Consider the following 57,671-nt stretch of genomic DNA (forward strand, 5'->3'; position numbering starts at 1 on the left):
ATGCTATATTTAACTATTTAAGTCCGTTTACTACCTTAATTTTTGCTGCTTTTCATATAAAAATTAGACAGTTATCTAAAAAAGATAAGATCTAGTTTTTAAATACATTATTTTTCTAATTATTATTTCAGACAAAGAATACTAACTAAGTTTATATCTTTGCCGTACTTGTAAATAATAACATATGAAATTAGATATATTAGCTATTGGTGCACACCCAGATGACGTAGAGCTTGGTTGCGCTGGTACCCTTGCAAAAGAAATTTCTAAAGGAAAAAAAGTAGGTATTTTAGATCTTACTAGAGGTGAATTAGGTACACGCGGTTCTGCTGAAATTAGAGATAAAGAAGCTAAAGCTGCAGCAGAAATTTTAGGCGTTTCTGTAAGAGAAAACCTTGCTTTTAGTGATGGTTTTTTTATTAATAATGCATCTCACCAATTAGAGGTAATTAAAATTATTAGAAAATATAGACCAGAAATAGTGCTTTGCAATGCTATTGACGATAGGCACATAGACCACGGAAAAGGAAGTAAGCTTGTTAGTGATGCTTGTTTTTTAAGTGGCTTGAGAAGAATTGAAACTATACATCAAAATAATCATCAAAATGCTTGGCGACCTAAACAAGTTTTTCATTATATACAATGGAAAGAGCTTGAGCCAGATATTATTGTAGATATTAGTGGTTTTATAGATAAAAAAATAGCTGCGGTAAATGCATACGAGTCGCAATTTTTTAATCCAGATACTAATGAGCCTTCTACTCCTATTTCTAGTGATAACTTTTTAGATAGTGTAACTTACCGTGCACGTAATTTAGGTAGGTTAATTGGTACAGATTATGCTGAAGGCTACACTGTAGAACGCTGTCCTGCAGTAGATTCTATTTTTGATGTAATTTAATTGAAAAAAAGTTTTGTAGAATGTAAAAATTAATTAAATTTGCATCCGCGTTTGCTAGGCTTTTGATTAGCAGTCGTTATTTGAAATAAATGGTGGTTGTAGCTCAGTTGGTTAGAGCATCGGTTTGTGGTGCCGAGGGTCGTGGGTTCGAATCCCATCTACCACCCTTTTTAAAGTCCTTTCCTTTATTGGTTAGGACTTTTTTTTGGGATTTATTTAAATGGAGTAAATTATTATTTTGCTTAGTTGAAAATAAATTAAACAGCCAAGGATAGTAGTGAAAATCCCGCAGTGGAGCGTTAGCGAAATGAGGAATTGTAACGAATAGCCTGATTGCATAAAAAAAGCAGCTTTGATTAAAAAGCTGCTTTTTTTATGCAAGGATGCCAAATTTTAAAATTATTTTGCCTTATCTACCAAAAGTCTATTGTCTCTATTTGCTACTTCCCAAGCGGTATAAAATATTAATTGAGCACGACGGGTCATTAAATCGTATTCTATCTTATCTGGCGTATCTGTAGGCTTGTGATAATCTGCGTGGGTACCGTTAAAGTAAAAAATTACTGGTATGTTGTGTTTTGCAAAATTGTAATGGTCACTACGGTAATAAAAACGATTAGGGTCGTTTTCATCATTATAAGTATAGTCTAAATCAAAGTTTGTGTACTTTTTGTTTACTTCTTCTGAAAGTTCGTGAAGCTCTGTACTTAATTTGTCACTACCTATTAGGTAAATGTAATTTGGATTGTCTTCGTGCTTTGGGTCTATACGCCCAATCATATCTGTATTTAAATCTGTTACTGTATTTTCTAGAGGGAAAATTGGATTTTGTGTGTAGTATTTAGATCCTAACAAACCTTTCTCTTCTCCGGTAACGTGAAGAAACAAAATAGATCTACGAGGGCGGTAACCGTCTTTTACTGCTTCTTGAAATGCTTCTGCTATTTCTAATACAGAGACCGTACCAGAACCATCATCATCTGCCCCATTATAAATATTACCTTGTCCATCTACTCCTACGTGGTCATAATGTGCAGAAATAACTACTATTTCATCTGGAAACTCGCTACCTTTAATGTATGCCACTACATTTTCTGAATCGTTAAATTGATTATTGAAAAAGCTAGAAGGTATATCTTGAAAATAATCGTCTTCTCCAAGCGGTGAAGGGATTTGCATGGAGATGTATTCTTTTTTTAAATAATTTGCTGCTTTTTTTTGTCCTGGTTTCCCTGTATCTCTTCCTTGAAACTCATCTGAAGCGAAGGTATATAAATGTTCTTTTAATTCTGAAGAAGTAATAGTGTTTGCGTAATCTTCTACATTAGCCTCAGAAATTGGTTTGTTTTTTTGAACTTTACAGGCAACTGCCATTGATAAAGCAGAAATAAATAAAATTTTTTTTATCATTATTTTAGACTTAATTATTTGGTAGCCAATATATCAAAAAATGAATAAATAGTTTATTATAAAAAAGCTAAAAATTTGTTGTGAAAAATTTTTGTGAATTGAAAAAAGCTCTTATATTTGCAACCGCATTCAGGGAATACCTGATGAGACACTTGGAGAATTGGCAGAGTGGTCGAATGCGGCAGTCTTGAAAACTGTTGAGGGTCACACCTCCGGGGGTTCGAATCCCTCATTCTCCGCAACACAAAACCCTAACAGCTTAATAATTAGCTAGTTAGGGTTTTTTTATTTGTATTTGTACCGTGAAATGTACCGAGGATAAACTATCATTTATATTATTCTACCAATTTTACACCCGTTATTATCTGCAAGATCAAAAGTTTCTATTAAATTATAAATTTTTGGATTTCTGTTTGCTAACTTATCAGCTATCATTTCGGTTTTAGATTTAATAGATAATTTTTCTAACTCACTAGAATACGTTTTATTAAGTTTTTTTGTGTTTTCATAAATAAGTAAATCTGCTAAGTCTGTATTATCAGGATAATCTGTACTTTCTAGCCATTCACTAACTTTAATATTAAAACCTAACGGTAACAATTCAGAAGCTACATTATTCCATTCGTTATAAGCTCCTTTATCAGGAAATAACATAATCGACTTATCTTTTAACACTTTAAGGTATTCATATTTTAAAAGTGATTTACCACCCGTTGCTAACCAATTATATTCTGGCTTAAACATACTCATCTTAATTGCTGTTTTTTCACTTTCAACGATTGCTATTTTTTTATCAGGAAATTCATTAATTAAATGTAAACCAAATAAACATTGTTTAAAATGATGATTTTTTAACTTTAAAACGCTTCTTACACTACTTATAAATGTTTTTTCTTCTTTCTTTAGTCGCTTACCTGTCTCTATATCATAGAGCATAATTTTACCATGTCTTACCTTCTGATTATTATCAATTTGCCAAAAAACCGTTGATCCCTGCCAATGTTTAGAAGTACCTATTAAATATTTACTAATGGCTTCTTTAATTAATTCTTTATCAAAGTCTTTTTTTAACTGCTGAATAAAGTTGTTATTTTTAAAGTTTTGCCCACTTTCAGCTACAAGTTTTGGGTCATGATAAGTCGGTTTTTGAGGTTTAACGTAAACAAATGGTTTTTGAATGGTATCCATTTCTAGGTTAGGTAAAAACGTTTCTCCACAGGAATGGCAATACCCTTTAGTTTCAAAATTGTTATAGGGTACAAACTTTCCATCTTTATTGTTTTTACCACAAGGGCAATATTTTACACGTCTACGGTTTTTATCGAATTTAAGTTCTTTTTTATTCATTACGTTTTGGGATATAGTGGCAATCGTGACAAAATTGACAAGTGATTAATAAAATAAAAGGTTATCAAGGTTTTTGAAGTGGCAATAAGTTGGCAAAGCTGGCAACTAATTAATTTTTATGTGGCAATAATGGCAACATCTGGCTAAACAAAATAAACACAAATAACTTATTATCAGATATATATATTATATATTGTCAACTTTGCCCGTATTGACACTAGAGTTTCTTTCTATATACTCCATTTTTAATTTTTTTAAATAAATAATCATAGTGAAAGAAACGGTCTACAGTACGTATACTTATATCTAACTCCTTTGCAATAGATAACACCTCACTTCTCTTAAATTCTTGAGGAAGTCGATTATAAAAGTCAAGTTGAATTGCCGTTAAACTATCAAAAGGGTTTTTACTCAATATTTTATCGTGTACTTTAAACGCATTTTCTCTAAAGTATTCAACTAAATTAATAGCTTTCTTAATACTTGATGGTTGTAGATCATCATTAAAACACCTGTCTACTCCTTGGTTCATTATTTCGATAACTAGAGCTAAACGCCAAACATAAGTTTCAAGTTTCTTTTGAATAGCATTTTCTAAGGCATCATTAAAATAAACCTTTGCCTTATGGTGTTGCCATTTTGCGTGTATCAAATGGCACTCTTCATTAACCGTTATGGTTAATTCTGGTACTTCTAAAAGATTATTTATCCATTTGATATAATCATTTTCTAAATCTTCTGGTATAGTTTTTCCTGTAAATAAAATAGGTTTCAAACTACTTGGTAGTGTAAATAAAAAGCGATCTATAAAACCATCTTCAACTCTATGGTTACTTGCAAATTCTTTCAATTTTTGTGGCTGCATTCCTCCTAAAATATTCACATTTGATGCATTTATCCGAATGGGGTCTTTTGTAACTCTGTCTACAGTTAGAACGTTACCGTTAAACAGTTCTAAATACATTTGCTGTTCTCCTCCTCTTTTAGAACTATCAAATGAATTAATCCATCCCATTAATTCATCTTTCAGAATTAAAATACCCTTATCATTATATTTGAGGGTTTGAGCTATTATCTCTGGTGTAAAATCATTCAAAATAGTATGATTATATTTCGGTTTTTTTAGACCAGAATTGTCATTTTGCTCATCGTACGCTTTTAACTCTTGTTCGTAAGTATTATAAGCTTCATCATCTTTTAAGCTCAATGGTTTTTTTGCATAATCTAATGGATGAGTTTTTCCTGTTCCACGATCCCCTACTATAGCAAGCCAGAGAATAGGTTTAACGCTATAAGTACCATTAAACAGACTAACGGCATTACCTATAGAAGTTGCACAAGTCGATAAAATGGCTGTACTAAAATAATCTCTATTGAAGCATTTAGTTTCAAATGCATTATTGATAAGGTTTTGTATTACTAAAGGAAAAATCTCTAACGGAAAACCGTTTTGAACCGTTGCCATTTCTTTATCTATTATATCATCTAACATAACTCTTATGTTTAATTATTAATAATGTAACTACTTAAAATATGGGGTTAGAAGGTATGTATTAATCAACATAACGGTGTGTTATGATAAATCAAATGGTAAAAAACCGTTACCGTTGTTATTACCATTACCGTAACCGTTACTGTTACCGTTTATTTGCTAATGTTTACTATTGTATTAGAATATCTATAGATGTTATTCAACTATTATCAGCTAATTATAAAACACACAGTTTCCAAGTAACCGTTAATTACTTTAAAGCTTTTTTGTTTGAATTAAGTAAAACTTGCTCTATATCCGAACGTTTGAAACGGACACGGTTACCGATCTTGAATTTTTGAAGAATATCTTTTTTACACCAGTCGTGAATAGTTACTAAAGAAACTCCTAATAATTCAGCGGCATCTTGGCGACTAATCCAAATATTAGGCTCTTTAGGTTTAAAATTTTTAGAAAAAAATTCTAGTTGTTTTTTTACTCCATCAAGAATATCATTTTTAAATTCTTCTGGGCTTACATTGTGTAATTGAGTAATGTTTTTATTCATAGTATTTAGTTTTTGTTACTATGACAAAGGTTGTGCTTACTTAACTTGTTTTACGTGTGGGGTTCAACAGGTGTTCAACAGGGTCTCAACATTAAATACTATTAAGCATTGAATATAAGGAATTTATATTACTTTGTTATTTCATTTTTTCTTTAAAAATTTTAAAAGTATTTTTCTCTCCATCATTATATGAAGTAAAATATTCTATTCTGCTCATCGTAATATTAAACTCTTTTTTAACAAATTGATAAAAAAATTTATTTGTATTAGGATCATTTCTGATATAACCCTCATCTTGAAAAATTTCGAGAAATTTTGATAAAGTAGTTTTTGCTTTACCATGGGCTTCTATACAGCATAAAAACAGTTGATAAAATTCATTATTTTTGAAGACTAATGGATAATATATATCACTAGCTACTCTATTTTTCTCTTTGAAATCGCTTTGTTTTAATTCGTATTCAATAATTTGTAAAATTTTGAACTTGTTTAAACTTTTAACTGGCTCATTAATATATTCCTCAATAATTTCTTTACCAATTTTATCATACATCATATTAATGTCACCAACATTACTTACTCGCATTACCTCAAACTCTTCTATCTTGTGGAAATTAAAGCTATGAAAAGCACTAGAAATAGTTCTAATGAAAATTTCATCATCAAATAAGTGTGGTAATTTTTTAAAATCAAAATAAGCAAAGGCTGTATTTATTAGGGTATCTCTATAAAGTAATTTTTGTTTCGCTATAAAGTTTTCTTTTTCATCTTTTGAACCGTAAAAGTATAATTCATTTTTGATAGAATTATACTCATTCATCAAATTTACATTTATACCGTTAAATAGCATAAAGAGTATTTCGTGAAAAAGTATTTCATACTTCTCTAAACTGGATCCAGATTTCAGAACTATATCCTCTAGTTTTACCGCATATGAGTTTTTTGCATATTTTGAAGAAAGATTCTTCCAAAATTCTTTTAACTCCTCTATCCTTTCCATTATAAATAGGTTTATTCAAATATAGTAAACTTAACATTAGTCAATTTTAAGATAATACGTTTTATTTCTGGTTGAGGACAATAGAAAATAGATCACTCTAAAAATTAAAACAATAAAATTGTTAAGTAATTTAAAACTAATATCAATATAAACTCTTATAAAAAAATAAAGAAAACTCCTTCATAAAGTACCGCTTACCCCCTACTTTTTCTATATTTATATTTTTATTAAGAATAATTTTTAAAAGGCTCTTTTCAACATAAATTCACTTTTAAAATAATCGTGATTATAGGTATATACATACAAAATAGTATTTAATGAACGCAGTAGAAATAGAAGAAGCAGTATCGGAATTGGCATTAAAGCCTTTTGAAGCAGAGGAATTTCCTTTTTCTTTTTTAGAGGCTTTTGGTAATAAGAGTACGACTATTAAAAAGTTACGTAGTGGTACTTCCAATAAAACAGATGTAGAGGGTGCAATTCTACAGCGTAATAATATCCATATACTTACTAGTAAAGAAGGCAAAGTAACAGAATCTTTAGAGACACTTCGTAATAGTCCATCAACACAAAAGAGCAAGGTTGAATTTATTCTAGCTACAGATGGTTTAGATTTTCAAGCCGAAAACATAATAACAGGTGAAACAGTTGTTTGTGAGTACAAAGACTTTCATAATTATTTCGGTTTTTTCCTTTCTCTAGCAAATATTACAACAGTAAAACAAATACGTGAAAGCGCATTTGATATTAAAGCTACAAGTCGTTTAAATAAACTTTTTGTAGAGTTATTACAACATAATCCAGATTGGGCAACAATAGAACGTCGTCCAGATATGAATCACTTTTTGGCAAGATTAATTTTTTGCTTTTTTGCAGAGGATACGGATATTTTCAAAGACGATAATCTTTTTACAAATACCATTCAAAAAATAAGTGACCCAGATGCTTCAAATACCCACGAAGTAATAAGCGAGATTTTTAGAGCGATGGATATTAAAAAGAAGGATCGTGAAAAAGAAAATATCAAAGTTTGGGGTAAAAAGTTTCCTTACGTAAATGGCGAGTTATTTTCTGGTTCTACAGAAGTACCGAAGTTTAGTAAAATAGCACGTTCTTATTTATTACACGTAGGTAGTTTAGACTGGAAACAAATTAACCCAGATATATTTGGGTCAATGATACAAGCTGTAGCAGACGAAGATGAACGGGGTTCATTAGGAATGCATTATACGTCAGTACCAAATATTTTAAAGGTATTAAACCCGTTATTTTTAGATGATTTACGAGAGCAACTAGAAAAAGCAGAAGACAACAGTCGTAAATTGCTCAATCTGCGTAATCGTATGGCACACATACGAGTATTTGACCCTGCTTGTGGTTCAGGTAATTTCTTGGTAATTGCGTATAAAGAAATGCGTAAAATAGAAAATGAGATTAACGTTAAACGAGGTGAAATTAATAAAGCAAGTGAAATACCATTAACCAACTTTAGAGGCATTGAGTTAAAAGGTTTCTCTGCAGAAGTAGCACGTTTGGCTTTGATTATTGCAGAATACCAATGTGATGTGTTATATAGAGGGCAAAGACTTGCACTTGCAGAATTTCTACCATTAGATGCTCAAAATTGGATTGTAAAAGGAAATGCATTAACGCTTAATTGGTTATCAGTTTGTCCACCTACAGGTACTGGTGTAAAACTACAAGGTGATGATTTATTTTCAACTCCGTTAGAACAAGCTCAAATAGATTTTGATAATGCAGGTGGTGAAACTTATATCTGCGGAAATCCTCCATATATAGGTAGAAAAAAACAAACGGATGAACAAAAACGAGAACTAAAAAAAATATTTGGTAATAGGTCAAAAGATACTTTATCTCTTGATTATGTTTCAGGTTGGTTTATGAAAGCTGTAGATTATATGAATTTAACTAATTCGGATGTAGCATTTGTAAGTACTAATTCAGTTTGTCAAGGCATACAAGTGTCAGTACTGTGGTCAGTTATATTTGCTGAAAAAGTAAATATTTCATTTGCGTATCAATCTTTTAAATGGTCAAATCTTGCGAGCTACAATGCTGGAGTTACAGTTTCAATAATTGGACTTACAAAAAAACATCAAAAAAGGACTTTGTATTCAATTAATGCAAAGGAAGAGATTGAAGCAAAGGAAGTTGATAATATAAATGCATATTTGGTTCCTGGAGATAATTTATTTATTTCAAAAGCCAATAAACCGAATGATGATAAGTTTCCAATGCAATTTGGGAATCATCCGTATTATGCAAATGAACTAATGTTAGATTCTGTTGAAGCTAGAAATCTTAAGTTTGAAAAATCTATTAATAATAATTTTATACGTCCATTATATGGTTCAAGAGAATGTATAACTGATAGACCGAGATATTGTATTTGGTTGAGTGATGATGAAAAAGAGTTAGCATATAAAAACGATGTATTAAAACAAAGAATTGAACAAGTAAGGAAAGCAAGAGCATCTAAAACAAAGGATAAACAGGCTCAAAAATTGATAGATTATCCTCATCGTTTTCGTGATCAGCACGTTGCTGAAAAAGAATTATTAGTAATACCTATAGTTAGTTCAGAAAATCGAGATTACCTACCTGTTAATTTAAAAGCTTCGGATGCAATTATTCACAATAAAGCTTTTGCTATGTATGACGCCCCTCTCTGGAATATGGCTTTAATTGCTTCACGTTTGCATTGTGTTTGGATAGGAACTGTTTGTGTAAGGATGCGAACTGATTTTTCATATTCAAATACTTTGGGTTGGAATACATTTCCTTTACCAACATTAACTCAAAAAAATAAAGAAGATTTAACTACAACAGCAGAAGAAATACTAATAGCAAGAGAACGTCATTTCCCTGCAACAATAGCGGACTTGTACGACCCAGAAAAAATGCCTGAAGATTTAAGATTAGCGCACGAACGTAATGATGAAGTTTTAGAGCGTATTTATATAGGTCGTAAATTTAAAAATGATACCGAACGTTTAGAAAAGCTATTTGAACTCTATACTAAAATGACTACCAAAGAATTAAAGAATGAGTAAAGAAAAAAATATACCTACCATTACAGTAAACTATAATAATAATGGTAGTTCTGTTACCTCTAATGAGTTAGGTATGCGTGCTATGCAAGAGTTAGCGTATGAAAAGCGTGGTGAACAATATTTATTAATTAAATCACCACCCGCATCTGGTAAAAGTAGAGCGTTAATGTTTATAGCTTTAGATAAAATAAATAATCAAGGTGTTAAACAAGCCATTATTGCAGTTCCTGAGCAATCTATAGGTTCTAGTTTTAACAATGAGCCATTAACTAAATATGGCTATTATTATGATTGGGTAGTTACACCAAAATGGAATTTATGTAATTCACCAGGAGAAGATGGTAGTAAAGTAAATGCTGTAAAAGCCTTTTTTGAGAGTGACGATAAAGTTTTAGTTTGTACACACGCTTTATTTCGTCGTGCAGTAGAGCGTTTTGGTATAGAAGCCTTTGACAATAAATTAATTGCAATAGATGAATTTCATCACGTGAGCTCAAATGAAAACAATGTACTAGGGTCGCAACTTAAAGATTTTATTGAGAGAGATAAGGTTCATATTGTAGCAATGACAGGTTCTTATTTTAGAGGCGATGCTAACCCTGTTTTAATGCCAGATGATGAATTGAAATTTGAACCAGTAACATATACCTACTATGAGCAATTAAGTGGTTATGAGCATTTAAAAACTTTAAATATCGGCTATTATTTTTATAGTGGTGCTTATGCCGATGACCTTTTAAAGGTGCTAAATCCAGAAGAAAAAACAATCATTCATATTCCAAATGTTAATTCTAGAGAAAGTATGGGTGACAAGATAAAAGAAGTAGAACATATAATTGAGGAATTAGGCGAATGGTTAGGTGTAGATGCTACAACAGGTTTTCATAGAGTAAAGACGAAATCAGGTAAAATTATTAAGATTGCTGATTTGGTTGATGATGACCTATCAAAACGTCCTTTAGTACAAGCAGCACTAAAGTTACCAGAAATTAAAACGAATCGAGACCACGTAGATATTATTATTGCTTTAGGTATGGCAAAAGAAGGTTTTGATTGGATTTGGTGCGAACACGCTTTAACAATAGGGTATCGTTCTAGTTTAACAGAAATTGTTCAAATTATAGGTAGAGCAACTCGTGACGCCCCAAATAAAACACAAGCAAGATTCACTAATTTAATAGCAGAGGTAGATGCTTCTGAAGATTCTGTAACAGATGCTGTAAATGATACGCTAAAAGCTATTTCAGCGAGTTTATTAATGGAACAGGTTTTAGCACCAAAATTCAATTTCACACCTAAAAATCCTCAAAGTAAAGAACAAGACGGCTATGATTATGGTGAAGGTGGTTATGACCCTAACAAGGAGAATGTTGGATGGAATGAAGAAAAAGGCGAATTTCAAGTTGAAATTAAAGGTTTAGCAATGCCAGAAAGTGAAGATGCTAAACGTATATGTAAAGAAGATTTAAACGAGGTAATTGCAGCTTTTGCACAAGATAAAGATTCAATTGGTAGAGGGTTGTTTGATGAAGAATTAGTGCCACAAGAATTAACTCAAGTACGTTTAGGTAAGATTATTAAAGAGAAGTATCCAGAAATTGATGATGAAGATATTGAGGCTATTAGACAGCACGCCATAGCAGCTCTAAATATTACTCAAATGGCGAAACAATCTATAAATAATGAGGGGAATGATAATATTAAAACTAACACAGCTTTAATTGATGGTATTAGAAAATTTGCTATGGATGTTAGAGATTTAGATGTAGATTGGATAGATAGCATAAATCCATTTAGCGAAGCATACTCAATCCTTTCAAAAGCAATGACAGAAAAAAGCTTAAAAGCAATGGCCGAAGTTATATCTGGGAAAAAGCCTAATATAAATCTCGAAGAAGCTAGAGAATTAGCTAAACGAGCTTTAAAGTTTAAAAATGAACGAGGGAGATTGCCAGATATTAAATCAGCAGATCCTTGGGAGCAACGTATGGCACAAGGTATTGCATATTTAGCTAGAAAAAAATCAGAACAACAAAATGGCTAAAGAAGAGAAAATTACATCAGAAGATGACGCATTATTAGAAGCATTAGGTGTAAAAGTTGAAGAAAAAAAGAAAACTTCATTTACAGCTTTAGAAGAGCGTGTTATTGCAGGTTTTGAAGAAATTCAAAAATTTGTTGATGAACATAATCGGCTACCACTTCACGGAGAAGAAAATGATATATTTGAAAGATTGTATGCTGTTAGATTAGAGAAAATTAAGGAAAAAACAGAGTTTGTTGATTTATTAAAAGAGATAGATTTTCACAACATATTATCTGGTGAGATTAAAAATTCTGTAGAAGTTTCAGATAATTTAGATGATGATGAATTATTAAATTTATTAGGTGTTGAAGAAGAAGAAAATTCGATAACCAACCTTAAACACGTTAAAACAAGAGCAGAAAAAAGAGCTGTAGAAGAATTTGCGAATAGAACAATTTGTGAAGATTTTGAGAAATTTAAACCACTATTTGAAAAGACAAAAAAAGAAATAGAAAATGGATTTAGAGAAACAGTGCGTTTTCGAAAAGATTCAGGTTTTACAAAAACATTAATTCAAGAAAAGCTTTTTGTGGTTATAAGAGGTCAAATGGCTTATATAGCTCAAAAAGGAGAAATATTTAAAGCACCAAATGGAGAGGAAGATGCTCGTTTAAGAGTTATTTATGATAATGGTACAGAGAATGATTTATTACAGCGTTCACTTATTAGAGCAATGTATAAAGATGAAACAAGTCGTTTCGTTACAACACCAGGTTTAGGTCCTTTGTTTTCAGATGAGTTAGAAAGTGATGATTTAGAAAGTGGTACTATTTACGTATTACGTTCAAACTCTAAGAATCCTTTGATTCTTCAAAATAGAGACGTGTTTCATAAAATTGGCGTTACAGGAAACGATATCAATAAGCGCATAGTAAATGCAAAAAACGACCCTACTTTTTTGATGGCTGAAGTAGAAGTTGTTGCAACTTATAAATTAGCAAATATTAAACGACATAAATTAGAAAACTTAATACAGTCTTTTTTTAAAAATGCAAAGCTAGATATTGATATTAAAGATCGTTTTGGTAAGCCAGTTAACCCAAAAGAATGGTTTCTTGTTCCGATATTTATTATTGATGAAGTTGTAGAAAAAATAAAAGACGGTACAATTGAAGATTATTATTATGATGTTAAATCGGCTAATTTAAAAAAAGCATAAAGCAAATTTTTGAAACAGTTAAATTATAGTTAGATTACTATAACAAAATTAATTCATATTAATAATTGGAAACATTCCTCACGTTTTAAATTGAAAGAAATGATTTCAAAAAATGACAAAAGTAACGAATATCAAAACGATTGGGCAAAAGATACAAAAGGGGAATACATTCATATTTCAAATGCTCAAAGAGGCTTAGAAGGTTATTATTGCCTAGGTTGTGATAAAGAAATGATAGCCGCTAAAGGTGATTTACAGGCTCATCATTTTAGGCATTATGCTAAAAATATTGATAAAAATAAAACAGAATGTGTTGTTGCTAGTAGAAATTACAGAGAACGTATTGCTAAAGATATCTTACATAGGTTAAAAGAGTTAACAGTACCTGCTGTTTACAAATACCCGCCATCGCAAACTAAAGGAGTTCCCTATATAATTCAAGACTCAACCACAGTAAAAGCATTTAAGGTTAAATCAGAAGTAAGCTTTTATGAAGATGAAAATTGCGAAATCAATTTTGGTCAAAATTCAAATATTCAAAACCGTTACTTACTATTAAGACCAGATATTACATTCTTTAATCATCAAAATGATCCGATCCTTTTAGTTGAATTTGTAATTAATCATAAAATTGATGATGAGAAAAGAAATAAATTAAAACGCTTAGGTATTAATACGGTTCAAATTATTATACCAAAAAAACCTGAACCAGAAATAGAAAAAGCTTTAACCTCAAGTAAAAAAATAAAATGGGTTTTTAATGAAATCGAAGCCAACACCGAATATATATACGTACCCAAAAGAGATTCTGAAAGAATTTTACCAATTGATGAAGACCAAAGAATCCTTTTTGAAGAATCTTTCAAATGTAGAGCAGCGCAAATTAATGAGCTTATACGGAGATTTAAAAAATGTCTTCAATCTGAACCTTACCGAAGAGCTGAACACCTCTTTGAACAAGAAATATCTAGAGTTAAGAAAGCTACAAAAATTGAACAATCAAGATTGGAAGAACAAGAAGCAAGAATTACTAAAGAAGTCCAAAGAGAGCATACAGAAGAGAATCTTGAACTCGCAAAACGTGGAGGGAGACTTCAAAGTAAAAGAAGAGAATTTCAAAAAAACAAAGCAGATGTGGAAGAAAGATTTCTTAGTGCAACAAGAAAGTTTAAAGAAGAGCAAGAAGAAATTAGAAGAATTACAAAAACAGAACTCAACAACAGCGGAACTGAGGCAGAAATTAGAGAAAGATTTAGAAATAGAAACAGAGAATTACGAGAAGTGTTTAAAACAATATCAGAAGAATTTGAACGAGCTCAAGAAGAGGAAAGAAGAGCTATCGATGAGATTGCCAGAAAAGAAGATGAAATTGCAGGAAAGTATGAGCGACTTGAGATGGAAGAACGTAATAGCTTTAGAGAACAAAAAGAAAATCTTCGACAAACAGAAAGAGGAATTCTTAAAAAAGAAAAAAGAACAATTGAATACGATATTAACACAAAAACAAGAGAAATTAGCGAGCTACACCACAGCCAAAGCACCTTACGAGAAAAATTTAAAAAACTTGAAGAAAGAGAAAGAGAAAAATATAGAAAACTTGAAGAAACAGAACGAGAAGAATTTAGACAATCTAGAAACAGAATTGAAGAAAAAGAAGGAAATATTGAAGTTTCAATACGTGAAGAACTTACTAGAGAACTCAAAGACCCCTCCTCCAAATTACCCAAAAAACTTGGCTATATATTGGAAGCACGAAGAGTGGGAAGCGATTACAAAGACGCTGAACGCCAAGAAAAATTATATCAAGCAGCAAGAGAATTTTTTAAAAAGGGAACTTGGAAATCACAATAGAACATTAGAATCATTTTTAGAGGAGTTTAAAGAAGATTTCATTTTTTAATATACTTGTATACAAAATCAAATATATTGTTACAATGGAATACCACAATACCCAAAACTAAGAGTATTAATTTTAAGATACTTTCAAGCCTGATAAACCATATTTCTATAACTACTAAACTATGCTAAATTTCATAAGTTTAGAAATAGATTAAAAATGATGCTAACGGTAAAATAAACCGTAACCGTTTAATGGTAGGCATATAAATTATTTAACAGCTTTGAGCTTAGGATCTTCTTCTTCTTGTTCTCTTTGTATTTGTTTGTTCCAATAAGAAGCCATTTGTGCTGCAGAATCTAATGAGGTCTTACCTATGTAATTTAAAAATTCTCGTTCTGTACTATGTCCTGTTGTATTTATAAGGTGTGCAGTTGGTATTTCTGTTCCATAATAATTTGTAGCAAAAGAACGTCTACAAATATGTGAAGTAACAAGTTGATGTTTTGGGTATTTACCGTCTTTTTTTCGGTTGGTATGTTCATCTATTTTTGCACCTTCAATAATTTGGGTTAATCCAGCATCTTTAGCTACATCTTTTATTAAACGGTTAAAAACCGTCATTGCACTACCCCTATTTTTACTGTAATGGTCAGGAAAATTACCATTATACTTTTCTAAAATTTTCTGTACTTTAGGATGAACGGGAATAACTACACGTTTTTTTGTTTTTTGCTGAACCAGTTCTATAAAATTAAGGTTTCCATTAGATTTAAGATTCTTATTAGTTAGCTGTAGAAGATCACCAGCCCTCTGCCCTATATAACATCCTATTATTAACCAATCCTTAGCATTTTCGAGTTGCTTATTTTTAAAATTAGTTTCTTCAATCTTTTTCAATTCATCGAAACTGAGATATATTTTTTTTACAGGAACTTTAAAACCTTTAAAATTTGATAATTCATTGCTAACTTTATATCCAGAACGTTGAGCATCTAAGCATATAGTTTTTAAAAATTTTAGATAACGTCCAGCTGTATTTCTTGCAAGCTTATCGGTTTCTAACATATAGGTTAAAAATTCATCTCTAAATTTTAAATCAACGTCAGATAATCGATATTTTTTTCGTGTTTGTTTCTGAAAATTTTCAATTTTCTTTTTTATAGTTTTATATTTAGTAATTGTAGCTTTAGAAGCACCTAAACTTCCTGTCCTATCATTTGTTTTCAGTTTTAATTTATTTACATAATGTTCACAATAATTATCTAAATAATTATTATCTGTAACCTCTACTTTATTGAAAAAACTATCTAAATGAGTTATTAACCAACCAGAATTAATAAATTCACCACTGCTGCTTGCTTCATTGAACTTTTTAATTACAAAATTGCTCAATTCATCCAATTTATTTTGAATATTCTGTTTATCTGTAAATCCTGCTACTTGCCTTACCTTACCACTCTTATTATTAAAATAATCTGGATTAATTAAAATAGGAGTGATTTTTCTAAAATCGTTTTTCTCATCAATAATCAGTCGAATGGTAATTTTTGATGGATTGCGTTTTCCCCTAACTTGAAATTTAATAGAAGCCATTATTTTATTGTCTAAAATTATTTAATATCAAAAATAGAAAATAAAAAACTTGTACCGTGATTTGTACCGAGAATAATTTAATTTACTTTAATTAAACCTAACTCAACCTTATTTAAATTACTACAAAAACCCTCTTAAACACTATTAAAATAGGGTATTTGTCTAATACTTACTATATCTAATCGTAAATTAAAATAAACCAATTAAGTTCCCTCATTCTCCGCTTAAAACTCGTAACTTAATTGTTACGAGTTTTTTTTTTGTAATATAATTAGCTAACACTTTTTTTGAGTAAAATGGAGTTTTACTAGACTTTCGTATAAAATTTAAATACTTCAACTCTAAACAAAAAAAAGAGAAGAATAACACACTGGCTACCTTCTCTTTTTCCACTTCAATTAAAAAAACTATTTTTCTATGAATAGCTATACCATTATTTCTTTTACTTTTTCTATAGTGATATCTGGATTAGCTCCAAAACTACCTGCTACTACTCCACCTACAGCACAAGCAAAATCTAGAGATTCTTGTGGAGAATTTTCTGTTAGTAAATGACCTATTAAAGCTCCTAAAAAAGAATCTCCTGCTCCTACAGTATCTACCAATGTAACTTTATAGCCTTCGTTATAATAAAATTTACCTTCGTAAAACAAAACAGCTCCATTACCTCCTTTAGTTACACAAACTGCTTTAGCTTTAGCTTTTTTGGCTATAAATTTCATTTTTTCTTCCATAGTAACTTCTATAGAAAAATCATTTTGAGTAATCTCTTCTATTTCTTCTTCATTAAATTTAATTAAGTCTGCATGAAGCATTAAACTATTAAGTGTTTCAATATCATAATGAGGAGGTCTCAAATTCACATCAAACACTTTAATAAGCTTGTGATCTTTTAAAATTTTAAGCAAAGTGTTTCTTGTTACTGTATCTCTTGAGGCCAAACTTCCATAAATTAATACATTAGAGGTTTTACATATGTTAGAGATTTTATCTGAATATGCTATTGCATCCCAAGCTACAGATTTTTTAATATCATAAGTGGCACAACCATTTTTATCTAACGATACTAGTACTTTACCTGTTTGTAAATTTTCTACCTCACTAACTGCCTCTGTATTTACTCCTTTTTCTTTCATAAAAGAGAGTAATTGGCTACCGTCTTCATCTTTACCTACAGCACTAATTACTGCTACAGGAAAACCAAAAGAGTTTAACCTTAATGCAATATTTAATGGTGCTCCTCCTATTTTCTTTTCATCACCAAAAACATCAAACAACACCTCCCCAAAACTCACAAAATTAATATCTGTATTTTGAAACATCATAGCTTTATATTTTTTAAACTCTTTAAACTAATGCTGCAGAAATATTAATTTCTTGTATACAGTCTTTAATTGATTTATTTCTTACTTTATTTAGTGCACTTACAAATGCATTTACAAACACATCGTTATTTACCAAGTCTCCAAAAATTGAATTAATTTCTAGAAACGCTATTGGATTTTTATGAGAAAGCTCTGCTGCTTTTATCAGTGTGTCTTTCATTACATCTTTAATCTCATAAGTATTATTATTTTCATCTACCCCATCATTATACTTACACCAAGCAGCAATAACCAATGTTATTCTGTCTATATTTTGATTTCCTTTTAATTGATCTCTTAAAGTAGATAATAAGAAAATTGGAATTTTAGCAGAGCTTTCTAAGCAAATTCTACTAATTAAATCTTTGATATAAACATTTTGAAATCTATCTAACAAAGTTTGTTTATAAGCATCTAAATCCATTCCGTCTAAAGATCCAAGAGTTGGCGTTACTTCAACATCCATAAAATCTTTTAAAAATTTACTAAAATCTTTATCGGTAGCTACCTGATCTATGGTATTATAACCGTGTAATGCACCTAAAATACCTAAACAACTATGCCCAGCATTTAATAACCTAAGTTTCATATTTTCATAAGGCAATACGTTTTCTACAAACTGTACACCTACTTTTTCCCAAGCTGGACGGCCAGATACAAAATGATCTTCTACTACCCATTGGTTAAACGGCTCACATACTACAGGCCACTTGTCTTCTATTTGAAATTTTTCTTTTAAGGTTTCTATATCTTCTGCTACGGTTACAGGAGTAATTCTATCTACCATTGCATTAGGAAAAGAGACATTTTCTTGCACCCAGTCTACCAATTCTGGTTCTGCTTTTTTTATAAATTCTGTTAGTGCTTTTTTAGCTACTTCTCCGTTTTCTTGAATATTATCGCAAGACTGGATGGTTAAACCATGCTCTCCTCTAGTTTTTCTTAATTTTAAGGCCTGAGTTATATAACCAAACACTGTTTTAGGTGCCTCTGGATTTTCTAAATCTTGCTGTATTAGCGGATTTGAAAAATCAAACTTACCAGTCCCTTCATTTAAATTATATCCGCCTTCTGTAATGGTAAGAGAAATTATTTTAATATCTGGGTGCGCAATTTTTTCTATAACTGCTGAAGGGTTTTCTGGTCCAAAAATAAATTCTACAATAGAACCTATTACTTTTGCCGTAAACGTACCATCTAACTCTTTTATCATTAACGTATACAATCCATCTTGATCTTTTAGTACTTTGTAAATTTTCTGATCAAAATCCATTAACCCTACCCCGCAAATACCACAATCTAACACGCCGTGATTTTGCATTAACTCGTGCGCATAAAACGCTTGATGTGATCTATGAAAATTACCAACACCTATATGAACTATACTTGTGGTAATACTATCTCTATTATAAGTTGGCTTCTCTACTCTAGATGAGATAGCACCCATATTCTCTTGATTTAAGCCAATTAAATTTTCCATAGTTATATATTTTCTTTTAAATTTTTATTTACTGATTTTGTTCTTTTTAATGCCCAATATGCAGTTACAAAATACCCTAAAGTAGCTACAAAAGCATACGTATTAAAGAGTGTTTTATTTTTTAAATAATCATCAAAATTAATACTAAACATAAATGTATTTACAGCTAAAGAAACGATTACTAGTAAAAATAAAATAGAAATCACTCTTAAAACTACAGTAAACACACGTTTATCTTTTTTCTCTTTGTGATAAGTTTTAGCTTGCTCTTGCTGAAACTCTTCAATATCTTTTTGAAGTCTTTTTTCTTGGCTAATTTCTATATCATAATTTTCTGTAGCTCCATAATATTTACACAATATGGTATATAGAATAATAGTAAAAATCCAAGTAGGAATAAATAAGTAATAAAAAGACATAAAATTTAAAGCATTTAAACCTATCCCGAAAACTAAACCTAACACCCAAGAAGCTATTGCAGGTTTGCTAGTTTTTAAATTTTTGTAATGCGCCCAATATCTAGTAAATCCTATTTTCGGAAAAATATAATGCTCTGCAAAAACTATAGCTCCTACTGGTATCACTAATAATCCTGCATAAGTTAATAAAGGAAGAATTCTACTAAATACAAATGGAAAGCAAGCTACTATCACCGTAAAAAAGCCTACTATCATAGTTACTTTTTTTCTAGAATGTTTTTTAAAAATTGCTTGTGCGGCTAATCCTGCTCTATAAAGATTGGCGTTTGCGGTGGTCCACCCTGCTACAATTACAATTACAAATCCAGATGCTCCCAAAGCTTTGTAAGCAACATCTCCCGGATCTAAATTTACCACGCTGTCTTTTAATAATATTGCTGCACCTGCGCCCATAACTCCCGCAGCTATCCAGGCAAGGTAATGACCAAATAACATTCCGAAACTAGAATACAAACCGTAAGAAGATTTTTTTGCAAACCTAAACAGAGCCATATCAATTAAGCCTAGGTGAGTAATGCTGTTTGCAGCCCAAGCAAAACCAATTACTTCTATTAATCCTATTCCTTCTTCTCCTGTGTCTGTTACTCCTTTCCAAATAGAATTATTTCCTATATGTAAAAAATCACTCCAACCAGTTATAGAAGTGCTTCCTAAAACATTATGAGATAAAGCAGGTAGTAACTCAAAAGCTCCAGATAAAAACAATACAAATAACCAAGGTGCACAAATACTAGAAAAATCTGCCACCGTTTTAAAACCATAAATAGCTACACAAACCACCACAGCTCCAACTCCTATCACAATTAATATAAAGTTGATGTTTGTAGAATACCAATTTAACTGAGCTGGGATATCAAATAACAATCGTACAGCAGAGGCAGAAACTGTTATCATTGCTGCAGAAATCACTGTAAAAATTACTGCATTTGCCCAATTATACAATTTAGACATAGAGTCTCCTGCAATTTTATTTAGGTAGGTATACAAACTTAATCTTGTTTGTACAGCAATTGGCGCAGTAACAAACGTCCACGTTAAAACTGCTAAAATATTCCCTATTAACAACCCTAATAAAATATCTTTTGTGGTTGCACCTAACGCAACAAACGTTGCTCCAATAACAAATTCTGTAGCTGCAATATGCTCTCCAGAAAAAAGACCTGCAAAATACTTTCCTCCGTGTAGTTTATGTTTTGCTACCGGAAGCTGCTCTTCGTTAAGAGAATCTAAATTTGCTTTTAATATATTTTTCATATTAATAATACACCTATTATTTTTTTAAGCTGATGTGAATTTCTCTTGATTTTTATAAAAATCGTTTTCGTGAAATTTCAATAGTATTTAAACTTATAAATATTTTACAACTATTAATTGCGTCTAAATTTAATACCATATTACAACTTATGTAAAAACTTCTTTAATTTTACAAACGTACTTTTTACGTTTAAAATTCAAATGTATTAAATTAATATTAATTTGTCTTTATTTTTTAATTTATTTACTTTAAATGTTTGTTTAATTATATATTTCATAATCAAAAACTACTAATTACAAGTAAAAACGTTAATGATACGTTTAATAATAATGCAGACTGGATTTTTGTAATTTTTAATTTTATCAAAGCTTTAAGAGACGTTCTTTCTTAATTTCAAGACTTTGAGTAACTTCGCAATCTTGCATAAAATTATGGCGAATTTCGACGAAAATATAGAAGTACAGGGTGCACGAGTGCACAATCTTAAAGATATAGATGTAACCATACCAAGAGAAAAATTGGTAGTAATTACAGGACTTTCTGGATCTGGTAAATCATCTTTAGCGTTTGATACAATTTACGCAGAAGGGCAACGTAGATACATTGAAACTTTTTCGGCTTATGCTAGACAATTTTTAGGTGGCCTAGAGCGTCCAGATGTAGATAAAATAGATGGTCTTTCCCCTGTAATTGCTATCGAGCAAAAAACTACGAGTAAAAGTCCGCGTAGTACAGTAGGTACTATTACAGAAATTTACGATTTTTTACGTTTACTATACGCTCGTGCTAGTGATGCTTACAGCTATAAAACTGGCGAAAAAATGGTTAGTTATAGTGACGAGCAAATAAAAAATCTTATAAAAAAAGACTTTAGTGGTAAACGCATTAACATTCTTTCTCCAATTATTCGTTCTAGAAAAGGTCATTATCGTGAATTATTTGAGCAAATTGCCAAGCAAGGCTTTTTAAAAGTAAGAACCGATGGTGAAGTACGTGATATAGAAAAAGGAATGAAACTTGACCGTTACAAAACTCATGATATTGAAATTGTTATCGATAGAATGAAGATTAGTAATGACGAGAAATTAGACAAACGCCTCTCGCAGAGTATTAATACTGCAATGAATCAGGGAGACAACGTTTTAATGATTCTAGATCAAGATTCTAATGAGATTAGGTATTTCAGTAGAAATTTAATGTGCCCAACTAGTGGTATTTCTTACCCTAACCCAGAGCCTAATAATTTCTCTTTTAACTCACCAAAAGGTGCCTGCCCAAAATGTAATGGTATTGGTTCTTTGTATGAAGTAAATCTGCATAAAATAATACCAGACGATTCTAAATCTATAAAAAGTGGAGGATTAGAACCACACGGACCGCAAAAGAAAAATTGGGCGTTTAAGCAAATGGAATTAATTGCACAGCGTTTCGACTTTAAACTTTCAGATCCTATAAAAGATATCCCGAAAGAAGCCTTAGAAATGATTCTTCACGGAGGCAAAGAAAAATTCAACATTCAATCTAAAGAATTGGGGGTAACACGTTCTTATAAAATAGATTTTGAAGGGGTTGCTACTTTTATAGAAAGCACTTACCACAATAATGACTCTGCTTCTCTTAAACGATGGGCAAAAGCTTATATGGACAAAGTAGAGTGTCCAGAATGTGAAGGTAGTCGTTTGCAAAAAGAATCGCTTTATTTTAAAGTGAACCAACAAAATATTGCCGAGTTAGCTCAAAAAGATATTCTAGAACTAACCGATTGGTTTGAAAAACTTCCGAAGAAACTCAGTAAAAATCAATGGAAAATTGCAGAAGAGATTGTAAAAGAGATTACCACACGTTTACAATTTTTAGTAGATGTAGGGTTGACATATTTGTCGCTAAATCGCGGTTCTAAATCCCTTTCTGGAGGTGAAGCACAACGTATTAGATTAGCCACCCAAATAGGCTCTCAATTAGTAGGTGTACTTTATATTTTAGATGAACCAAGCATAGGTTTACATCAGCGTGACAACGAAAAATTAATTAACTCTCTTGTTTCTCTGCGTGATGTTGGTAACTCTGTTATAGTGGTAGAACATGATAAAGATATGATAGAACGTGCCGATCATGTAATAGATATTGGCCCGTTTGCAGGAAAACACGGAGGAGAAATTATTAGTGAAGGTACCCCAGAAGAAATTAAAAAACACAATACACTTACCGCTTCATACCTTAACGGAACCAAAGAAATTAAAGTTCCTAATAAAAGACGAGAAGGAAATGGTAAGTTTATTGAACTAAAAGGTGCTACAGGTAACAACCTAAAAAATGTTTCTATAAAATTACCTCTAGGCCAAATGATCGTGGTTACAGGAGTTTCTGGTAGCGGAAAATCTACTTTAATTAACGAAACCCTCTACCCTATTATGAACGCTCATTATTTTAATGGTGTTAAAGAACCTATGCCTTATAAAACTATTAAAGGTTTAGATAATTGTGATAAGGTCATAGATATTAATCAAACACCAATTGGTAGAACACCACGTTCTAATCCTGCAACATATTCGGGTGTTTTTTCTGAAATACGAAGCCTTTTTGCTAAAACTCCAGAAGCACAAATTAGAGGTTACAAACCAGGAAGATTTAGTTTCAATGTAAAAGGCGGTAGATGTGAAACTTGTAAAGGTGGCGGACTTCGAGTTATAGAAATGAACTTTTTACCAGATGTGTATGTAGAATGTGAAACTTGCCAAGGTAAACGTTTTAATAGAGAAACTTTAGAAATTAGATATAAAGGAAAATCTATTAGCGATGTGTTAGAAATGACCATTGATGAGGCAACAGATTTTTTTGAGCCGATTCCAAAAATTTATCGAAAACTTAAAACCATTCAAGATGTTGGTTTAGGTTATATTACTTTAGGACAACAGAGCACCACACTTTCTGGTGGTGAAGCACAACGTATAAAATTAGCTACAGAACTTTCTAAAAGAGATACTGGTAATACGTTTTATATTTTAGATGAACCTACTACTGGTCTTCATTTTGAAGATATTCGTGTTTTAATGGAAGTATTAAATAAATTGGCAGATAAAGGAAATACGGTTTTAATAATAGAACATAATTTAGATGTTATTAAACTAGCCGATTACATTATTGATATTGGTTATGAAGGAGGTAAAAATGGCGGACAAGTAGTTACAGACGGAACCCCTGAAGAAGTTGCTAAACATAAAAAAAGTTATACGGCTAAATTTTTAAGAAAAGAATTACATTAGTCTTTAGATAATAAATTACAACTATGAGTACATTAAGAAATACCAACCATAAAAGTTGGAACGAAATAAAAATTAACGATAGCTGGGCACTTTTTAAAATTATGAGTGAATTTGTGCACGGCTATGAGCGTATGAGTGCTATTGGCCCTTGTGTATCTATATTTGGTTCTGCCAGAACTAACCCAGAACATAAATACTACAAATTAGCTACAGAAGTGGCAGAAAAAATTGTAGAACACGGCTACGGAGTAATTACTGGTGGTGGTCCTGGTATTATGGAGGCTGGTAATAAAGGTGCACATTTAGCAGGCGGTACTTCTGTAGGTTTAAATATAGACTTACCTTTTGAGCAGCACGATAATCCATACATAGACAAAGATAAAAATCTAGATTTTGATTACTTTTTTGTGCGTAAAGTAATGTTTGTAAAATACTCGCAAGGTTTTGTGGTAATGCCTGGTGGTTTTGGTACTTTAGATGAATTATTTGAAGCAATTACCCTTATACAAACTCATAAAATTGATAAATTTCCTATTATATTAGTTGGTCATGAGTTTTGGGATGGTTTATTAGATTGGGTAAAAACTACTCTTTTAGATAGTTTTAAAAATATTAGTGCTAACGATATGGATTTGGTACAAGTAGTAGATACTGCAGATGAAGTGATAGATATTCTAAATAAATTCTACAATCAATATAATCTAAGTCCTAATTTTTAGAATTTATACTACATTGAGCGTTAATACGTTATAAATTTACTATTTGGCCTATTTTGAAATGTTTTTAAACCCTCGGTAAGATTGATAAAAAAAAGACTTTCTTTATTACTTTTCATTTTAAGCCCTTTTTTTCTATTAGCGCAAACTAAAGTAGAAATTAAAGCCTCGTTAAATGCTACTACTAAAGTAATATCTATTCAGCAAGACATAGAATACTTTAATAAAAGTAACGATACTTTACAAGAAATCTACTTATCAGATTGGGCTAATAGTTTTAGTAGTAAAACTACTCCCCTTGCCAAACGTTTTTCTGAAGAATTTTCTAGAAAATTTCACTATTCTAGAAATTATGAAAAAGGAGGAACCATCATAAAATCTTTAACTAATTTTCAAGATAGAAGATTGGTTTGGCAACGACCAGAAAATTATCCAGATATCATTAAGGTTAATTTAGACTACCCACTTTTTCCTCAAGAAAAATATATTATTCGGTTAAATTATCAAGTAAAAATACCTGTCGATAAATTTACTAGGTACGGGTATAGTGATGAAGGTTTTAAACTAAAATATTGGTTTATTACTCCTTCTAGCTACACACAAAAAGGGTGGGAATTTTATAGTAACAAAAATTTAAACGATTTATTTACCCCTCTATTTCAGACAAACGTAGAGTTTTTACACGAAAAAGGCTATAAAGTAGTATCTCCACTACCATCAAATACTATTTTAAAAAACGACTCTATTGCCCAAACAAATTTATCTGGTAAAAACTATGTAGACCAAAAAATCTATTTAGTAAAAGAAAACACGTTTGACACTATTAAAACAAGTAAGGTAAATGTAATTACCAATGTAGAAGATGATGATGTAAACCCAGAAATTAAAAAATTAGTAATAGATAGAATTGTACGGTTTTTAAGTTACCGTTTGGGAGAATATCCTTTAGAAAATTTAATGGTTACAGAAGAAGATTATTTATCTAACCCTATTTATGGGCTCAATCAACTTCCTTCTTTTATTAGACCTTTTCAAGATGGTTTTCAATACGATATAAAACTATTAAAAGCAATTACCAAAAACTACTTAGACAATACACTTTTATTAAACCCTAGAGACGAAGCTTGGCTAAAAGATGCTATTTTAATTTATTTTATGATGGAGTATGTAAACGCATACTACCCAAACACAAAATTATTAGGTAGTTTTAGTGATATAATAGGTATTAGGTGGTTTCACGCAGCAGATTTAGAATTTAATGATCGTTATCCATTTTACGCATTAAATATGTCACGCTTAAATCTTGAGCAACCATTAAATATGAGTCAAGATTCTTTAATAAAATTCAATAAAAATATTGCAAATCCATATAAATCTGGAATAGGTTTTAACTACATCAACGATTATTTAGGAGAAAAAAAATCTACCTACAATGCTTTAAAACAATTTTACAGCACTCATAAATTAGATGAAAATGTAAAAATTGAAGACTTTAAAATCTTATTAGAAAAAAATGCAAATAAAAATTTAGATTGGTTTTTTAAAGATTACATCACTACCAATTCTAAAATAGATTTTACCATAAAAAAGGTAAAGAAACAAAACGACTCTTTAAAAATTACCATTAAAAATAAGTCTACCAATAAAATGCCTGTTTCTTTATATGGTTTAAAAGATAAACAAGTTGTTTCTAAATATTGGGTAGAGAATGTAGACTCTCTAAAAACAGTTACAATTGCAAAAAATAATATTGACCGTTTAGCATTAAATTATGAAGGTATAATTCCAGAATTTAATCAGCGTAATAATTACAAACGAGTAACTACATTTTTAAACAAACCTATTCAATTTAGACTACTTGAAGATATTGAAGACCCAAAATACAATCAGCTTTTTTTAATTCCAGAATTTAATTACAACTTGTATGACGGTTTTATTATTGGCCCTAAACTTTACAATAGCACTATTTTAAGAAGAAATTTTAATTTTAAAATTGCTCCTAAAATAGGCTTAAGAAGCAAAGCCCTGGTAGGTTCTCTATCCCTATCTAACAATCAATTATTTCAAAATCAAGAATTACACCGAGTAAATTACGGGCTTTCTGCCAACAGATATGCTTATGCAGATGATCTTTATTACCATAGATTAACCCCATATTTCAACTTACTTTTCAGAAATAATTATTTAAGAAGTAACCAAAGTCAAGCCCTAAGCATAAGAAGCGTAAATGTATTTAGAGACAAAGCCATTGCCAACCAAGTAGACGAGCCAGATTATAGTGTGGTTAATTTACAATATTTATATAGCGATAGAAATTTTAGAGATTATTTTACAAGCACAATAGATTATCAAATAGCCAAACAGTTTAGTAAAGTTTCTGTAACTGCTAAATGGAGAAAATTATTTTTAAATAATAGGCAAATAGAGCTAAGATCATTTACAGGACTATTTTTATTTAACGATAGTAAAAAATCAGATTATTTTAGCTTTGCTTTAGACAGGCCTACAGATTATTTATTTGATTATAATTACTACGGAAGAAGTGAAAGTAGTGGTTTATTTAGCCAACAATTTATAGAAGCAGAAGGAGGTTTCAAATCTCAATTACAACCTGCTTACGCAAACCAATTTATATCTACCTTAAACGGAAGCTTTACCATTTGGAACTGGATTCATGCATACGGAGATATGGGAGTAGTTAAAAACGCAGGAGACCAAGCAGAATTTTTATACGACTCTGGTATTCGGGTAAATCTAGTACAAGACTATTTTGAAGTTTTTCTACCTGTATATTCTAATTTAGGTTGGGAAACTGCCCAAGATAACTACGACCAAAAAATTAGATTCATTGTATCACTAGATTTCAACACTTTAATAAAATTATTTACTAGAAAATGGTACTAACGTGAAATCATTTAGATAAAAAACATTGCTGTTTTTTAAAAATAATTCAATTATTTAACCATAAATTATATTATTTATAATTTTAAAACAAAATAATATCAATTTCATAATTTTAACAGAATTTGTTAATTGATGTTTTATTCATTTTTTACTATCTTCGTGGTCAATTAAAAATTGAAATATGCAAGAAAAGGTCTTAGAAAGAACTGATATTTCTTTTACAGAGTTTAAAGAACAAGTTATTAAAGATTATACTACTGCAGTAGTAAGTAGAGAATGTAGCTTATTAGGGCGCCGAGAAGTGCTTACAGGTAAAGCTAAATTTGGAATCTTTGGTGATGGTAAAGAAGTGCCTCAATTAGCAATGGCAAAAGCTTTTAAGAATGGAGATTTCCGTTCTGGCTACTACCGTGATCAAACTTTAATGATGGCGTTAAACTTATTGTCTGTAGAAGAGTTTTTTGCTGGCCTTTATGCTAACACAGACATAGAAAAAGAACCAATGGCTGGTGGTAGGCAAATGGGTGGTCACTTTGGTACACACAGCTTAAACAAAGACGGTAGCTGGAAAAACCTTACCCAACAACCAAACTCTAGTGCAGACATCTCTCCTACTGCTGGGCAAATGCCTAGATTATTAGGTCTTGCACAAGCTTCTAAAATTTATAGAAATGTAGAAGGCATTGATGCCGAAAAATTTTCGGTTAATGGTAATGAAGTAGCTTGGGGTACTATTGGTAATGCAAGTACTAGTGAAGGTCTTTTTTGGGAAACCATAAATGCTGCCGGAGTAATGCAAGTACCAATGGTAATTAGTGTTTGGGACGATGCTTACGGTATCTCTGTACCTGCTAAATACCAAACTACAAAAGAAAATATTTCAGAAATATTAAAAGGATTTCAACGTGATGAAGAAAATAATGGCTACGAAATTATTGTAGTTAACGGGTGGAATTATCCAGAACTGATGGAAGCTTATCAAAAAGCATCTGCTATTTCTAGAGAAAACCACACACCTGTTTTAGTTCACGTTAAAGAACTTACACAACCACAAGGGCATTCTACCTCTGGTTCTCACGAACGTTATAAGTCTGAATCTCGTTTACAATGGGAAAAAGAAAATGATTGCAATGTAAAAATGAGGGCTTGGATTATTGAAAGCGAAATTGCTACAGATGAAGAGTTAAAAGAAATAGAAAAAGAAGCTAAAAAAACCGTTAGAGAAGGTAAAAAAGCTGCTTGGAAAGCTTTTACAGAAGGTCCTATTCAAGATAAAAATACCGTTGTAAATTTAATTAGTAAAGTTGCAGAAACAAGTAGCAACAAAAACTTTATACAACCTTTATTAGATGAACTTTCTGCAATTAAAGAACCTCAAAAATTTGAAGTTTTACGTATTGCTAGAAAAGTATTAATCTATACCTTAAAAGAAAATTCTACTGCTAAAACAGATTTGGTAAACTGGGTAAATAACTTTACTAACATTACACAACCAGAATATAGTAGCCATTTACACAGTGAGCAAACAAATAATGCCCTTTCTATTGCAGAAGTTAAACCAGAGTATAATGAAGATGCAGAGTTAGTAGATGGGCGTATTGTTATACGTGAAAACTTCGATAAAATTTTCACTAAATATCCAGAAGCCTTAATTTTTGGAGAAGACACTGGTAATATTGGAGATGTAAACCAAGGCTTAGAAGGTTTACAAGAAAAATATGGAGAGTTAAGAATTGCCGATGCTGGTATTCGTGAAGCTACCATTCTAGGCCAAGGTATTGGTATGGCAATGCGTGGTTTACGCCCAATTGCAGAAATACAATACTTAGATTATATAATGTATGCGCTACAAATTATGACAGATGATTTAGCAACCGTACATTACAGAACTAAAGGAAAACAAAAAGCACCGCTTATTGTAAGAACACGTGGTCACCGTTTAGAAGGTATTTGGCATAGTGGCTCACAAATGGGTGGATTGGTACATTTACTAAGAGGTATTCACATTTTGGTGCCTCGTAATATGACCAAAGCTGCTGGTTTCTACAACACGCTATTAGAAAGTGACGAACCTGCACTTATTGTAGAATGCTTAAATGGTTACCGTTTAAAAGAAAAACTCCCTACTAACTTAGGTGAATTTAAAACCCCTATTGGAGTTGTAGAAACGGTAAAAGAAGGAAATGACATTACATTAGTATCTTACGGTTCTACATTAAGAATTGTAGAAGATGTAGCTAAAGATTTAATCTCTGTAGGAATTGATGCAGAAGTGATTGATGTACAATCACTTTTACCATTTGATGTAAACCACGATATTGTAAAAAGTGTAGAGAAAACCAATAGACTTTTAGTTATAGATGAAGATGTACCAGGAGGGGCTTCAGCATACATTATGCAAGAAATTTTAGAAAAACAAAATGCTTATCGTTTCTTAGATAGCAAGCCACAAACACTTACTGCTAAAGAGCATAGGCCTGCATACGGTACAGATGGTGATTATTTCTCTAAACCTTCTGCAGAAGATATATTTGAAAAAGTTTATAGTATTTTTAATGAAGTGAATCCAACAGAGTTTCCTAGTTTAAGATAGAAAAAGAAAAATATCACTAAATTATAGTTACATCCACGCTTTTGTGGATGTTTCTATTTTATAAAAACTGTAGTTTAAATTTTTTAATACTTCTTCTCTCACTAACGGAAAAGATAAATCGCCTCCCGCAGTATGAAATTCTAAGTTATAAACTTTGCGTTTTTTAAACCAAAGTGGTTGTTTTACCGTAACAGATTGCAATTTAAAAAGCTCTAAAATTTCTGTTTCTTGATTCCAAATACCGTGCTTTTTAATGATGAAACTCTCTGTAAATTCAATAGAAATTGATTGATAATACATTTTGTTTAAAACAAATGAAAGTCCTATATAAATAAATATAAATGGTAAAATAATTTTCCATTCATACCAAGAAAAAATAACTACCGGTATAAAAGCAATAGCCAGAGGAATTAAACTTAGCATCACACGCCTAAAAATTAAAAAATGATGCGGTTTAATAGCTTCAGAAGTTTCATCTGCTTTATTAAATAAAAACTCTTTTATTTTCTGAAGTTTTTCTTTTGCCAACCCCGGAATTCTAATCTTCCCTTTTTTACCCTGAATCTCGTCAGAACTGCTTGCTAGAGAAACTTCTGCCTCATAAAGGTTTAATCGCTTCTGAATAGGATTAGTACTTAACCTCAACAATTGTACTCTTCTTGGCTTTAGTGAAGTTCTTGTATTAGTTTTTAGTCCCATTTCTAGGTCTAAACTCGAGGTGGTTTGTGTTAGTGTTAGATTAAAATATTTAATAAAAATTTCTATGGTAGAAATTACAATTCCTGCTATAAATGTTAAAACCACAGCCATTAATAAAACAAAAATTATTGCACTTGAAGAGGTATAATTTTTATCTAAATACTCCACGCCTTGGTCTATATAGGGATTTTCAATTTTTAGCTGGCTCAATTCATTCATTATAGTACTAAAAAAAATAAAAATAAGCCAAATACCACGTAAGTAGTTAGAGGTTAATCCAAGCTTCAGTAAATCTAAAATACCTAGTTGGTGCTTCCATTCTACCTTCTGTTTTTTTGTGAAATTTGGGTTAATTGCAGAATCATTTACTGTTTCAACTTCATATTCAACTTCCTCTAAGTTTTCTTCCGCAGCTAAATCCATCAAAATACTTCTTAAATCTTCTGCTTTTTCTTTAGAAAGCGCTTTTATTGTAACTTCTTTTTGTGAGCTTCCAGCGGTATCAATTGCTACTTCATACACATTAATAATTCGTTGAATAATTGATCTTTTAAAATAAACTTGCTGAATTTTATCAAACGGTATATTGATATATTCTGTAGAAAAAACTCCTTTTTGCAACACAAATTCTTTCTGCTTGTAATCAATATGAAACTTGAATTTTTTATAGTAAAAAAAGCTATAAATAAGTGATAATAAACCTACGATGCCAAAACCTAATAAAATATAAAGTTTTGCTTTTGAATTACTACTGAATAAAAAGTAAGCAAACGAAATTAAAACCGCTCTTAATATCTTATAGAATGAAGATGTAAATATTACTAGAATACCTACTTTAGATTGGTTTTGTGGCTGTGTAAAAGGTTTATTCATGTTCTTCTACCGTTAATTTTTTAGCAACCGCTTCTTTTAACTTTAAAGCTAAATCTGGCAATAAACCTGGTATACTTACATCACTCCCCTGCCCGCCTGCGGTAAAAATTTTTAAGGTTGAAACACCAAGTGCTTTATCAAAAACTCCACGTGATATAGAAACATGCTGAATACGATTAAACGGAATCACTGTTGTTTTGTTAATTAAATAGCCTCTGCTATAAATGATATCTTTTTCTCGTAATGCATAGCCATATTTTTTTTGTAATAGAAAGGCGTTTAGATAGCCAAACCCAAACACTATAAAAAGCACTGTCAGTGCTAAATATAAAACCCAATGGGTTGGTAACAAATAAAAAAGTACCCCCCAACCTATTAATAATAGCAAAAAGCCTATACTAATTTGAATAAAGCTTTTGGTTCTTTTTTTTATTGATACAGACAAAAAATCTACTGCTTGATAATCAGGCAGTAGATCTATTTCTAATTGTTTATTGGTAAATTGACTCTCTACGGAATCCATTTTTTCTCAAAATTTGGTTGGCGTTTTTCTAAAAATGCATTTCTACCTTCTTTTGCTTCATCTGTCATATAAGCAAGTCTGGTAGCTTCTCCTGCAAATACTTGTTGCCCTACCATACCATCATCTGTTAAATTCATTGCAAATTTCAGCATTTTAATAGAGATAGGTGATTTTGCCAGAACTTCTTGTGCCCACTCATAAGCGGTTTGCTCTAACTCATCGTGTGGTACAACGGCATTTACCATACCCATTTCAAAAGCTTCTTGTGCAGAATAATTTCTTCCTAAAAAGAAAATTTCTCGGGCTTTCTTTTGCCCCACCATTTTTGCTAAGTATGCAGAACCATAACCTCCATCAAAACTAGTTACATCTGCATCTGTTTGTTTAAAAATAGCGTGTTCTTTACTAGCTAAAGTCATATCACAAACTACGTGTAAACTATGACCACCACCAACAGCCCAACCTGGTACTACACAAATTACTGCCTTAGGCATAAAACGTATTAAACGTTGTACTTCTAAAATATTTAAACGATGGTAACCATCTTCTCCCACGTAACCTTCTTTTCCACGTGCTTTTTGATCGCCGCCACTACAAAAAGACCATATACCATCTTTTGTTGATGGGCCTTCTGCAGAGAGTAACACCACTCCAACAGATGTATCTTCGTGTGCATCATGAAAAGCATCTAACAACTCGCTAGTAGTTTTTGGTCTAAAAGCATTTCTTACATCTGGTCTATTAAATGCAATTCTGGCTACTCCATTATATTTTTTATAAGTAATATCATCATACTCTTTGGCGGTTTCCCACTTAATTTCACTCATAATAGATTTTTATATTTAAACGTAAATTTACATTTTTTAATCAAAATTATGTAACTTTATAGAAGTACTTATAAAAGCTCGACATGAAAAATTTATACTTTTTGTTTATTCTGTTTTTTAGTTTTCAAATTTATGCACAGAACAGTTCTAGTATTGTAAACGTTAGTAAAGACTCTCTTTTAGTTACTGTAGATAAAAAACCAGAATTAAAAATTAATAAATTTCTTCAAAATATTGCTTTTGATCAAATAAACGATACTTATCACTACCCTATTACTACAACGGTACGTAATTACAGCTTTAAACCTACAGTAAAAGATATTGCTCAATATTTGTATGTAGAGCGACCTCTTTTAAAAATGCTGTATCCTAATTATAATTACTTGGGCGGACATTTAGCTGATTGGAATAATAATTATACCCCAGATTTAATTAGTTATTATGGTAAATAACTCTCTTCATTATAATATTTAGCATAATCTTTGATACCTTTATGCTGAAATTATTATTTATGTATTTTAAATTTTTTCTCTTTTTTATATTTATAGGTTTTTCTTCTATTGCACAAGAAATAGAAAACCCTAATCTTTTTGCTACTAATAATCAAATTATTAGAGCAGATTTATATAGCGGAAAAGCTGTTTCTCTTTCTCAATTTGATGGGTACATAAAACCTGAACAGAGACATTTTTCTGTACCACAAGGCAATGTTTTTGGCGAAGAAAATAAAGGAGATATTAATATGATGGCTTTGGCTGCAACAGAACAATGGAAACAGCAAAGCGGTATAATAGATATGCAATTTCCTGCAAAACAATTACAGCAAATTAATGGGCAGGTAAGAGTTTTTTATAACGCGCAAGAAAATTTTAAATACAGAACTAATTTTAATCTAAATTATTACGGACAAACCACTCCGGATGGAGGAATTAGAAATGAAGTGTATAAAGACGTTAGTCAGCCTTTTATAAACCCTTATTACGGACAAAGGTATAATCCATATTATAATAGAAGAAGAAGCTCCAATTCTAGTGGAGCTAACTTCAACTTTTATATGACTAGATAATTCTAATACCGTCTTCTTCTATAGAAACTAATCTTTTTTTATAGAGCATCCCAATAGCTTTTTTAAAACTCTTCTTGCTTATGCCTAATTTCGCTTTAATTTCATCTGGTGAAGACTTATCTGTAAGAGGTAAAAACCCATTACTCATCTCTAATTCTGCCATTACTGCATCTGCATTTGGCTCTATACTTCTATAACCAGGACGCTGAAGAGTAATGTCTATTTTATTGTCTGTTCTAGTTTTTTTCACCCAACCTTCAAGTTTATCTCCAGTCTTTAAGTCTTGAAAAACATCGTCATGATACACCAAACCTTGGTGTATTTCATTCACTATTAGATTAAAACCTATATCTGTTTTATTAGTAACAATAAGGTTTACTTTTTCAAAAGGTTCTACTGTAAGTTCTGTATTATCTAAAAAGTGATTTACTTTACTAGAAGCTACTAAACGCTCTGTTTCTTCATCTAAATAACAAAAAATCAAGTACCAATTCCCTTCTTTCATTGGGTAAGCTTGTTCTTTGTAAGGTACAAACAAATGTTTTTCTAACCCCCAATCTAAAAAAGCTCCTATTTGGTTTACCTCTACACATTTTAAAAAAGCAAATTCATCTAGCTTTACATAAGGTTTTAAATTGGTAGCAACTGGACGCTCGTCGTGATCTAAATAAACAAAAACCTCTATCTCATCTTCTAACTCAAAGCTCTCTGGTTTGTATTTATTAGGTAATAATACTTCGTTATCTTTCTCTCCAGTATCATCTTTTAAGAAAAGACCTGGAGGTGTATCTCTATCTATTTTTAAGGTATGAAATTGACCTATACTTAACATAAATTATATTTTAAAGGGCAAAGATACGTGCTTTTTAATCATAAAAATACCTAAACAGAAAAAGATAACTTCAAGTTGACTGATTAACTTGTAGTTATCTTTTTATAATTACTTACTTAATAATCTTAAAAATGAAGATTTATGGAAGTAAAACTTTAAAATAATTTTTTAAATATTGATCATTCTCTTCTCTAGGAGTAAAAATCTCTAAAATTTTAGGCAGATTATCTTCTGCATAAAACTCTATTAAACTGTTTTTCAAACTCTCTTCATCATGCGCAGCTTGATAACTAAACCCATACATTTCTGCTAAATGATTAGCTCTCAAGTTATGGGTAGTTTCAAAAAAAGTAGAAAAATGATTGGTTTCTTTGGCACCGGGTAAAATTCTAAAAATTCCGCCTCCTTGATTATTAATGATAATAATTCTGAAACTCTTCGGAATATAATTATTCCACAACGCATTGCTATCGTAAAAGAAACTTATGTCGCCCGTAATTAAAGTGGTTGGGTATGTTGCTTTTACTGCCGCACCTATTGCTGTTGAAGAACTGCCATCAATCCCACTTGTACCACGGTTACAATAAACTTGTAAACTAGGGTAAAGTTTAAATAACTGAGCATAACGCACCACACTACTATTAGAAAGTTGTACTACTTGCTGATGAGGCATTTGCTGAAGTATTTGGCGAAATGCTTTTAAATCACAAAACGGAATTTCTTCCATGTATTTCTCATGATGTACGTCTCGTTGCGCATTTACTTGCAGCCATTTATCTCTGTAGTTACTTTCTACTTGCTTTGCTAACGGAATAAACTTGCTAAAAAACTCATTCGCATTCACATCAAAATGTTTATTTAAACAGAAAAAAGTATCAAAGGCTTTTTTAGCATCTACGTGCCAATGGTGTTGGGGTTGGTAAGTACGTAAAAAAGCTTTTATTTTTTTTGAGATAATGAGTCCGCCAAAGGTTAATAAAATATCTGGTTGCAATTGTGCAAATTCTTCTTCTCGTGTTGCCGATGCTTCAAGAGGAGCTATTAACTTATCTATTCTTGTAATAAATTTTTCATGATGTAAATTAGAAGTAGTTTCTGTAAATACCAGAACCGAAGGATCTTCTGCTAATTCATCTAAAAATTTTTGCTCTATTGCATTAGGTTTATTTACCCCTACTAATACTAATTTTCTTTTAGCTCGATTCCAAATTTCTGCATAAGGCTCTAAAACTTTTTCTGCCGTAGTTTTAGGCTCTCTTATTGGTTCTATGGTTAACGGATTTACTGTCGGTTTTTCTACCAACTGATATAAAGGCTCATAAAACGGAGCATTAATATGCACGGGGCCATTTTGCTCAATGGCGGTATTTAAAGCTAAATTAATCTCTCTCTCGTTATGTTTTTGCGCTTCAAAAAGTTTTTGTTTTAGCTTTGAGTCTATTGGCGCAGATGTATCTAATACCAGTTCTGAATATAAATTAGCAGAATACAAAATATGGTTTTGGTAAACATTTTTTTGTCTAATAGTTTGCCCATCGCCAATATCTATACGTTCTACAGGTCTATCTGCAGAAATTACAACTAGTGGAACATCACTATAAAATGCTTCTGCAATAGCAGGATAATAATTTAATAACGCACTACCAGAAGAGCAACATAAAGCTACTGGTTCTTGCAATTGCTGTGCTAAACCTAAAGCAAAAAATGCTGCCGAACGCTCATCTACTATGCTATATGCTTCTATTTCTGGATGATTGGAGAAACTAATAGTTAAAGGTGCATTTCGAGATCCTGGAGAAATCACTACGTGCTTTATTCCTTTAGATAAACATAATAAAGTAATTGATTGGGCAAGCGGTATGCTAGAGTATTGCATGTTTTATTGAATTTTCTCCTACAAAAATACGGCTTATTGGTTAATTTGTTAGCGCGTTTATGAGTTTTTGTATTACTTGCTTAAGACAATAATTTAAATAAAACACGCTTACCTCAGAAACCTCAACAGCGTTCAAAAACTTCAAAAATTTTTCAAATTTCTGTGTATAATCATCATTATTATTGTCATTCCGGACTTGATCCAGAATCTCTTCTTCCTTTGAAAAAATATGGATCGGAAAATATTGAAACAACACTTCAACTCCGCTAAGTGTGACAAACAATTTTATAAAGAGCTCAAATCTCACGTCTAACTTGTAACTTCTAATTTCTAAAGTCTACTCTCTAACTTAAAGTACTTTTTGCATAGTTTCTGCTTTTCTAAGCGTTTCTTCCCACTCTGCAGCAGGGTTAGAATCTTTAGTGATACCACCACCAATATAAAGCATTGCTTTATTTTCTAAAAGTTGCATACAACGCAAATTCACATATAGATTAGATTGTCGCTCAATTAAGTTGAATGCTGAATTTTCTACATTTCGTTTTCGTGGATTTCTAGGTTTTTCTACCTGAATATTTAACTCACCCAAATAACCAGCATAAAAAGCACGATTATAAGCTTCTTCATTTAAAATAAACTCTTTTGCCATTTGTTTAGGCAAACCACAAACTGCTGGAGTTGGATGTAAATTAGTTACTATTTCACCTAGATTTTCTTTTTTAAAAACTCCACTTAAATTGGTTTTTAAATGCACTACATTACCCGCTCTATGCGTTTGCACATCAGAAATTTGTAAACGCTCTATACCTTCTATATTTTTTAAAGCATCTTCTATTGTTCTGGTAACAATTGCTTGTTCTTCTATTTCTTTTTCTCCCCAAGAAACTTCTGTCGTTCCTTTAAAAACTTGTGTTCCCGCTAACGCCATGGTTTTAAAACGATTATTTTGCGTTTTCACTAAGGTTTCTGGTGTTGCTGCTAACCATAAACCTACCTGCGGATGGTACCAACAATACACAAAAGCGGTTGGGTAATTTTTTAATAATCGTTTAAAATATTCAATGGGTTGTGTTTTTACCGCTAAAACTTGCTTTCTAGAAAGTACTACTTTTTCTAATGCTGAATTTTTAATAGCCGTAATTCCTTTTTCTACTAAATTTTCATGAAATGTTTTTTGCTGAAGTGTAGTTTCAAATGGTGTTGATGCAATAGATTCTTCAACCATCAATTCTTCAATCGTAAATTTTAACTTAGAGAAATTGGCCTTTCTTCTATTGAAAAAGATAGTTTTTTGTTGATTATCAAAAGGTGCAAACACAAAACCTTCTTGCTGAAAATTTTCTAAATACTCTAATTTTGCGTCTTCCTGAAGTTGCAAATGAAGCTCATCACTATTGGGATGACGATAAGCTACAAAGGGTAATTGTGCTTCGAGTTGTTTTTCTAATTTTTGAAAATATATAGATAAGGCCATTTGGATTTTTTAAATTTTTAATCAACATTAACTAAATAGTTCTCGACTCCGCTCGAACTGACATTGATTAAACTAATTACACTTCGACAAGCGCAGTGTGACAATGCTTTTACTTTTTCTTGGGTAAGGCAATAGTGGTTAATTTTACGGCAGAAATTAGGTTGTCTTCTACATCTCTAATTTTAATATCCCAAACCTGCGTAGTTTTGCCTTTATGTAAAAATTCGGCACGCGCAAACACCTCTCCGCTTGCGATACTTTTTACGTGATTAGCAGAAATTTCTATCCCGCGAATGTAAAAATGTTCTCCATCTAAAAAGATAAAACTAGCTGCGCTACCCACACTTTCTGCCAAAGCTACCATTGCTCCACCGTGTAAAACACCATCTGGTTGATGTACTTTTGGGGTAACCGGCATTTTAGCTACCAGAAAATCTTTACCAACATCGATAAATTCTATTTCTAAGGTTTCCATTAAGGTATTTTTGCACATTTTTGCGCAACCGGCTAGTATTTCTTCTTTAGAATATTTCATTTTTTAATATCTCTATAAAATCTTATTACATAATTGAAATTAAATATTTAGTTTCGAAAAATATCTAAATCTCGATGATCGAGTAAAAATACAAAATAGCAACTACATGACGACCGAAGAAAAAAAGGTTTCTTACACGACAACCAATTCTTATTCTACCAAAAATAAATTAACTAATGCTACCAAAAATGTATGGTTTTGCTGCCACGGACTTGGTTTTTTAAGTAGGTATTTTATAGAATATTTTAAAGGTTTAAATGCTGAAGAAAATTATATTATAGCTCCACAAGCACCTTCTAAATATTATCAAAAATCAGATTTTAAACACGTTGGTGCTTGCTGGCTTACTAAAGAAGAAACTTTACAAGAAACAGAAAATATACTTAATTACCTAGATTCAGTTTTTGCTGCAGAAGAAATTTTAAACGATAAGCGTTTAATTTTATTAGGCTACTCTCAAGGGGTTTCTGTAATTACTCGATGGTTGGCCTCTAGAAAAATAAATTGTGACACTTTAATCATACATTCTGGAGCAATACCAAAAGAGTTAACGCCACAAGATTTTGAATTTTTGCAAGACACCAAAATAGAATTGTGGTACGGTACAGAAGATGAATACTTAACCGAAAAGAGAATAGTTGAAGAAACCAAACACGCAAATAACTTATTTGGAGATTGTTTAAAAATTGTGCCATTTAAAGGAAAACACGTGGTAAATGCCGATTTAATAAATCAATTAGGAATTAGTCACTAAATACCTAGTTTTAAACCATTAACCGAAATAATAAAAAATGAGTAGAAATGAAAAGATTAAGCATATAAATAAAGATGTGCTAACCAACATTGACAAGGTTCTTAATTCTATCTATGACCACGGAAACTCATCTAAAATAAGAGTTATAAATAAGACTAGAACAATTGCCGTGGCACTAAATCTAATACATGAAAAAGAGCCACTAACTTTCTATCTTAGCGAAAATGGAATACTTGCGCTTCAAGAAGGCGGGATTAAAAATTATTTAGAAAAACTAGGCGCTGAGAAAGATTTAGATCTCATAATTAAAGGATTGACTAAAAAAAGTTTAAAAAATCAATTTTTGTACAATATAATGTATGTAGGTGTTGGTGGGGTTATAGGAATATTAACAATATTAGTAACGCCAGATACCACAGAAAAATACATACAAGAATTGAATAAAATTGTAAAGCAAAAAAACAAAAATAACTCTAATCTTAAAACTGAAATTAAACAAATACGTTTAGAAATAAACTCTTTAAAAAAACAAGTTAATTCTTTAAAAAATGTATCAGAATAAAAAACGGTTTTTAAGACTGTATAAAATAATCGCAGTTTATTGCTTAATCAAAAGTTGTTAAAAACACACAATTACATTTAACCATATACTTTAATTTAAGGTCTTATTTATTATATTTTTATTTAAGTCTTTGTAATGTTTACTAAAATCTAAAATAACGAAGATTGTTATTAGTATTTACTAATCTACTTTTTTTGCTTCTTCCCAAAACACATCCATTTCTTGTAATGTCATATCGCTAAGAGGTTTCTTATTTTCTTTGGCTTTTTCTTCTAAATATTGAAAGCGTTTGATAAACTTTTTATTGGTACGCTCTAAGGCATTTTCTGGGTTTATTTTTAGAAAACGAGCATAATTAATCATAGAGAAAAGTACATCTCCAAATTCTGCTTCTATTTTATCTTGATCTTGTACCTTCACTTCTTCCTGAAGTTCTTCTAGCTCTTCTTTTACTTTATCAAAAACTTGTTGTGGCTCTTCCCAATCAAAACCTACTCCTGCTACTTTTTCTTGAATTCTGCTAGCTTTTACTAAGGCAGGTAAAGAACGAGGTACACCTTCTAACACGCTTTTTTTACCTTCTTTTAGTTTTAGATTTTCCCAGTTTTTCTTAACATCTGCTTCATTTTCTACTTCTACGTCTGCGTAAATATGTGGATGTCTAGAAATAAGTTTATCACAAATACTATTAGCTACATCTGCTATATCAAAACTACCTTTCTCACTACCAATTTTAGAATAAAAGACTATATGCAGTAACACATCTCCTAACTCTTTTTTTACTTCTTCTAAATCATTATCTAAAATTGCATCTCCCAACTCGTAAGTTTCTTCAATAGTTAAATGGCGAAGAGTTTCCATAGTTTGCTTACGATCCCAAGGGCATTTTTCACGTAATTCATCCATAATGGTTAGTAAACAATCAAAGGCTTGTAATTGGTCTTTTCTAGAATTCATGTTTTGATAATTTGAAAGTTTAAAAGTACAATTTATTCTATAATTTGTTGGGTTTATATAGTGCTTATCGGTTTATTTAAACTCTAGAATTTTAAATATTTTCTGCTTCTTATCCTTAGTGAGATCTCGAAATAATTACAGGATAATATAACGGACTTTATTAAGAGATTATTAAAAGAGAAAAGGAATTATACTGAAGTTGTTTTAGTATGACATCAACTCAATAAGACCCTGAAATAAATTCAGGGTGACGAAACCGGAGTTAATAAAAGATGCGTTAGGGATGGAGCGTTTGTTTGAGCTCTTTTATAAAGACTGTATTTCACAGTTTTTATAAAAAGCGAGTCGTGACAGCCCGACCCTTGTGGTAACGCCATAAAAAAAGCCTTGTAAATGACTACAAGGCTATCTGTTTTTGAAATTGTAAGAAAATTTATTCTTCTTCTGAAGAAGCTTCTGCTTTTTCTTCTGTTTTTGGTTCTGCAAAATCGGTTATACCTGCTTTTACCAATATGTTATACCATTGAAATACTTTTTTAATATCACTAGAGTACACACGATCTTCATCGTAATCTGGTAATACTTCTTTAAAGTATGTTTCTAATTTTGCTTTAGATTCTTTATGGCTTATGGTTTCTTTACCGTCTTCTTTTTCTGCTATTTTTAGAAAAACTTCTCTTAAAGGAACTTCTTCTGTGTAAGTATACATTGCAATTTCACTAAGCATGCTCACGTTATGTCTTACCGATACAGATAGTTTTTTTCCATCTGCTAAAGACTCTGCTACAAAACCACCACGGGTTTGTGCTTTTAACTCATATAATCCTGGTTTTCCTGAAATAGCTAATACTTTCTCTAAACTCATGTTTTATTTTTTTAAGGGTCGCAAATATCTAATCTCTTGATATAAAAACAAAAAGATTATCGTCCTTTTTTTGCATTTGGGAAGCGCATTCTATAATCTGAACGAACGTCACCTTTACTTATTTTTTGTAACTTATTCTTTATCAGTCTCTTTTTAAGACTTGATAGTTTATCTGTAAATAAAATTCCTTCTATATGATCATACTCATGTTGTATTACTCTTGCTGCTAAACCGCTATAATTTTCTGTTATTTTGGTAAAATTTTCATCGTAGTATTCTATAGTGATATTTGGTTTTCTAAACACATCTTCACGTACCTCTGGAATACTTAAACAGCCTTCGTTAAATGCCCACTCATCTCCCTCTTCATTAGTGATTTGTGGATTTATAAATACTTTTTTTAATGCTTTTAGTTGAGTTTTATCTTCTTCTGAAAGATCTTCATCTTCTGCAAAAGGTGCTGCATCTATTACAAATAATCTAATTGACAAACCTATTTGTGGTGCAGCCAAACCAACACCATAAGCACCATACATAGTCTCAAACATATTTGCTATAAGTGCATCAAGCTGTGGATAATCTTGAGAAATATCTTTTGCTTTTTTCTTTAATACGGGATCTCCGTAAGCTACTACTGGTAATATCATATTAATATGCTAATTTTTAAATTTAAAAATGAGATGATTTTTTATTTTAATCATCAATATAAATAAGATTGTAAAATTATGGTGGCGCTAATTTCGTCTACTAAAGCTTTATTGCGGCGCTGCTTTTTTTTGAGTCCGCTATCTATCATGGTTTGTACTGCCATTTTAGAAGTAAAGCGTTCATCTACACGTTCTACCTTCATTTGTGGGAATTTTTCTGTGAATTTTTTTAAAAATTTTTGAATAAATTCTTCACTTTGTGAGGCAGCTCCATCCCTTTGTTTTGGCTCTCCAACTAACACTAATTCTACTTTTTCTTTAGAAAAATAATCTTGTAGAAATTCAAGTAAATTAGGCGTATCTACAGTAGTTAAACCAGAGGCTATCATTTTAAGCTCATCTGTTACTGCTATACCAGTTCTTTTGGTTCCAAAGTCTAGGGCCAATATTCTAGCCATATTTAATTTTTATGCAAAGATAATACTTATAAAGCTATTGCTATAATATTTAAGGATAAGCCTTATATTTGGCCAAAAATTAACTAATGGAAGACTTAAAAAATACAATTTTAGAGGCTTGGGATAACCGAGAATTATTAAAAGAAGAAAAAACACAAAATGCAATTCGTGAAGTAATTAACTTGGTAGATGCAGGTGAATTACGTTGTGCAGAACCAACACAAGACGGATGGCAAGTAAATGAGTGGGTAAAAAAAGGAGTTGTTCTTTATTTCCCTATTCAGAAAATGGAAACTCTAGAGGCTGGTATTTTTGAGTATCATGATAAAATGCCTTTAAAAACTGGATATAAAGAAAAAGGAATTCGTGTGGTACCAAATGCAGTGGCAAGACACGGTGCTTATATTTCTAGTGGTGTAATTATGATGCCTAGTTATGTAAATATTGGTGCTTATGTAGATGAAGGTACTATGGTAGATACTTGGGCTACTGTTGGTAGTTGTGCTCAAATTGGTAAAAATGTTCACCTTTCTGGTGGTGTTGGTATTGGTGGTGTTTTAGAGCCATTACAAGCAGCCCCTGTTATTATTGAGGATAATGCATTTTTAGGTTCTAGAAGTATTGTTGTAGAAGGTGTACGTGTAGAAAAAGAAGCTGTTCTTGGAGCTAATGTGGTACTTACCGCATCTACTAAAATTATTGATGTAACTGGTGATGAACCTGTAGAGATGAAAGGTATTGTGCCTGCAAGATCTGTAGTAATACCTGGTTCTTACACTAAGAAATTCCCTGCTGGAGAATTTAATGTGCCTTGTGCTTTAATTATTGGGAAGCGTAAAGAAAGTACTAATAAAAAGACATCTTTAAACGATGCATTACGTGAGTATAATGTAGCGGTATAATTAATATTCATAAAACTCCTCTTTCGGGAGGAGTTTTCTTTTTTTTAAATCATCTTTTTTCTATCATTTTTATGACCTCTACTCTAGCCCTGAATAAAGCCAAATACCTAATTATTCAGCAAAAAATGATTGGTGATGTACTTACTTCTTCTATTTTATGTGAGGCAATTAAACAAAAAAATGCTTCTGCAGAAGTTCATTATTTAGTAAATCAGCATACTATACCTGTTGTAGAAAATAATCCGTTTATAGATAAGTTGATTGTAATGACTAAAGAGATTGAAAAATCTCCCGCTAAATTTTTTAAATTTCTTCAGCAAGTAAAAAAAGAAAATTACAATGTGGTTTTAGACGTGTACTCTAAACCTGCTAGTGTTTTAATTGGTAAATACTCTGGTGCTTCTATTAAAATTGGCTATAAAAAATGGTACTCTAAATTGGCTTATAATTATATTTTTAAATATAAATCTAAACCAGATACTTATGCCGGTCTGGCAATAGAAAATAGAATGCTTCTTTTACAACCTTTAGATAAAAGCTATGCTGTAGAGTTAAAACCTAAAATTTATTTAACTGAAAAAGAATTTGCCTCTGCTAAAAAAATTCTTCAACAAGAAAATTTATTACACAAGCCATTATTTATGATTGGTATTTTGGGTTCTTCAGAAGAAAAAAGCTACCCGCTACCCTACTTGGCTAAATTGCTAGATATTATTGTTGAAGAAACTAATGGAAATTTAATTTTTAACTACATCCCTAAACAATTAGACTCGGTTACCAAACTAATAAAACTTTGCTCACCTACAACTCAACAAAATATTTACTCTGCTATTTACGGTAAAAGTTTAAGAGATTTTATGGCTCTAACTTCTTTATGTGATGCTTTTATAGGAAATGAAGGTGGTGCAGTAAATATGGCTAAAGCATTAAATATACCTACTTTTTCAATTTTTGCTCCATTTACAAAACGAATTGCTTGGGCTATTTATGAAGATGATAAAAATACTAGTGTACATCTAGAAACCTACAAACCTGAAATTTATAAAAATACGGAGTTAAAAGAAATTAGAAAAGACGCTTCTACCTATTATCAAAAATTAAAGCCTACATTTTTTGAAACAGAATTAAAAAACTATTTAAAAAAAATTAATTTATAACTTCTTTATACCAAAAGGGGTTTTAATAACACCTCTCTTTTTAGTTTCTTTTCTTATCGCCAAATTAGCATCTATAGATTCTTTGGTTTTATAACCTCTTGGGTGATCTAAATGAAGACAAATTGCAGAGTAACGAATTTGTTTAGATTTTATACCACTATTTATTAAACGCTCCCCTAGTTCTCTGTCTTGACCACCGTACTGCATACGCTCATCAAAACCATTAATAGCAAGCATATCTTTTTTCCATCCGCTGGCATTATGCCCGTTCCAGCTAGCATTAGTAGGGGTAATCTTGTTAAGCATATTTTGCATAAAGCCTTTTGCACTTAACTTTTTATTTTTAAAAGAAGAGGTAAGTCCATTTTTTTTCAACCACTCTACATCAAAACATTGCTGACTAAAAATAGTTTCTTTAGTAATCATCTTAGAAATATCTAATGGCAACATAAAATAACCTCCAGATAAAAAGAAACCTTCTTCTCTATATTTTAAATGTGTAGACACAAAGTCTTTACGAGGTATACAATCCCCATCACTCATTAAGATATAGTCTGATTTGCAAGCTAAAATTGCTTTATTTAATATTCTCGATTTTTGAAAACCATCATCATCTTGCCAAACGTGTTGAATTGGATAATTTACTATTTTCTGAAAACGTTGTATTAAATCAAAAGTTGGTTGTTTAGAACCGTCATCAGCAATAACAACTTCAAAATTAGCACTATCTTGACATGCATATCCCCAAAGTACTTTTTCTAACCAGTCTTCTGAGTTATAGGTGCTAATAATTACTGATATATTAATGCTATTTTTCAACGTCTAAAATTTGGTAAATTAACTTTACAAGTACAAAAATAACGATTTTTACCGATGCAATTGTTTTTGAAAGAAAAAAAGTTGAAAATTATCCGCAACCTTTTCAAGAAATGTGCATCTTAATTATGAAGTATCTTTTGTTTGCTATAAATTTGCCTTTTGTTTCAAATTAAGATTTAAGTTTAAATAATAGTTAAATTCAATAACTAAAAAGTTGGAAAAACTCACAGCGCTAATACCTACCGGAAACGAAATTCACAACATTAAAGAAGTTATAGCTTCTGTTGATTTTGCTGATGAAATTTTGGTGGTAGACAGCTACAGTAATGACGGTACTTATGAAGTTGCTAAAAAACTAGCTGATCGAGTTATTAGAAGAGAATACAAATATTCTGCCTCTCAAAAAAATTGGGCTATACCACAAGCTAAATATGAATGGATTTTACTGGTAGATGCAGACGAGCGAGTGACACCAGAACTTAAAAAAGAAATTCTTGAAATTTTAAAAAACCCTCCGCAAGACCAAACTGTTGCTTATTCTATTGGCCGTAAAAATCATTTTATGGGTAAACACGTTAAGCATAGTGGTTGGAAAAATGATAAAGTAACTCGTTTATTTAAAAAAAGTAAATGCCGCTATGAAAACAAGCATGTACATGCAGAAATTATAGCAGATGGTAAGGTAAAAAAATTAAACTCTAAGTTTTATCACAATACGTATATTACTATAGATAAGTTTTTAGAAAAAATGAATCGTTACGCTTGGTGGCAAGCTAAAGATTACGATAAAAAAATAGGAAGACTAACACCTTACCATTTTATTATTAAACCTATGTATAGCTTTTTTAAACATTACATTATGCAAGGTGGTTTTAGAGATGGTGTTGTGGGTTTAACCATTGCATATATTCACGGATATACTGTTTTTATGCGCTATGTTAAAGTTTGGCTTTTACGTAGAGATAGAAAATAATTTACTTTTTCCAGAATTTTATTTTCTTCTTAAATTTTCTTTTGTTGTGAAACTTCTCTTGAAATTTTTGCGTTTCGCTCCACATTAAATCTACAATTTTCTGATAATCTCCACCTATACATTTAGCATATTCATCACTCATTATTTCTACCATAGAACGATGAACAGTTAATCTTTTAAAGTTTTTAATTCTTTCTTCAAAAGACAATGGTTTAAACTCCATTCTATTTAAATCTACCAAGTAAAACTGATAATTGTTTCCAGTAATTTCTATTAACGTATTACCTGGTGAATGATCTAAAAAAAGAACTTCTTTTTCATGAAGCTGAAATGTAAATCTTGTAAATGCCCTTAAAATTTCTTCGTGATTTGGAATATCAAAATTATGCGTTAAATCCCGATAAGTATAATCTGTATGTAAATGTTTACTTACGTAAAAACTCTTTTTAAAAAGTGCAGACGAAGGAAACTCAAAAAAAGCAATAGGGTCTGGAGTGCCAAAACCCAACTCTTGAAGTTTTTCTGCATATTCAAAAGAACGTTGAGCTTTGCTCTTCCTAAAGTATTTATAAACAAACTGATTAATTAAATTAGGGATTTTAAAAGATTTAATATTTAAAGTAACACCCTCTATATCAAAAAGTTTAATTACATTTCTATTAGCGTTACCTAATATTTGCCCTTCAGTTTGAAAATTATCTATACAATTTACAACCTGTTTTTTTTTGCTTTTATATGCTTCAGAAAAAGTATATTTCATTTTGCAAAAGTACAATAATATGCGTTTTTAAAGCCTTTAATTTATTTATAATAACAAAAATCAATTTCAACTATTTACAAAAAATAAAATAATATATAATTGTAAATTCTATATTTGTGCTCAAATATAGAATAATGAAAGAAAGCTATTACATTCTACATAAAAATGGTGCAAATAGTCATTATTCAGCTTTAGATTACTTATTAAAAGAGAATAATATTAATCTAGTTTATAGAGAATTTTCTATTGTAGGTAACTTCTTTAAAAGTATTAAAAGATTAGATTTTAAGCTTTTTATTAAACAATTAAAAAATTTATTTTTTCTATTTCAGTTAATTATCTCTTCTAACAAAAAGGTGGTTTTAGGTATAGCTCCTTATGATGCTAAATTAAAACGCTTACTTTGGGTTTTAAGCAATCATCAAGTTTTTTACCATACTTCATGGACGTGCTGGGACAAAACTTTTCAGCCTAAAAAATTAAAGAAAAACGCAGATAGCGTATTAAAGATTTGGGAAAATTTTTTAGAAGATAAATGCCAACATATTTTTGCTGTTACCAAGCATACTAAAAATGAGATTTTAAATAATTACAACGTAAACTCTAATAAAGTTAGTGTGGTTTACCATTCTATCTCTAATGAGTTTTTAAAAACAACTATTACCAAAAGATATAATAAGAAGAGTTTTATTTATGTTGGAAGATTAACTCCTGAAAAAGGGATAGAAGAAATGCTGAATTTTTTCAGTAAAAATACAGACTTACCTTTAACCATTATAGGGAATGGTAAACTTAAAAATGAAGTAATAGAAAATTCTAAACAACACAAAAACATAAAATATATAGAGTACGTAAGCAATAGAGCCTTATTAGCTTCTTATTTTCAAGAAAATACATTCTTAATTTTAAATTCTAAAAAAACAAGAAAATGGGAAGAGCTTTTTGGTATGGTTTTAATTGAAGCAATGTCTCAAGGTACTATACCAATTTCTACCAATCATTCTGGACCAAATGAAATTATTCATAAAGACTTAGGTTTTTTATATAAAGAAGGTGAGTTAGAAGAAAAAATAAAAGAGATTATAAAAAACACACATCCATTAGCTGCAATGAGTGAAAATTGCATAGATTTCTCTAAGCAGTTTACTATTTTAGAAAATGCTAAACGATGGAAAAAAATTTTAAATTAATATGATTGATATAAGTTGTATCATTATTAATTACAATACTTCTAACTACACTACAGAAGCTGTAAAATCTATATTAGATTTTCATGAAAATGATTTAAGTCTAGAAATTATCGTTGTAGATAATTGCTCTAAAATAGAAGACTACCTTTTACTTAAAAAAAGTTTAGAACAACTAAACAACAATAAAGTAAAACTTTACAGAAGCAGAATTAACACTGGTTTTGGCGGTGGTAATATGTATGGTGTTTTACAAGCATCTTCTTCTAAGTACTACGCATTTATTAATAATGATACATTACAGGTTTCTAAAAATTGTTTAAGCCGACTAAAAGAATTTATGTTAAACACACCAGATGCAGCAGTGTGTTCTCCACAAATGTTAGATCAGCATAAAAACTTTAGTGTTACAATAGATCATTTTTCTTCTTTAAAAAGAGAAATAATTAAAAGACCTTTATTAGAAAAATTAAATCCGAAAAAATATTTAAATAGAAAAATAACCTATACAAAGCCTACTGCAGTGCATTATGTACAAGGCTCTTTTCTATTTGTAGATGCTAAAGAATTTGATGCAATTGGTGGTTTTGATACTAATATTTTTCTTTATTATGAAGAATCTGATTTATGTTTGAGACTATTAAAAGAAAGAGGTAAAAAAACCTATCTAGTTCCAGATTTAGAATATATACACTACAAAAATGCAAGTACACCACGTACTGCATTAAGTAAAACAGAAATGAAAATTTCTTTACTGTATACTATTAAAAAGCACTACGGTTATTTTGCACACCAACTATTACTTAACCATTTGAGAGTTAAATACTTTTTTAGTTCTATAGTAAAACCCAAACATTTTTACTTATTTAAGGTATTGTTAAAAGGTGGTGGTTTAAATCATTCATTAAAACTTAAGCAAAAAATAGAAGAGTTATAAAATATGTACCAACACTATCTTATTACACGATTTAATTTAAAAAAAGAAGGCTGGAACACCTCTAAAAATAATATACCTGTACTTACAGAAGAATGGTTAGAAAGACGTTTTAACTTATTTGAAAACTTTTGTTTTCCTTCTGTAAAAAGTCAAAATAATCAAAATTTTACTTGGCTAGTCTATTTTGATGTAGATACGCCTCAAATTTTTAAAGATAGAATTTTAGGCCTTTCTATGGGGTACTCTAAATTTCAGCCTCGTTATGTAGAAAATATGCAAGCATTTGTACCTTCTATTCAAAAAGAACTACAAAAATCTACCTCTAAATATATTATTTCTACTAGAATTGATAATGACGATTGTATAGCTTATAACTTTATAAAAGATATTCAAAGTAGGTTTATAGAAACCAAACACCAAGCATTTGATTATGCAGATGGATATACATTACAAATTTCACCAGATTTTAGATTAGGCAAAAAACGTCAATTATGGAATCCGTTTATTAGTTTAATTGAAGAAAATAACCAACCACAATCTGTTTGGCAAAAAAGTCACGCCGATTGGAAATTAGACCCGTTAGTTAAACGTATTAATAATAAACGACTATGGATGTCTATTATACATCAAGAAAATAAAGTAAACGAGTTTACTGGTTACGGTAAAGTTTCTGTTACAGAATTAAATAACTTTAAAATAACTGCAGAAAAAAGAGATGAAATTACTCCGCAACTAATTCCAAATTCAAAATGGATATCTTTGAACATTCAAAATTATTTAGATACACAATTTAAATGTATTTACAAAGACATTAAAAGAGCTATTAGACTAAGAAAAAAGAAAAAATGATAGAAGAAATTAACAATTGCCTTACCACTTTAAAACGTGGCGGACTTATACTTTACCCTACAGATACAGTTTGGGGTATTGGCTGTGATGCTACAAATGCAGATGCTGTAGATAAAGTATTTGCTTTAAAAAAGAGAGCAGAAAGCAAATCTCTAATCTCTTTAGTTTCAGATTATAAAATGCTAAATCAGTTTGTAGAAGAAATACCAGAAGTAGCTTATGATATTTTAAAATATGCTGCTAAACCTACCACTATTATTTTTGACGATCCCATTAGAGTTGCAGAAAATTTAATAGCAGAAGATAATTCTCTAGCCATTAGAGTATGTAAAGATCCATTTTGTAATAAACTAATTAGAAAGTTTAGAAAACCTATTGTATCTACCTCTGCCAATATTAGCGGTCAACCTACTCCAAAATCTTTTGATCAAATAAGTCCTGAAATTTTAAAAGGAGTAGACTATGTTGTAAATTTGCAACCGTCAAAAAAAAGCGCTAAACCATCAACAATTATTAAGTTAACGTTAGACGGAAAAGTGCAAATTATTAGAAAATAAAATGCCGCAAGAGAAAACGTACAAAGAAGCACTGTCCCACAAAATTTTTGAATATATAAGCCAAGCTGCAGATAATCTATCACTAGAGACCTACGCTATTGGTGGTTTTGTACGTGATTTCTTTTTGCAGAGAGGTGATGCTAAAGATATAGATATAGTTGCCGTTGGTAATGGTATAGAGCTAGCTAAAGAAGTCTCTAGATTGTTACCACACCAACCAAAAGTACAAGTTTTTAAAACTTACGGCACCGCTATGCTACGTGCTTTTGATATAGAAGTAGAATTTGTAGGTGCTAGAAAAGAATCTTATTCAGAAAATAGTAGAAATCCAGAAGTAGAATCTGGTTCTTTACAAGATGATCAAAATCGTCGTGATTTTACCATTAATGCATTAGCACTACAACTAAATAAAGAAAATTTTGGTAAGTTATTAGACCCATTTAACGGGCTAGAAGATTTAAAATCTAAACTTATTAAAACCCCATTAGAGCCAGGCATTACTTACTCTGACGATCCTTTAAGAATGATGCGTGCCATTAGGTTTGCTACGCAATTAGGTTTCAAAATTGAAGAAGATTCTTTACAAGCCATTGCAGATCATCACAAACGCATTAAAATAATTTCTAAAGAACGTATTGTAGACGAGTTAAATAAAATTCTTTCGTCTCCAAAACCCTCTATAGGTTTTGCTTTACTTAGAAAAACCTATTTACTACCACTAATTTTACCAGAACTTTCTGCATTACAAGGTATAGATGAAAAAGAGGGACAACGCCATAAAGACAACTTTTGGCATACTTTAGAAGTGGTAGATAATATTTCTGAAAATACTAACGATGTTTGGCTACGTTGGGCTGCCCTTTTACACGATATTGGCAAAGCACCAACCAAAAGATTTCATAAAAAAATAGGATGGACTTTTCACGGTCATGAGTTTGTAGGAGCAAAAATGGTTTTCAAACTTTTTAAACGTTTAAAAATGCCTTTGAATGAAAAGATGAAATTTGTTCAAAAAATGGTATTAATGAGCTCTCGCCCTATTGTAATTGCAGAAGATCATGTAACAGACTCTGCAGTAAGAAGATTAATTTTTGATGCTGGAGACCATATAGAAAGTTTAATGACCTTGTGTGAGGCAGATATTACCACCAAAAATCCAAAACGATATAAAAAATACCATAATAACTTTAAAGTAGTTAGGCAAAAACTAAAAGAAGTAGAAGAGAGAGACCATATTCGAAATTTTCAACCACCAGTTTCTGGAGAAGAAATCATGAAAACTTTTAATATTAGACCTTCTAAAGAAATAGGTATGATTAAAAACGCGATTAAAGAAGCTATTTTAGAAGGTGAAATACCTAATGAATATGAAGCTGCACAAAAATTTATGATTGCTAAAGGAAAAAAACTGGGGCTAACCGTAAGTAATTAAAACAAATATCGGCTTATAAAATGTTTATAAAAATTGTAAAAACATCACTTATTCTTGTTTACTTAGTGATTGTAGCAGGGGCTGTGGTACGTATGACAGGAAGCGGAATGGGATGTCCAGATTGGCCAAAGTGTTTTGGTTATTACATTCCACCTACAGAGCAGTCTCAAATAGAATGGCACCCAGAGCAAGATTACCACAAAGGCCAAGTAATTATTGTAGATGAAACCCTACAGGTTGCTAAACAAGATTTTACCGCTACAAAAACATTTCAAAAAGAAAATTGGTCACATTACACAAAACACGACTATGCTATTTTTAATCCAACCCATACTTGGGTAGAATATATTAATAGATTAGTAGGTGCCTTAGCAGGATTAGCTATTTTATTAATGGCTATTCTTTCAATTTGGAAATGGAAAAAGAATAAAAAAATTACCCTACTCGCCTGGTTTACTACTTTTTTAATGGGTTTTCAAGCTTGGTTAGGCGCTACGGTAGTTTACTCACTTTTAGCTCCAGTAAGAATTACGCTTCATATGGTAGTAGCACTAATTATTGTAGCTATTATACTGTATATTTTATATTTATGTAGCGAGAAAACAACAACGCATAACTACCAAAAATCATTTAGAAATTTATTAATAGTTTCTATTATACTTACGCTAATTCAAGTAGTATTAGGTACAGAGGTACGCCAATATGTAGATATGCAAGTAAAAGAAATTGGCTATACTAAAGAACTTTGGTTAGCACCCCCTACCCTTCAGTTTTACATACATAGAAGCTTCTCTTTTTTAGTATTATTTATTAATGTATTTATTTGGTGGAAAAACAAAAAAAATGGTCTAGGCTATCAACTAACTAACTGGATTCTAATCTTAATTTTGTTAGAAATTTTTACAGGAATATTAATGTTTTATTTAGATTTTCCTTTTGCTACCCAAGCCTCTCATTTAGTAATTGCTTCTGCTTTATTTGGCGTTCAATATTATCTTATATTACAAACCAACAAAGCTAAAATTCAAACAAAAAAAGCATAACTTTGCATCCCAAATTTTTAGAAAACTATGATTTACAAATTCCGCATAGTATTAGATACTTTAGATGATGTTTTTAGAGATATTGAAATTGAAGAAAATGCTACCTTAGAAGATCTTCATAATTCTGTTACGCAAGCTTTTGGTTTTGATGGAACCGAAATGGCATCTTTTTATCTTACAGATGAAGAGTGGAACCAAGGCGAAGAAATTGTTCTTTTTGATATGAGCGAAGGAATGAATTCTGTTAGAATGATGAATGAAACTACACTAGACTCTGTAGTAGATGAGAAAAACACGAAGCTTATTTATGTGTACGACTTTTTTAGTATGTGGACTTTTTATGTTGAACTAGCAGATATTACAGAACCAGAAGATGGTAGAGATTACCCTAACTTAATGTTTGCTCATGGCGTTTTACCAGATAGCCCGCCTGAAAAGAATTTTGAAGCAGAAAAAAACGAACTTGCAGAAGAGTTTGGAGATGAAGATGACGATTTAGGTTTTGAAAGCTTAGATGATTACGATTTTGATGAAAATTGGAATTAATTTTAAAATCACCATTCTTTAAAATTTTATAATTTAACTTTTAACATTATCTAGTAGCATTAGGGATAGTAGCGGCATCCTTTTATTCTGTATTTTTTAAAAAAATTACAAAATAAAAGATATAGCGAATAGCCCGACCCGACTTTAGAAGGGTAATGCCCTAGTTTATATAATAAAAACTATGATTAATTTATATAATGCACAAATTGAATCGCTTTCTATTCACCGAGTTGGGAATAAAAGTAGAAATGAAGGTATTTTTTTATCTGAAGAGCCTTACGTTTTAAATGATGAAATGAATGCGCTTTTAAAAGAGTATTTTTTAAAATCTTTTAGAGAAAAAGAAGAAAACTATTACCAATTTGTACACGACACAGATTTGGAGTTTCACGATTTATGTGAAGTAGTTTCTACTGTTTTTACAGATCCTTCTACTATACACGCACAATCTAAAAAAATAGCTCAGTTACTTTTTAACGAAGGGAAACACCCGCATATTAAAAGTGGAGAGTTATATGTGGTTTATTTTGAAAATGCTTTGCTGGATAACGAAAAGGTAGATGCGATTGGTATTTTTAAATCTGAATTAAAACACGATTTTCTTCAGTTTGAAGAGAAAGCAGCTAATTTAGAAGCTGTATTACAACAAGGCGTAAATTTGAATAAATTAGATAAAGGAGCCTTAATTTTTAATAAAGATAAAGAACAGGGATACAAAATTTTATCTGTAGATTCTAATCGTTATGACACTAAATATTGGTTAGAAGAGTTTTTAGCAGTAGATGTTTTTGCTGATGAAAATTTTAACACAAAAAGCTACTTAAAATTTTGTCAGAATTTTGCTAAAGATGTGGTTTTACCTGCAGAAGATAAACAGCAAGAGGTAATGTTTATGAACCGTGCTGTAAACCATTTTGCTAAAAATGATAACTTTGAAGAATCTACTTTTTTAAACGAAGTATTAGACAACCCAGAGCTTATACCTGAATTTAAACATTACAAAACAGAGAAAGCGCCTAAATATAAAATTGAAGATTTAACCGAGTTTCCTGTTTCTAACACTGCTGTTTCTGCTGCTAGAAAGAAAATAAAAAGCGTAATTAGTTTAGATACTAATGTGCAAATTAAAATGGATTTTATTAATCCAGATAGCGCAGAGAAATTTATAGAAAAAGGCTGGGATGAAGAACGCCAAATGTATTATTACTTAGTTTACTTTAATAAAGAAGAGAAAAACTAATTTTACATTCTAAATAAACAAATAACAGGCATTAAGAGTAGATACTTTTAATGCCTGTTTTTTTTTACCTCATCTCAAAATAATAAATTAATACTCCATCACTTCTTTGGTATTAGTATCTATATAATTTCTTTTTACAAACTCTAAAGCAGTTTTTAAAATGCTGCCCATAGTTCTTGCTCTTTTAAATTTTACATCTTTAGAGTATTCTAATAAATCTGCTTTTAATTGTTTTAAATTTTCTTTAGATGTAATTTCATCTGCTGTCATACAAGCAATTAAAAGTCTAAATCTTTTTTGACTAATAATTAATCGTTTTGCCATTTGAGAGCGTTCTTCTTTTTTATACTGCTCAATAGAAGTTTCTGCTATATACTTCATCACCAATTTTACCATTGGGTAATTTTCTTTAAAAAACTGCGGACGGTAAACCTTTAAATTGCCTTCGTAACTTTGCTGGTCAAAATCTATAGCTCTAATTTGGTAATCTACATGATCAAAATCATGAGTAGGTATAATTACATAATTATAAGACCTCATATCCCCTAAAAGTCTAATTGTGCAACGTTCGTTAAATTTCACAAACTGTTTTGCTAACAGTTTTTTGGTGTATTCGTCACAATGTTCTAATTCTTCTTCAATAAAAACATCGCCTGGTATTCCGGCTATGTGTGCTTCTATTAAAGTATCTTTATATAGTAAAAAGTTAATACGGTGTGGTGATAAAATGTGTTCAAGCTCTAAGCCATAAATTCTAGAGGCATCTGCTTTTTTTACGTAAAAATATGTGAAGTTATCGTTTAATACGTTTCTTACTTTTATTCTAAAAGGTTTAGAGTTACCAAAAGTACAGTAATCTATGGCATCTACATTAAAGTATTGAAATGCTTCATCACTACCATCTGAGTGTAAAATATTATAAACCCGCTTTAAACTGTTATCTATCTCTGTACGCTCGTGGTCTGAATAGTAACAACGTACCCAAAGCGTATCTTCATCATTTTTATCATAAACGACAATAGAGCCAGAAAATCTCAATAAATCATCGTAAAAAACAGGTATTTTTGTGTATCTGTTGTATTTTGTCAAATACTTACTCAATTTTTCTGTAATAGGAAAAATTGGTTTTTTCTTAGACATTAGCTTATCTTCCATAGCCCACAATTTAATAAAATTTAGACAGCTATCTTACAAAAACCTTGTAACAAAAAGTTAACTTGCTCGTCAAACTACTAAAACCTATATTTTTTATTCTTTCATTTCTAAATTCTGATAAGTTTTGGAATTAAAAAATGAAAATGAATAACTGACCAACAATAAATGCAAACGAATGAATACAATTCTTACACTTAAAAATCTTACCAAAAAATTTGGTGTGCTTACCGCGGTAGACAACCTCACATTCACTATAGAAAAAGGACATGTTTATGGCATATTAGGTCCAAATGGTAGTGGTAAATCTACCACCTTAGGTATGGTGCTAAATGTAGTAAACAAAACCAGCGGTGATTTTTATTGGTTTGATGGTAAAGACTCTACCCACAATGCCTTAAAAAAAGTAGGAGCTATTATCGAGCATCCTAACTTTTATCCATATATGACTGCTAAACAAAATCTAGATTTAGTATGTAAAATTAAAAATGTAACCAACGCTAAAGTGGAAGAAAAGCTAGAAATAGTTGGTCTTTTAGATAGAAAAGATCACAAGTTTAAAACTTTTTCTTTAGGGATGAAACAACGTTTAGCAATAGCCTCTGCCCTACTTAATGATCCAGAAATTTTAATTTTAGATGAACCTACTAATGGATTAGACCCGCA

49 protein-coding genes and 2 tRNA genes (2 of these 51 running past the window's edge) are annotated in these 57,671 nt (G+C 30.9%); 28 read left to right on the forward strand and 23 right to left on the reverse strand.

Features of this window, described 5'->3' with window-relative positions; translation table 11 throughout:
- The 3 genes from nhaC to BUC03_RS07305 all read left to right on the forward strand — a co-directional run.
- On the forward strand, positions 1-95 hold the 3' end of the coding sequence (gene nhaC, locus BUC03_RS07295; protein ID WP_073149802.1) for a Na+/H+ antiporter NhaC. Its footprint begins 1,384 nt before the window's first position; only the last 95 of its 1,479 coding nucleotides appear in the window; its start codon lies beyond the left edge, outside the window; its stop codon occupies positions 93-95.
- A gap of 89 nt (positions 96-184) precedes the next feature.
- Positions 185-901: a bacillithiol biosynthesis deacetylase BshB1 gene (gene bshB1 / locus BUC03_RS07300; protein WP_073149804.1), complete on the forward strand. Its 717-nt coding sequence runs from the start codon at positions 185-187 to the stop codon at positions 899-901.
- Positions 902-992: 91 nt separating this feature from the next.
- A tRNA-His gene (locus BUC03_RS07305) sits at positions 993-1,068 on the forward strand.
- Between the two features lie 232 nt (positions 1,069-1,300).
- Here the strand turns inward: BUC03_RS07305 and BUC03_RS07310 are convergent.
- On the reverse strand, positions 1,301-2,308 hold the full coding sequence (locus BUC03_RS07310; RefSeq protein ID WP_073150084.1) for a M28 family metallopeptidase: 1,008 nt from the start codon (positions 2,306-2,308) through the stop codon (positions 1,301-1,303).
- A 157-nt stretch (positions 2,309-2,465) separates the two neighbouring features.
- Here BUC03_RS07310 and BUC03_RS07315 point away from each other — a divergent pair.
- Positions 2,466-2,550 (forward strand) — tRNA-Ser (locus tag BUC03_RS07315).
- Between the two features lie 91 nt (positions 2,551-2,641).
- On the opposite strand, the gene BUC03_RS07320 is transcribed toward BUC03_RS07315, so the two are convergent.
- The 4 genes from BUC03_RS07320 to BUC03_RS07335 all read right to left on the reverse strand — a co-directional run bounded on the left by BUC03_RS07320 (position 2,642) and on the right by BUC03_RS07335 (position 6,697).
- On the reverse strand, positions 2,642-3,658 hold the full coding sequence (locus BUC03_RS07320) for a DUF6371 domain-containing protein (protein ID WP_073149806.1): 1,017 nt from the start codon (positions 3,656-3,658) through the stop codon (positions 2,642-2,644).
- 217 nt (positions 3,659-3,875) lie between these two features.
- A complete protein-coding gene (locus BUC03_RS07325; protein WP_159432707.1) occupies positions 3,876-5,123 on the reverse strand; it encodes a DUF3987 domain-containing protein in 1,248 nt (415 codons plus the stop codon).
- Between the two features lie 277 nt (positions 5,124-5,400).
- Positions 5,401-5,697: a helix-turn-helix domain-containing protein gene (locus BUC03_RS07330; RefSeq protein WP_073149810.1), complete on the reverse strand. Its 297-nt coding sequence runs from the start codon at positions 5,695-5,697 to the stop codon at positions 5,401-5,403.
- A gap of 136 nt (positions 5,698-5,833) precedes the next feature.
- Entirely contained in the window at positions 5,834-6,697 is an 864-nt protein-coding gene (locus BUC03_RS07335) for a hypothetical protein (protein ID WP_073149812.1), read from the reverse strand.
- Positions 6,698-7,014: 317 nt separating this feature from the next.
- Between BUC03_RS07335 and BUC03_RS07340 the strand changes: the two genes are divergently transcribed.
- The 4 genes from BUC03_RS07340 to BUC03_RS07355 all read left to right on the forward strand — a co-directional run bounded on the left by BUC03_RS07340 (position 7,015) and on the right by BUC03_RS07355 (position 14,867).
- On the forward strand, positions 7,015-9,771 hold the full coding sequence (locus BUC03_RS07340) for a class I SAM-dependent DNA methyltransferase (protein WP_073149814.1): 2,757 nt from the start codon (positions 7,015-7,017) through the stop codon (positions 9,769-9,771).
- On the forward strand, positions 9,764-11,815 hold the full coding sequence (locus tag BUC03_RS07345; RefSeq protein ID WP_073149816.1) for a DEAD/DEAH box helicase: 2,052 nt from the start codon (positions 9,764-9,766) through the stop codon (positions 11,813-11,815). The genes BUC03_RS07340 and BUC03_RS07345 overlap by 8 nt, the downstream gene beginning before the upstream one ends.
- Positions 11,808-13,016 carry a GIY-YIG nuclease family protein gene (locus BUC03_RS07350; protein WP_073149818.1) on the forward strand — a complete coding sequence of 403 codons (1,209 nt, stop codon included), beginning with the start codon at positions 11,808-11,810 and terminating at the stop codon, positions 13,014-13,016. The genes BUC03_RS07345 and BUC03_RS07350 overlap by 8 nt, the downstream gene beginning before the upstream one ends.
- Before the next feature lie 99 nt (positions 13,017-13,115).
- Positions 13,116-14,867 carry a coiled-coil domain-containing protein gene (locus BUC03_RS07355; RefSeq protein WP_143159157.1) on the forward strand — a complete coding sequence of 584 codons (1,752 nt, stop codon included), beginning with the start codon at positions 13,116-13,118 and terminating at the stop codon, positions 14,865-14,867.
- Positions 14,868-15,123: 256 nt separating this feature from the next.
- Here BUC03_RS07355 and BUC03_RS07360 read toward each other — a convergent pair whose 3' ends face one another.
- The 4 genes from BUC03_RS07360 to BUC03_RS07375 all read right to left on the reverse strand — a co-directional run bounded on the left by BUC03_RS07360 (position 15,124) and on the right by BUC03_RS07375 (position 21,026).
- Entirely contained in the window at positions 15,124-16,449 is a 1,326-nt protein-coding gene (locus tag BUC03_RS07360; RefSeq protein WP_073149822.1) for a phage integrase SAM-like domain-containing protein, read from the reverse strand.
- Between the two features lie 425 nt (positions 16,450-16,874).
- Complete coding sequence (locus BUC03_RS07365; RefSeq protein ID WP_234971610.1) at positions 16,875-17,774, reverse strand: carbohydrate kinase family protein; 900 nt, start codon at positions 17,772-17,774, stop codon at positions 16,875-16,877.
- A gap of 22 nt (positions 17,775-17,796) precedes the next feature.
- Entirely contained in the window at positions 17,797-19,293 is a 1,497-nt protein-coding gene (locus BUC03_RS07370; RefSeq protein ID WP_073149824.1) for a mannitol dehydrogenase family protein, read from the reverse strand.
- 2 nt (positions 19,294-19,295) lie between these two features.
- Positions 19,296-21,026 carry a purine-cytosine permease family protein gene (locus BUC03_RS07375; protein WP_073149826.1) on the reverse strand — a complete coding sequence of 577 codons (1,731 nt, stop codon included), beginning with the start codon at positions 21,024-21,026 and terminating at the stop codon, positions 19,296-19,298.
- Between the two features lie 432 nt (positions 21,027-21,458).
- On the opposite strand from BUC03_RS07375, the gene uvrA reads away from it, so the two are divergent.
- The 4 genes from uvrA to BUC03_RS07395 all read left to right on the forward strand — a co-directional run bounded on the left by uvrA (position 21,459) and on the right by BUC03_RS07395 (position 30,503).
- Positions 21,459-24,290: an excinuclease ABC subunit UvrA gene (gene uvrA / locus BUC03_RS07380; RefSeq protein WP_073149828.1), complete on the forward strand. Its 2,832-nt coding sequence runs from the start codon at positions 21,459-21,461 to the stop codon at positions 24,288-24,290.
- Between the two features lie 23 nt (positions 24,291-24,313).
- Positions 24,314-25,009 carry an LOG family protein gene (locus BUC03_RS07385; protein ID WP_073149830.1) on the forward strand — a complete coding sequence of 232 codons (696 nt, stop codon included), beginning with the start codon at positions 24,314-24,316 and terminating at the stop codon, positions 25,007-25,009.
- Between the two features lie 81 nt (positions 25,010-25,090).
- A complete protein-coding gene (locus BUC03_RS07390) occupies positions 25,091-27,910 on the forward strand; it encodes a gluzincin family metallopeptidase (protein ID WP_084112853.1) in 2,820 nt (939 codons plus the stop codon).
- A 181-nt stretch (positions 27,911-28,091) separates the two neighbouring features.
- A complete protein-coding gene (locus tag BUC03_RS07395; protein ID WP_073149832.1) occupies positions 28,092-30,503 on the forward strand; it encodes an alpha-ketoacid dehydrogenase subunit alpha/beta in 2,412 nt (803 codons plus the stop codon).
- A 27-nt stretch (positions 30,504-30,530) separates the two neighbouring features.
- On the opposite strand, the gene BUC03_RS07400 is transcribed toward BUC03_RS07395, so the two are convergent.
- From BUC03_RS07400 to BUC03_RS07410, 3 genes are read right to left on the reverse strand one after another with little or no spacing between them, the layout of a single operon-like run.
- Complete coding sequence (locus tag BUC03_RS07400) at positions 30,531-32,075, reverse strand: PH domain-containing protein (RefSeq protein ID WP_073149834.1); 1,545 nt, start codon at positions 32,073-32,075, stop codon at positions 30,531-30,533.
- Complete coding sequence (locus BUC03_RS07405; RefSeq protein ID WP_073149836.1) at positions 32,068-32,598, reverse strand: PH domain-containing protein; 531 nt, start codon at positions 32,596-32,598, stop codon at positions 32,068-32,070. The genes BUC03_RS07400 and BUC03_RS07405 overlap by 8 nt, the downstream gene beginning before the upstream one ends.
- Positions 32,586-33,425 carry a 1,4-dihydroxy-2-naphthoyl-CoA synthase gene (locus BUC03_RS07410; protein ID WP_073149838.1) on the reverse strand — a complete coding sequence of 280 codons (840 nt, stop codon included), beginning with the start codon at positions 33,423-33,425 and terminating at the stop codon, positions 32,586-32,588. The genes BUC03_RS07405 and BUC03_RS07410 overlap by 13 nt, the downstream gene beginning before the upstream one ends.
- Before the next feature lie 83 nt (positions 33,426-33,508).
- Here BUC03_RS07410 and BUC03_RS07415 point away from each other — a divergent pair, with 83 nt between their 5' ends.
- Entirely contained in the window at positions 33,509-33,877 is a 369-nt protein-coding gene (locus tag BUC03_RS07415; protein WP_073149839.1) for a hypothetical protein, read from the forward strand.
- 59 nt (positions 33,878-33,936) lie between these two features.
- On the forward strand, positions 33,937-34,491 hold the full coding sequence (locus BUC03_RS07420) for a hypothetical protein (RefSeq protein WP_073149841.1): 555 nt from the start codon (positions 33,937-33,939) through the stop codon (positions 34,489-34,491).
- Here BUC03_RS07420 and BUC03_RS07425 read toward each other — a convergent pair.
- The 4 genes from BUC03_RS07425 to BUC03_RS07445 form a co-directional block, all read right to left on the reverse strand.
- The gene (locus BUC03_RS07425) at positions 34,484-35,323 is read right to left on the reverse strand and encodes a CvfB family protein (RefSeq protein WP_073149843.1); all 840 of its coding nucleotides are present in this window, start codon (positions 35,321-35,323) and stop codon (positions 34,484-34,486) included. The genes BUC03_RS07420 and BUC03_RS07425 overlap by 8 nt on opposite strands.
- Positions 35,324-35,462: 139 nt before the next feature.
- Positions 35,463-37,199, reverse strand: a complete 1,737-nt coding sequence (gene menD / locus BUC03_RS07430; RefSeq protein ID WP_073149845.1) for a 2-succinyl-5-enolpyruvyl-6-hydroxy-3-cyclohexene-1-carboxylic-acid synthase — start codon at positions 37,197-37,199, stop codon at positions 35,463-35,465.
- 349 nt (positions 37,200-37,548) lie between these two features.
- Positions 37,549-38,673: a chorismate-binding protein gene (locus BUC03_RS07440; RefSeq protein WP_073149849.1), complete on the reverse strand. Its 1,125-nt coding sequence runs from the start codon at positions 38,671-38,673 to the stop codon at positions 37,549-37,551.
- A gap of 109 nt (positions 38,674-38,782) precedes the next feature.
- A complete protein-coding gene (locus tag BUC03_RS07445) occupies positions 38,783-39,208 on the reverse strand; it encodes a PaaI family thioesterase (RefSeq protein ID WP_073149851.1) in 426 nt (141 codons plus the stop codon).
- Between the two features lie 106 nt (positions 39,209-39,314).
- Between BUC03_RS07445 and BUC03_RS07450 the strand changes: the two genes are divergently transcribed.
- Positions 39,315-39,962, forward strand: coding sequence for an alpha/beta hydrolase (locus BUC03_RS07450; RefSeq protein ID WP_073149853.1), 648 nt, complete (start codon positions 39,315-39,317; stop codon positions 39,960-39,962).
- A gap of 37 nt (positions 39,963-39,999) precedes the next feature.
- The gene (locus BUC03_RS07455) at positions 40,000-40,524 is read left to right on the forward strand and encodes a hypothetical protein (RefSeq protein WP_073149855.1); all 525 of its coding nucleotides are present in this window, start codon (positions 40,000-40,002) and stop codon (positions 40,522-40,524) included.
- Between the two features lie 180 nt (positions 40,525-40,704).
- Here the strand turns inward: BUC03_RS07455 and mazG are convergent, their stop codons facing one another.
- From mazG to ruvX, 4 genes are all read right to left on the reverse strand, one after another.
- On the reverse strand, positions 40,705-41,481 hold the full coding sequence (gene mazG / locus BUC03_RS07460) for a nucleoside triphosphate pyrophosphohydrolase (RefSeq protein WP_073149857.1): 777 nt from the start codon (positions 41,479-41,481) through the stop codon (positions 40,705-40,707).
- A gap of 433 nt (positions 41,482-41,914) precedes the next feature.
- A complete protein-coding gene (locus BUC03_RS07465) occupies positions 41,915-42,346 on the reverse strand; it encodes a DUF5606 family protein (protein ID WP_073149859.1) in 432 nt (143 codons plus the stop codon).
- 56 nt (positions 42,347-42,402) lie between these two features.
- Complete coding sequence (gene def, locus BUC03_RS07470) at positions 42,403-42,993, reverse strand: peptide deformylase (RefSeq protein WP_073149861.1); 591 nt, start codon at positions 42,991-42,993, stop codon at positions 42,403-42,405.
- Positions 42,994-43,046: 53 nt separating this feature from the next.
- Positions 43,047-43,451 carry a Holliday junction resolvase RuvX gene (ruvX, locus tag BUC03_RS07475; protein ID WP_073149863.1) on the reverse strand — a complete coding sequence of 135 codons (405 nt, stop codon included), beginning with the start codon at positions 43,449-43,451 and terminating at the stop codon, positions 43,047-43,049.
- 86 nt (positions 43,452-43,537) lie between these two features.
- On the opposite strand from ruvX, the gene BUC03_RS07480 reads away from it, so the two are divergent.
- Together BUC03_RS07480 and BUC03_RS07485 are read left to right on the forward strand one after the other, a co-directional pair.
- On the forward strand, positions 43,538-44,353 hold the full coding sequence (locus BUC03_RS07480) for a 2,3,4,5-tetrahydropyridine-2,6-dicarboxylate N-succinyltransferase (RefSeq protein ID WP_073149864.1): 816 nt from the start codon (positions 43,538-43,540) through the stop codon (positions 44,351-44,353).
- A gap of 71 nt (positions 44,354-44,424) precedes the next feature.
- Complete coding sequence (locus tag BUC03_RS07485) at positions 44,425-45,510, forward strand: glycosyltransferase family 9 protein (RefSeq protein ID WP_073149866.1); 1,086 nt, start codon at positions 44,425-44,427, stop codon at positions 45,508-45,510.
- On the opposite strand, the gene BUC03_RS07490 is transcribed toward BUC03_RS07485, so the two are convergent.
- A complete protein-coding gene (locus tag BUC03_RS07490) occupies positions 45,505-46,329 on the reverse strand; it encodes a glycosyltransferase family 2 protein (RefSeq protein ID WP_073149868.1) in 825 nt (274 codons plus the stop codon). The genes BUC03_RS07485 and BUC03_RS07490 overlap by 6 nt on opposite strands.
- Positions 46,330-46,543: 214 nt before the next feature.
- Here BUC03_RS07490 and BUC03_RS07495 point away from each other — a divergent pair, with 214 nt between their 5' ends.
- Positions 46,544-47,302: a glycosyltransferase family 2 protein gene (locus BUC03_RS07495; protein WP_073149870.1), complete on the forward strand. Its 759-nt coding sequence runs from the start codon at positions 46,544-46,546 to the stop codon at positions 47,300-47,302.
- A gap of 1 nt (position 47,303) precedes the next feature.
- Here BUC03_RS07495 and BUC03_RS07500 read toward each other — a convergent pair whose 3' ends face one another.
- Positions 47,304-48,062, reverse strand: a complete 759-nt coding sequence (locus tag BUC03_RS07500) for a lipopolysaccharide kinase InaA family protein (protein ID WP_073149872.1) — start codon at positions 48,060-48,062, stop codon at positions 47,304-47,306.
- Positions 48,063-48,196: 134 nt separating this feature from the next.
- Here BUC03_RS07500 and BUC03_RS07505 point away from each other — a divergent pair, with 134 nt between their 5' ends.
- From BUC03_RS07505 to BUC03_RS07540, 8 genes are all read left to right on the forward strand, one after another.
- Positions 48,197-49,252 (forward strand): glycosyltransferase family 4 protein, encoded by a 1,056-nt coding sequence (locus BUC03_RS07505; protein ID WP_073149873.1) that lies wholly within the window; start codon positions 48,197-48,199, stop codon positions 49,250-49,252.
- 1 nt (position 49,253) lies between these two features.
- Positions 49,254-50,186, forward strand: a complete 933-nt coding sequence (locus tag BUC03_RS07510; RefSeq protein ID WP_073149874.1) for a glycosyltransferase — start codon at positions 49,254-49,256, stop codon at positions 50,184-50,186.
- Between the two features lie 3 nt (positions 50,187-50,189).
- Positions 50,190-51,035 carry a glycosyltransferase gene (locus BUC03_RS07515; RefSeq protein WP_073149875.1) on the forward strand — a complete coding sequence of 282 codons (846 nt, stop codon included), beginning with the start codon at positions 50,190-50,192 and terminating at the stop codon, positions 51,033-51,035.
- Positions 51,032-51,592: an L-threonylcarbamoyladenylate synthase gene (locus BUC03_RS07520; RefSeq protein ID WP_073149876.1), complete on the forward strand. Its 561-nt coding sequence runs from the start codon at positions 51,032-51,034 to the stop codon at positions 51,590-51,592. Before BUC03_RS07515 ends, BUC03_RS07520 begins: the two co-directional genes overlap by 4 nt.
- Before the next feature lies 1 nt (position 51,593).
- Positions 51,594-53,024 carry a CCA tRNA nucleotidyltransferase gene (locus BUC03_RS07525; protein ID WP_073149877.1) on the forward strand — a complete coding sequence of 477 codons (1,431 nt, stop codon included), beginning with the start codon at positions 51,594-51,596 and terminating at the stop codon, positions 53,022-53,024.
- Between the two features lie 20 nt (positions 53,025-53,044).
- The gene (locus BUC03_RS07530) at positions 53,045-54,067 is read left to right on the forward strand and encodes a COX15/CtaA family protein (protein WP_073149878.1); all 1,023 of its coding nucleotides are present in this window, start codon (positions 53,045-53,047) and stop codon (positions 54,065-54,067) included.
- Positions 54,068-54,094: 27 nt separating this feature from the next.
- On the forward strand, positions 54,095-54,613 hold the full coding sequence (locus tag BUC03_RS07535) for an IS1096 element passenger TnpR family protein (protein WP_073149879.1): 519 nt from the start codon (positions 54,095-54,097) through the stop codon (positions 54,611-54,613).
- Positions 54,614-54,794: 181 nt separating this feature from the next.
- On the forward strand, positions 54,795-55,853 hold the full coding sequence (locus tag BUC03_RS07540) for a nucleoid-associated protein (RefSeq protein WP_073149881.1): 1,059 nt from the start codon (positions 54,795-54,797) through the stop codon (positions 55,851-55,853).
- An 87-nt stretch (positions 55,854-55,940) separates the two neighbouring features.
- Here the strand turns inward: BUC03_RS07540 and BUC03_RS07545 are convergent, their stop codons facing one another.
- Entirely contained in the window at positions 55,941-57,008 is a 1,068-nt protein-coding gene (locus BUC03_RS07545; protein ID WP_073149883.1) for a hypothetical protein, read from the reverse strand.
- Between the two features lie 175 nt (positions 57,009-57,183).
- Here BUC03_RS07545 and BUC03_RS07550 point away from each other — a divergent pair, with 175 nt between their 5' ends.
- Positions 57,184-57,671 carry the 5' portion of an ABC transporter ATP-binding protein gene (locus BUC03_RS07550; protein ID WP_073149885.1) on the forward strand. The gene runs 418 nt beyond the window's last position, so 488 of the gene's 906 nt are visible here — the first part of the coding sequence; it begins with the start codon at positions 57,184-57,186; the stop codon falls past the right edge of the window.

The organism is Mesonia phycicola, assembly GCF_900141885.1.
Taxonomy (GTDB): domain Bacteria; phylum Bacteroidota; class Bacteroidia; order Flavobacteriales; family Flavobacteriaceae; genus Mesonia; species Mesonia phycicola.

What these genes read in the sequence shown, in the direction of transcription:
- bshB1 (WP_073149804.1), top strand. Translation starts at nt 185, where the DNA reads ATGAAATTAGATATATTAGCTATTGGTGCACACCCAGATGACGTAGAG.
- BUC03_RS07320 (WP_073149806.1), bottom strand. Translation starts at nt 3,658, where the DNA reads ATGAATAAAAAAGAACTTAAATTCGATAAAAACCGTAGACGTGTAAAA.
- BUC03_RS07325 (WP_159432707.1), bottom strand. Translation starts at nt 5,123, where the DNA reads ATGGCAACGGTTCAAAACGGTTTTCCGTTAGAGATTTTTCCTTTAGTA.
- BUC03_RS07330 (WP_073149810.1), bottom strand. Translation starts at nt 5,697, where the DNA reads ATGAATAAAAACATTACTCAATTACACAATGTAAGCCCAGAAGAATTT.
- BUC03_RS07335 (WP_073149812.1), bottom strand. Translation starts at nt 6,697, where the DNA reads ATGGAAAGGATAGAGGAGTTAAAAGAATTTTGGAAGAATCTTTCTTCA.
- BUC03_RS07340 (WP_073149814.1), top strand. Translation starts at nt 7,015, where the DNA reads ATGAACGCAGTAGAAATAGAAGAAGCAGTATCGGAATTGGCATTAAAG.
- BUC03_RS07345 (WP_073149816.1), top strand. Translation starts at nt 9,764, where the DNA reads ATGAGTAAAGAAAAAAATATACCTACCATTACAGTAAACTATAATAAT.
- BUC03_RS07350 (WP_073149818.1), top strand. Translation starts at nt 11,808, where the DNA reads ATGGCTAAAGAAGAGAAAATTACATCAGAAGATGACGCATTATTAGAA.
- BUC03_RS07355 (WP_143159157.1), top strand. Translation starts at nt 13,116, where the DNA reads ATGATTTCAAAAAATGACAAAAGTAACGAATATCAAAACGATTGGGCA.
- BUC03_RS07360 (WP_073149822.1), bottom strand. Translation starts at nt 16,449, where the DNA reads ATGGCTTCTATTAAATTTCAAGTTAGGGGAAAACGCAATCCATCAAAA.
- BUC03_RS07365 (WP_234971610.1), bottom strand. Translation starts at nt 17,774, where the DNA reads ATGATGTTTCAAAATACAGATATTAATTTTGTGAGTTTTGGGGAGGTG.
- BUC03_RS07370 (WP_073149824.1), bottom strand. Translation starts at nt 19,293, where the DNA reads ATGGAAAATTTAATTGGCTTAAATCAAGAGAATATGGGTGCTATCTCA.
- BUC03_RS07375 (WP_073149826.1), bottom strand. Translation starts at nt 21,026, where the DNA reads ATGAAAAATATATTAAAAGCAAATTTAGATTCTCTTAACGAAGAGCAG.
- uvrA (WP_073149828.1), top strand. Translation starts at nt 21,459, where the DNA reads ATGGCGAATTTCGACGAAAATATAGAAGTACAGGGTGCACGAGTGCAC.
- BUC03_RS07385 (WP_073149830.1), top strand. Translation starts at nt 24,314, where the DNA reads ATGAGTACATTAAGAAATACCAACCATAAAAGTTGGAACGAAATAAAA.
- BUC03_RS07395 (WP_073149832.1), top strand. Translation starts at nt 28,092, where the DNA reads ATGCAAGAAAAGGTCTTAGAAAGAACTGATATTTCTTTTACAGAGTTT.
- BUC03_RS07400 (WP_073149834.1), bottom strand. Translation starts at nt 32,075, where the DNA reads ATGAATAAACCTTTTACACAGCCACAAAACCAATCTAAAGTAGGTATT.
- BUC03_RS07405 (WP_073149836.1), bottom strand. Translation starts at nt 32,598, where the DNA reads ATGGATTCCGTAGAGAGTCAATTTACCAATAAACAATTAGAAATAGAT.
- BUC03_RS07410 (WP_073149838.1), bottom strand. Translation starts at nt 33,425, where the DNA reads ATGAGTGAAATTAAGTGGGAAACCGCCAAAGAGTATGATGATATTACT.
- BUC03_RS07415 (WP_073149839.1), top strand. Translation starts at nt 33,509, where the DNA reads ATGAAAAATTTATACTTTTTGTTTATTCTGTTTTTTAGTTTTCAAATT.
- BUC03_RS07420 (WP_073149841.1), top strand. Translation starts at nt 33,937, where the DNA reads ATGTATTTTAAATTTTTTCTCTTTTTTATATTTATAGGTTTTTCTTCT.
- BUC03_RS07425 (WP_073149843.1), bottom strand. Translation starts at nt 35,323, where the DNA reads ATGTTAAGTATAGGTCAATTTCATACCTTAAAAATAGATAGAGATACA.
- menD (WP_073149845.1), bottom strand. Translation starts at nt 37,199, where the DNA reads ATGCAATACTCTAGCATACCGCTTGCCCAATCAATTACTTTATTATGT.
- BUC03_RS07440 (WP_073149849.1), bottom strand. Translation starts at nt 38,673, where the DNA reads ATGGCCTTATCTATATATTTTCAAAAATTAGAAAAACAACTCGAAGCA.
- BUC03_RS07445 (WP_073149851.1), bottom strand. Translation starts at nt 39,208, where the DNA reads ATGAAATATTCTAAAGAAGAAATACTAGCCGGTTGCGCAAAAATGTGC.
- BUC03_RS07450 (WP_073149853.1), top strand. Translation starts at nt 39,315, where the DNA reads ATGACGACCGAAGAAAAAAAGGTTTCTTACACGACAACCAATTCTTAT.
- BUC03_RS07455 (WP_073149855.1), top strand. Translation starts at nt 40,000, where the DNA reads ATGAGTAGAAATGAAAAGATTAAGCATATAAATAAAGATGTGCTAACC.
- mazG (WP_073149857.1), bottom strand. Translation starts at nt 41,481, where the DNA reads ATGAATTCTAGAAAAGACCAATTACAAGCCTTTGATTGTTTACTAACC.
- BUC03_RS07465 (WP_073149859.1), bottom strand. Translation starts at nt 42,346, where the DNA reads ATGAGTTTAGAGAAAGTATTAGCTATTTCAGGAAAACCAGGATTATAT.
- def (WP_073149861.1), bottom strand. Translation starts at nt 42,993, where the DNA reads ATGATATTACCAGTAGTAGCTTACGGAGATCCCGTATTAAAGAAAAAA.
- ruvX (WP_073149863.1), bottom strand. Translation starts at nt 43,451, where the DNA reads ATGGCTAGAATATTGGCCCTAGACTTTGGAACCAAAAGAACTGGTATA.
- BUC03_RS07480 (WP_073149864.1), top strand. Translation starts at nt 43,538, where the DNA reads ATGGAAGACTTAAAAAATACAATTTTAGAGGCTTGGGATAACCGAGAA.
- BUC03_RS07485 (WP_073149866.1), top strand. Translation starts at nt 44,425, where the DNA reads ATGACCTCTACTCTAGCCCTGAATAAAGCCAAATACCTAATTATTCAG.
- BUC03_RS07500 (WP_073149872.1), bottom strand. Translation starts at nt 48,062, where the DNA reads ATGAAATATACTTTTTCTGAAGCATATAAAAGCAAAAAAAAACAGGTT.
- BUC03_RS07505 (WP_073149873.1), top strand. Translation starts at nt 48,197, where the DNA reads ATGAAAGAAAGCTATTACATTCTACATAAAAATGGTGCAAATAGTCAT.
- BUC03_RS07510 (WP_073149874.1), top strand. Translation starts at nt 49,254, where the DNA reads ATGATTGATATAAGTTGTATCATTATTAATTACAATACTTCTAACTAC.
- BUC03_RS07515 (WP_073149875.1), top strand. Translation starts at nt 50,190, where the DNA reads ATGTACCAACACTATCTTATTACACGATTTAATTTAAAAAAAGAAGGC.
- BUC03_RS07520 (WP_073149876.1), top strand. Translation starts at nt 51,032, where the DNA reads ATGATAGAAGAAATTAACAATTGCCTTACCACTTTAAAACGTGGCGGA.
- BUC03_RS07525 (WP_073149877.1), top strand. Translation starts at nt 51,594, where the DNA reads ATGCCGCAAGAGAAAACGTACAAAGAAGCACTGTCCCACAAAATTTTT.
- BUC03_RS07530 (WP_073149878.1), top strand. Translation starts at nt 53,045, where the DNA reads ATGTTTATAAAAATTGTAAAAACATCACTTATTCTTGTTTACTTAGTG.
- BUC03_RS07535 (WP_073149879.1), top strand. Translation starts at nt 54,095, where the DNA reads ATGATTTACAAATTCCGCATAGTATTAGATACTTTAGATGATGTTTTT.
- BUC03_RS07540 (WP_073149881.1), top strand. Translation starts at nt 54,795, where the DNA reads ATGATTAATTTATATAATGCACAAATTGAATCGCTTTCTATTCACCGA.
- BUC03_RS07545 (WP_073149883.1), bottom strand. Translation starts at nt 57,008, where the DNA reads ATGGAAGATAAGCTAATGTCTAAGAAAAAACCAATTTTTCCTATTACA.